At 66.1% G+C, this 56,828-nt stretch carries 56 protein-coding genes and 3 pseudogenes (1 of these 59 only partly in view); 28 read left to right on the top strand and 31 right to left on the bottom strand.

Annotated features, from left to right (window positions below):
• The first annotated feature begins 101 nt into the window (after nt 1-101).
• A complete protein-coding gene (locus ERC79_RS16860) occupies nt 102-542 on the top strand; it encodes a VOC family protein (protein ID WP_131579581.1) in 441 nt (146 codons plus the stop codon).
• A gap of 504 nt (nt 543-1,046) precedes the next feature.
• Here the strand turns inward: ERC79_RS16860 and ERC79_RS16855 are convergent.
• The 3 genes from ERC79_RS16855 to ERC79_RS16845 all read right to left on the bottom strand — a co-directional run bounded on the left by ERC79_RS16855 (nt 1,047) and on the right by ERC79_RS16845 (nt 4,546).
• A complete protein-coding gene (locus ERC79_RS16855; protein WP_131579580.1) occupies nt 1,047-2,144 on the bottom strand; it encodes an MBL fold metallo-hydrolase in 1,098 nt (365 codons plus the stop codon).
• A gap of 55 nt (nt 2,145-2,199) precedes the next feature.
• Nucleotides 2,200-2,931, bottom strand: a complete 732-nt coding sequence (locus tag ERC79_RS16850; protein ID WP_131579579.1) for an enoyl-CoA hydratase — start codon at nt 2,929-2,931, stop codon at nt 2,200-2,202.
• Between the two features lie 253 nt (nt 2,932-3,184).
• Entirely contained in the window at nt 3,185-4,546 is a 1,362-nt protein-coding gene (locus ERC79_RS16845) for a DUF1254 domain-containing protein (RefSeq protein ID WP_131579578.1), read from the bottom strand.
• 67 nt (nt 4,547-4,613) lie between these two features.
• Between ERC79_RS16845 and ERC79_RS16840 the strand changes: the two genes are divergently transcribed.
• Nucleotides 4,614-5,063, top strand: a complete 450-nt coding sequence (locus ERC79_RS16840) for a cupin domain-containing protein (RefSeq protein WP_131579577.1) — start codon at nt 4,614-4,616, stop codon at nt 5,061-5,063.
• A 251-nt stretch (nt 5,064-5,314) separates the two neighbouring features.
• Here the strand turns inward: ERC79_RS16840 and ERC79_RS16835 are convergent, their stop codons facing one another.
• Nucleotides 5,315-6,646, bottom strand: a complete 1,332-nt coding sequence (locus ERC79_RS16835; RefSeq protein ID WP_131579576.1) for an HNH endonuclease signature motif containing protein — start codon at nt 6,644-6,646, stop codon at nt 5,315-5,317.
• Between the two features lie 153 nt (nt 6,647-6,799).
• Between ERC79_RS16835 and ERC79_RS16830 the strand changes: the two genes are divergently transcribed.
• Entirely contained in the window at nt 6,800-8,041 is a 1,242-nt protein-coding gene (locus tag ERC79_RS16830; RefSeq protein WP_242676610.1) for a transposase family protein, read from the top strand.
• Between the two features lie 238 nt (nt 8,042-8,279).
• On the opposite strand, the gene ERC79_RS16825 is transcribed toward ERC79_RS16830, so the two are convergent.
• The 4 genes from ERC79_RS16825 to dnaE form a co-directional block, all read right to left on the bottom strand.
• Nucleotides 8,280-9,779, bottom strand: a complete 1,500-nt coding sequence (locus tag ERC79_RS16825; protein WP_131579575.1) for a DHA2 family efflux MFS transporter permease subunit — start codon at nt 9,777-9,779, stop codon at nt 8,280-8,282.
• Complete coding sequence (locus tag ERC79_RS16820) at nt 9,776-10,396, bottom strand: helix-turn-helix transcriptional regulator (RefSeq protein WP_242676609.1); 621 nt, start codon at nt 10,394-10,396, stop codon at nt 9,776-9,778. Before ERC79_RS16820 ends, ERC79_RS16825 begins: the two co-directional genes overlap by 4 nt.
• An 89-nt stretch (nt 10,397-10,485) precedes the next feature.
• The gene (locus ERC79_RS16815; RefSeq protein ID WP_131579574.1) at nt 10,486-11,325 is read right to left on the bottom strand and encodes an aldo/keto reductase; all 840 of its coding nucleotides are present in this window, start codon (nt 11,323-11,325) and stop codon (nt 10,486-10,488) included.
• Between the two features lie 178 nt (nt 11,326-11,503).
• Entirely contained in the window at nt 11,504-15,082 is a 3,579-nt protein-coding gene (gene dnaE, locus ERC79_RS16810; protein WP_131579573.1) for a DNA polymerase III subunit alpha, read from the bottom strand.
• Nucleotides 15,083-15,239: 157 nt separating this feature from the next.
• On the opposite strand from dnaE, the gene ERC79_RS16805 reads away from it, so the two are divergent.
• Nucleotides 15,240-16,199, top strand: a complete 960-nt coding sequence (locus tag ERC79_RS16805; RefSeq protein ID WP_242676608.1) for a LysR family transcriptional regulator — start codon at nt 15,240-15,242, stop codon at nt 16,197-16,199.
• A 27-nt stretch (nt 16,200-16,226) separates the two neighbouring features.
• Here the strand turns inward: ERC79_RS16805 and ERC79_RS16800 are convergent, their stop codons facing one another.
• From ERC79_RS16800 to ERC79_RS16780, 5 genes are read right to left on the bottom strand one after another with little or no spacing between them, the layout of a single operon-like run.
• The gene (locus ERC79_RS16800) at nt 16,227-16,451 is read right to left on the bottom strand and encodes a cold shock domain-containing protein (protein WP_131581249.1); all 225 of its coding nucleotides are present in this window, start codon (nt 16,449-16,451) and stop codon (nt 16,227-16,229) included.
• A 59-nt stretch (nt 16,452-16,510) separates the two neighbouring features.
• Nucleotides 16,511-17,452, bottom strand: a complete 942-nt coding sequence (locus ERC79_RS16795; RefSeq protein ID WP_131579571.1) for an SDR family NAD(P)-dependent oxidoreductase — start codon at nt 17,450-17,452, stop codon at nt 16,511-16,513.
• The gene (locus ERC79_RS16790) at nt 17,449-18,261 is read right to left on the bottom strand and encodes an enoyl-CoA hydratase-related protein (RefSeq protein ID WP_131579570.1); all 813 of its coding nucleotides are present in this window, start codon (nt 18,259-18,261) and stop codon (nt 17,449-17,451) included. Before ERC79_RS16790 ends, ERC79_RS16795 begins: the two co-directional genes overlap by 4 nt.
• The gene (locus tag ERC79_RS16785; protein ID WP_131579569.1) at nt 18,258-19,274 is read right to left on the bottom strand and encodes a TIGR03617 family F420-dependent LLM class oxidoreductase; all 1,017 of its coding nucleotides are present in this window, start codon (nt 19,272-19,274) and stop codon (nt 18,258-18,260) included. Before ERC79_RS16785 ends, ERC79_RS16790 begins: the two co-directional genes overlap by 4 nt.
• A complete protein-coding gene (locus ERC79_RS16780) occupies nt 19,271-19,888 on the bottom strand; it encodes a TetR/AcrR family transcriptional regulator (protein ID WP_131579568.1) in 618 nt (205 codons plus the stop codon). Before ERC79_RS16780 ends, ERC79_RS16785 begins: the two co-directional genes overlap by 4 nt.
• A gap of 122 nt (nt 19,889-20,010) precedes the next feature.
• On the opposite strand from ERC79_RS16780, the gene ERC79_RS16775 reads away from it, so the two are divergent.
• On the top strand, nt 20,011-21,648 hold the full coding sequence (locus ERC79_RS16775) for an ABC-F family ATP-binding cassette domain-containing protein (protein ID WP_131579567.1): 1,638 nt from the start codon (nt 20,011-20,013) through the stop codon (nt 21,646-21,648).
• A gap of 22 nt (nt 21,649-21,670) precedes the next feature.
• Here the strand turns inward: ERC79_RS16775 and ERC79_RS16770 are convergent, their stop codons facing one another.
• From ERC79_RS16770 to ERC79_RS16760, 3 genes are all read right to left on the bottom strand, one after another.
• Entirely contained in the window at nt 21,671-22,861 is a 1,191-nt protein-coding gene (locus tag ERC79_RS16770) for a Dyp-type peroxidase (protein WP_131579566.1), read from the bottom strand.
• Nucleotides 22,854-23,456: a copper chaperone PCu(A)C gene (locus ERC79_RS16765; protein WP_131579565.1), complete on the bottom strand. Its 603-nt coding sequence runs from the start codon at nt 23,454-23,456 to the stop codon at nt 22,854-22,856. The genes ERC79_RS16770 and ERC79_RS16765 overlap by 8 nt, the downstream gene beginning before the upstream one ends.
• Before the next feature lie 167 nt (nt 23,457-23,623).
• Entirely contained in the window at nt 23,624-24,166 is a 543-nt protein-coding gene (locus ERC79_RS16760; RefSeq protein ID WP_131579564.1) for a hypothetical protein, read from the bottom strand.
• 100 nt (nt 24,167-24,266) lie between these two features.
• On the opposite strand from ERC79_RS16760, the gene ERC79_RS16755 reads away from it, so the two are divergent.
• The 9 genes and pseudogenes from ERC79_RS16755 (at nt 24,267) to ERC79_RS23585 (ending at nt 31,761) form a co-directional block, all read left to right on the top strand.
• Complete coding sequence (locus tag ERC79_RS16755; RefSeq protein ID WP_131579563.1) at nt 24,267-24,545, top strand: helix-turn-helix transcriptional regulator; 279 nt, start codon at nt 24,267-24,269, stop codon at nt 24,543-24,545.
• Between the two features lies 1 nt (nt 24,546).
• Nucleotides 24,547-25,122 carry a hypothetical protein gene (locus tag ERC79_RS16750; protein ID WP_131579562.1) on the top strand — a complete coding sequence of 192 codons (576 nt, stop codon included), beginning with the start codon at nt 24,547-24,549 and terminating at the stop codon, nt 25,120-25,122.
• Nucleotides 25,119-26,018 (top strand): ATP-binding cassette domain-containing protein, encoded by a 900-nt coding sequence (locus ERC79_RS16745; protein ID WP_131579561.1) that lies wholly within the window; start codon nt 25,119-25,121, stop codon nt 26,016-26,018. Before ERC79_RS16750 ends, ERC79_RS16745 begins: the two co-directional genes overlap by 4 nt.
• Nucleotides 26,015-27,211, top strand: a complete 1,197-nt coding sequence (locus ERC79_RS16740; protein WP_131579560.1) for an ABC transporter permease — start codon at nt 26,015-26,017, stop codon at nt 27,209-27,211. Before ERC79_RS16745 ends, ERC79_RS16740 begins: the two co-directional genes overlap by 4 nt.
• Nucleotides 27,212-27,284: 73 nt before the next feature.
• Nucleotides 27,285-28,790: a carboxyl transferase domain-containing protein gene (locus ERC79_RS16735; RefSeq protein WP_131579559.1), complete on the top strand. Its 1,506-nt coding sequence runs from the start codon at nt 27,285-27,287 to the stop codon at nt 28,788-28,790.
• A 394-nt stretch (nt 28,791-29,184) separates the two neighbouring features.
• Nucleotides 29,185-30,368: pseudogene (locus tag ERC79_RS16730) on the top strand (IS3 family transposase).
• 416 nt (nt 30,369-30,784) lie between these two features.
• Nucleotides 30,785-31,186 carry a DnaB-like helicase N-terminal domain-containing protein gene (locus ERC79_RS16725; RefSeq protein ID WP_131579558.1) on the top strand — a complete coding sequence of 134 codons (402 nt, stop codon included), beginning with the start codon at nt 30,785-30,787 and terminating at the stop codon, nt 31,184-31,186.
• Between the two features lie 65 nt (nt 31,187-31,251).
• Nucleotides 31,252-31,515: pseudogene (locus ERC79_RS23590) on the top strand (type II toxin-antitoxin system RelE/ParE family toxin); the annotation flags it as partial.
• Nucleotides 31,495-31,761 carry an XRE family transcriptional regulator gene (locus ERC79_RS23585; protein ID WP_242676903.1) on the top strand — a complete coding sequence of 89 codons (267 nt, stop codon included), beginning with the start codon at nt 31,495-31,497 and terminating at the stop codon, nt 31,759-31,761. The pseudogene ERC79_RS23590 and the gene ERC79_RS23585, both read left to right, overlap by 21 nt.
• 493 nt (nt 31,762-32,254) lie before the next feature.
• Here the strand turns inward: ERC79_RS23585 and ERC79_RS16715 are convergent, their stop codons facing one another.
• The 3 genes from ERC79_RS16715 to ERC79_RS23580 form a co-directional block, all read right to left on the bottom strand.
• Entirely contained in the window at nt 32,255-32,668 is a 414-nt protein-coding gene (locus ERC79_RS16715) for a hypothetical protein (protein ID WP_131579556.1), read from the bottom strand.
• A gap of 271 nt (nt 32,669-32,939) precedes the next feature.
• Nucleotides 32,940-33,272, bottom strand: coding sequence for a hypothetical protein (locus tag ERC79_RS16710; RefSeq protein WP_131579555.1), 333 nt, complete (start codon nt 33,270-33,272; stop codon nt 32,940-32,942).
• Between the two features lie 81 nt (nt 33,273-33,353).
• Nucleotides 33,354-33,536, bottom strand: coding sequence for a hypothetical protein (locus ERC79_RS23580; protein ID WP_242676607.1), 183 nt, complete (start codon nt 33,534-33,536; stop codon nt 33,354-33,356).
• 40 nt (nt 33,537-33,576) lie between these two features.
• On the opposite strand from ERC79_RS23580, the gene ERC79_RS16700 reads away from it, so the two are divergent.
• Both ERC79_RS16700 and ERC79_RS16695 read left to right on the top strand, forming a co-directional pair.
• Nucleotides 33,577-34,011: a MerR family transcriptional regulator gene (locus tag ERC79_RS16700; protein WP_207390348.1), complete on the top strand. Its 435-nt coding sequence runs from the start codon at nt 33,577-33,579 to the stop codon at nt 34,009-34,011.
• A gap of 86 nt (nt 34,012-34,097) precedes the next feature.
• Nucleotides 34,098-35,066 (top strand): aldo/keto reductase, encoded by a 969-nt coding sequence (locus ERC79_RS16695; protein WP_242676902.1) that lies wholly within the window; start codon nt 34,098-34,100, stop codon nt 35,064-35,066.
• A 24-nt stretch (nt 35,067-35,090) separates the two neighbouring features.
• On the opposite strand, the gene ERC79_RS16690 is transcribed toward ERC79_RS16695, so the two are convergent.
• The gene (locus tag ERC79_RS16690; RefSeq protein ID WP_131579552.1) at nt 35,091-35,768 is read right to left on the bottom strand and encodes a GPP34 family phosphoprotein; all 678 of its coding nucleotides are present in this window, start codon (nt 35,766-35,768) and stop codon (nt 35,091-35,093) included.
• Nucleotides 35,765-35,902 carry a hypothetical protein gene (locus ERC79_RS23170; protein ID WP_165497152.1) on the bottom strand — a complete coding sequence of 46 codons (138 nt, stop codon included), beginning with the start codon at nt 35,900-35,902 and terminating at the stop codon, nt 35,765-35,767. Before ERC79_RS23170 ends, ERC79_RS16690 begins: the two co-directional genes overlap by 4 nt.
• Nucleotides 35,903-35,922: 20 nt before the next feature.
• Between ERC79_RS23170 and ERC79_RS16685 the strand changes: the two genes are divergently transcribed.
• The 3 genes from ERC79_RS16685 to ERC79_RS16675 all read left to right on the top strand — a co-directional run bounded on the left by ERC79_RS16685 (nt 35,923) and on the right by ERC79_RS16675 (nt 39,858).
• Nucleotides 35,923-36,666, top strand: coding sequence for a DNA alkylation repair protein (locus ERC79_RS16685; RefSeq protein WP_242676606.1), 744 nt, complete (start codon nt 35,923-35,925; stop codon nt 36,664-36,666).
• A gap of 144 nt (nt 36,667-36,810) precedes the next feature.
• On the top strand, nt 36,811-38,736 hold the full coding sequence (locus ERC79_RS16680; RefSeq protein ID WP_131579551.1) for a propionyl-CoA synthetase: 1,926 nt from the start codon (nt 36,811-36,813) through the stop codon (nt 38,734-38,736).
• A 282-nt stretch (nt 38,737-39,018) separates the two neighbouring features.
• Entirely contained in the window at nt 39,019-39,858 is an 840-nt protein-coding gene (locus tag ERC79_RS16675; protein WP_131579550.1) for a hypothetical protein, read from the top strand.
• Nucleotides 39,859-39,868: 10 nt separating this feature from the next.
• Here ERC79_RS16675 and ERC79_RS16670 read toward each other — a convergent pair whose 3' ends face one another.
• The 4 genes from ERC79_RS16670 to ERC79_RS16655 all read right to left on the bottom strand — a co-directional run bounded on the left by ERC79_RS16670 (nt 39,869) and on the right by ERC79_RS16655 (nt 44,175).
• Nucleotides 39,869-41,077, bottom strand: a complete 1,209-nt coding sequence (locus ERC79_RS16670; RefSeq protein WP_131579549.1) for an NADH:flavin oxidoreductase — start codon at nt 41,075-41,077, stop codon at nt 39,869-39,871.
• A gap of 135 nt (nt 41,078-41,212) precedes the next feature.
• Nucleotides 41,213-42,544, bottom strand: coding sequence for a deoxyribodipyrimidine photo-lyase (locus tag ERC79_RS16665; RefSeq protein WP_131579548.1), 1,332 nt, complete (start codon nt 42,542-42,544; stop codon nt 41,213-41,215).
• Nucleotides 42,545-42,583: 39 nt separating this feature from the next.
• Complete coding sequence (locus ERC79_RS16660) at nt 42,584-43,450, bottom strand: cytochrome c biogenesis CcdA family protein (RefSeq protein ID WP_131579547.1); 867 nt, start codon at nt 43,448-43,450, stop codon at nt 42,584-42,586.
• Nucleotides 43,447-44,175, bottom strand: coding sequence for a thioredoxin domain-containing protein (locus ERC79_RS16655; protein ID WP_131579546.1), 729 nt, complete (start codon nt 44,173-44,175; stop codon nt 43,447-43,449). Before ERC79_RS16655 ends, ERC79_RS16660 begins: the two co-directional genes overlap by 4 nt.
• Before the next feature lie 145 nt (nt 44,176-44,320).
• On the opposite strand from ERC79_RS16655, the gene ERC79_RS16650 reads away from it, so the two are divergent.
• Entirely contained in the window at nt 44,321-44,773 is a 453-nt protein-coding gene (locus ERC79_RS16650) for a hypothetical protein (RefSeq protein WP_242676605.1), read from the top strand.
• On the opposite strand, the gene ERC79_RS16645 is transcribed toward ERC79_RS16650, so the two are convergent.
• Together ERC79_RS16645 and ERC79_RS16640 are read right to left on the bottom strand one after the other, a co-directional pair.
• On the bottom strand, nt 44,749-45,678 hold the full coding sequence (locus tag ERC79_RS16645) for a M56 family metallopeptidase (protein ID WP_131579544.1): 930 nt from the start codon (nt 45,676-45,678) through the stop codon (nt 44,749-44,751). The genes ERC79_RS16650 and ERC79_RS16645 overlap by 25 nt on opposite strands.
• Nucleotides 45,675-46,019: a BlaI/MecI/CopY family transcriptional regulator gene (locus tag ERC79_RS16640; RefSeq protein WP_242676901.1), complete on the bottom strand. Its 345-nt coding sequence runs from the start codon at nt 46,017-46,019 to the stop codon at nt 45,675-45,677. Before ERC79_RS16640 ends, ERC79_RS16645 begins: the two co-directional genes overlap by 4 nt.
• A gap of 294 nt (nt 46,020-46,313) precedes the next feature.
• On the opposite strand from ERC79_RS16640, the gene ERC79_RS16635 reads away from it, so the two are divergent.
• From ERC79_RS16635 to ERC79_RS16600, 8 genes are all read left to right on the top strand, one after another.
• Nucleotides 46,314-46,769 (top strand): MarR family transcriptional regulator, encoded by a 456-nt coding sequence (locus ERC79_RS16635; protein ID WP_131579542.1) that lies wholly within the window; start codon nt 46,314-46,316, stop codon nt 46,767-46,769.
• Complete coding sequence (locus ERC79_RS16630) at nt 46,769-47,239, top strand: class I SAM-dependent methyltransferase (RefSeq protein WP_131579541.1); 471 nt, start codon at nt 46,769-46,771, stop codon at nt 47,237-47,239. Before ERC79_RS16635 ends, ERC79_RS16630 begins: the two co-directional genes overlap by 1 nt.
• A complete protein-coding gene (locus tag ERC79_RS16625; protein ID WP_131579540.1) occupies nt 47,236-47,937 on the top strand; it encodes a response regulator transcription factor in 702 nt (233 codons plus the stop codon). Before ERC79_RS16630 ends, ERC79_RS16625 begins: the two co-directional genes overlap by 4 nt.
• The gene (locus ERC79_RS16620; protein ID WP_131579539.1) at nt 47,934-49,241 is read left to right on the top strand and encodes a HAMP domain-containing sensor histidine kinase; all 1,308 of its coding nucleotides are present in this window, start codon (nt 47,934-47,936) and stop codon (nt 49,239-49,241) included. Before ERC79_RS16625 ends, ERC79_RS16620 begins: the two co-directional genes overlap by 4 nt.
• Nucleotides 49,231-51,621: a lysylphosphatidylglycerol synthase transmembrane domain-containing protein gene (locus ERC79_RS16615; RefSeq protein WP_131579538.1), complete on the top strand. Its 2,391-nt coding sequence runs from the start codon at nt 49,231-49,233 to the stop codon at nt 51,619-51,621. Before ERC79_RS16620 ends, ERC79_RS16615 begins: the two co-directional genes overlap by 11 nt.
• A gap of 154 nt (nt 51,622-51,775) precedes the next feature.
• A complete protein-coding gene (locus ERC79_RS16610) occupies nt 51,776-52,861 on the top strand; it encodes an alpha/beta hydrolase family protein (protein ID WP_131579537.1) in 1,086 nt (361 codons plus the stop codon).
• A 440-nt stretch (nt 52,862-53,301) separates the two neighbouring features.
• On the top strand, nt 53,302-53,571 hold the full coding sequence (locus ERC79_RS16605) for a hypothetical protein (protein ID WP_131579536.1): 270 nt from the start codon (nt 53,302-53,304) through the stop codon (nt 53,569-53,571).
• 211 nt (nt 53,572-53,782) lie between these two features.
• On the top strand, nt 53,783-54,190 hold the full coding sequence (locus ERC79_RS16600) for a Rid family hydrolase (protein ID WP_131579535.1): 408 nt from the start codon (nt 53,783-53,785) through the stop codon (nt 54,188-54,190).
• Between the two features lie 154 nt (nt 54,191-54,344).
• Here ERC79_RS16600 and ERC79_RS23575 read toward each other — a convergent pair whose 3' ends face one another.
• From ERC79_RS23575 to ERC79_RS16585, 4 genes and pseudogenes are all read right to left on the bottom strand, one after another.
• Nucleotides 54,345-54,710 (bottom strand): FKBP-type peptidyl-prolyl cis-trans isomerase, encoded by a 366-nt coding sequence (locus tag ERC79_RS23575; protein WP_242676900.1) that lies wholly within the window; start codon nt 54,708-54,710, stop codon nt 54,345-54,347.
• 9 nt (nt 54,711-54,719) lie between these two features.
• Nucleotides 54,720-55,070 (bottom strand): annotated as a pseudogene (locus ERC79_RS23570) (FKBP-type peptidyl-prolyl cis-trans isomerase); the annotation flags it as partial.
• A gap of 39 nt (nt 55,071-55,109) precedes the next feature.
• Entirely contained in the window at nt 55,110-56,408 is a 1,299-nt protein-coding gene (locus ERC79_RS16590; protein WP_131579533.1) for a citrate synthase, read from the bottom strand.
• 57 nt (nt 56,409-56,465) lie between these two features.
• Nucleotides 56,466-56,828: the final stretch of a carbohydrate kinase gene (locus ERC79_RS16585; RefSeq protein WP_131579532.1), read on the bottom strand. The gene runs 558 nt beyond the window's last position; only the last 363 of its 921 coding nucleotides appear in the window; the start codon falls outside the window, past its right edge; the stop codon is at nt 56,466-56,468.

Genomic DNA, 56,828 nt, shown 5'->3' with positions numbered 1-56,828 from the left:
TCCACAGATGGTCCACGGTGTGGCCGATCCGAGCAGGCTGAGGACGTGGTGACCGACGAGCACCTCGAACGGCGCACGCAAACAACTACAGGATGGACCCCATGGCACACATACAACGTTTCGACCACATCGGCATCACCGTCGCGGACCTCGACTCGGTGACGGCGTTCTTCATCGGACTGGGTCTCGAGGTCGAGGGCACCGGATCCGTGGAGGGCGAGTTCGTCGAGACCGTCTGCGGCATCCCAGGCGCGCGCTGTGAGATCGCGATGCTGCGGCCGCCCGATGGAGGGTCCCGGCTGGAGCTCGCGACTTTCGTCACGCCCGGCCATGGGCCCGGATCGCCCACGGCGATGGCCAACGAACTCGGCCTACGCAACGTGTCCTTCGAGGTCCGCGACCTCCAGGCAGCTGTCGATGCGGTGGCTGCGGACGGGTACGGGCTCATCGGCGGCATCGGCGAGTACGAAAACAGCGTGCGGATGGCCTACGTGCGTGGGCCCGAAGGGATCATCGTTTCCTTGTTCGAGCAGATCGGCTGAGCCTGATCCGGCTCCGGAGTCAAAAGCCGTTGCCGCGCATCACTTCCCCCGTTTCACCCCTGGGTCAAGACCCCCTCGACCACCAGCAAAGGACTTTACCTGCAATCCCGGAAGGAATCGGTCAAAACGGAAAATTCCCGACAGTGCACCCGCGGCACCCGAGCGTATGTTTGCCGTTAAACTATTGCACTACAGTTTAATTCAACTTCTCGCCTACTCATGTCCGCGACATCTCAGCTACAGTCGTCTACGGGCCGGTCAGATGTGAGGGGGGAGTCCCTGACCGGTCCCGCTGGCGATGAAGCCGCCCGACACAGGCGCCGACGCCAGACGGGCGGGAGGCGTGCACCGCGGCACTGCGCGCCTCCCGCCACAGCAGCAGACCACACTGCACACAGGGGGTGCGAGATGACTGAATTTCCACGACGTTCGCGGCGCCGGGTACCGCCGCAAAGAACTAACTCGATTCGGCACTATGATATTGCGGCGCAAGCAGATTCGAAATCAGTACAGGTCTTCCCACCACGACTTCTGGACGAGTGGCCGCAGTGCATCGAGACGCTGACCGACCATCGGCACCGCCAGCGCGACCCCGGCCGCAGTGGCGGCCTCGATGGCCCGGGAGATCGGCTCGCCCCACGGATGGAACGCCAGGTTGAACGTCGCCCAGTGCACAGGGACCAGCAGCGAGCCGCCCACATCGACGTGGGTCCGCACAGCCTCCTCCGGATTCATGTGGATATCGGGCCAGCGTTCGTCGTAGGCGCCAACCGGCAGTAGTGTGACATCGAAAGGACCGTAACGGCGGCCGAGATCCGCGAACCGGGGGGTGTAGCCGGAGTCGCCGCCGAAGAACACTTTCCGGCGTGGACCGACGATCACCCATGACGCCCACAGCGTGGTGTCGCGGGCGAGTCCGCGTCCCGAAAAGTGCCGCGCCTCAGCACAGGTCAGCGTCAGCCCGGCGATGTCCGCCTGCTCGTCCCAGTCGAGTTCGATGATCCGATCCTCGGGGACCTTCCACCGGCGTAAGTGTGCGCCTACACCGATCGGGACCACGAACATCGCCGTTTGGGTGTCGGTGAGGGTGATGATGGTGGCCTGATCGAGGTGATCGTAGTGGTCATGGGAAATCACGACTGCGTCGATCGGCGGCAGATCCGCGAGCGCCACTGGAACCGGATGCATGCGCGACGGCCCCAACACCGTCGACGGCGAAACCCGCTCGCTCCATACAGGATCCGCCAGCACTCTATGTCCGTCGATCTCTATCAACACACTCGAATGCCCGAACCATGTCACAGCCAGCTCTCCGGCAGCGGCCGGCGCCAGCGGGGTCGCGAGTGGGATCTGGTACCTGGGGCGGCCTGTGTTTCCCCGGGTGACGAAGGCCTTCGCGAGGCCTGACTGAGATCCGGAGGGCAGTGAGGAACTGGGGTCGGTGTTGTGGAACCGACGATCCCGGTAGCGTGGCGATGCCGCAGCGTACGGTTTGATGGCCGAACGGGAGGCACCGAGTGCCGGCACCGTCCCCCATGCCGCGCGTGCCACCCAACCCGCACCTGCCGCTGCTGCGGCGACGAACACTCCCCTACCGATCATCTTCCGCCCCGTTCCTCTACCGAACCGACCAGGCTCTTCTGTCTTTCGCCGGCGCTTACCGACCCCGAAATTCCGGCGCGCGGTTCTCCATGCGAGCCATCCGTGCCTCCTGAGCATCCTCGCTGCCCCAGGCCGCGTACAGGGCCGTGAGTTGTTCCGGAGTCTGCGCCTCACGAGTGCCGTCGTCGTTGAACACGAGTTTGAGATGTTGCAACGACAGCGGGGCCAACTCCGCGATCGAACTCGCCCATTCCCGGGCCGTCGCGAGATTACCGATCTTGTTCGCAAGGCCATGCGCGAACGCTTGGTCGGCGTGGAGCATCTCCGCGCCGAGCAGCATGGTCCGCGCCGGGCCACCGCCTACCAGCGACACCAATCGCCGTACCGTCCACTTATCCACGGAGATGCCGAGTTTCGCAGCGGGAATGCCGAACCGGGCCTCCGGTGAGACCACTCGCAGATCTGCTGCGAGGGCGAGCTGAGTGCCAGCCCCGATCGCAGGGCCATTGACCGCGGCAATCACCGGAATCGGAATCGAGTCGATTGTGTGCAGCATCTCGAGCAGGGTGTCGGTGAAGCCCTCCGCGTAGACGTCGCCGGACAGGTCGGCGCCCGCGCAGAAGGCGGTCCCCTGCCCGGTGAGCACGACGACGCGGGCCTCCTCGGCAACCGCCTTCTCGAGGCCCTCTCGCACCGCCACGCACAAGGCACTGTTCAGGGCGTTGCGGCGTTCCGGACGCTGCAGCTCGAGTGTGACCACGTGACCGTCACGACTGGTCCCGATCATGAGACTCCACTCGCTTTCATCTGGTGCTGGACTCGGTCGCGAGCCCTGCCGGGCCGCAACTGAATCCGAACAGTACCTGTAACTACGCATCCACACGCACGCGTGCCGAGTTCGCCGGAACAGACCCGGCGCAGGCGCGGCGGGCAGATTCAGGCTATGACAGAACCCGGCAACATGGACAGCGCGCGATCGCAGTGGTGGTGATCAGGGGCCAGACAAGTCACGGCCGAGCGCTGAAGCCGTACCCGAACCGTCAGGCGCTCCGATCCGCCCTCATGATCGGAGGGATCTCGTAGCTGCCGTCGAGCACTGACTGATGCGGAATGTACATCCGCAGCAATGGACGGAACGAGCCCGTCGGTGTAGGGAGCCAGTTGGCGCGTGCCGTCGGATCCTGGGGTTCGGTCGCGCTCAATGTCAGCGTCAGCGAGCCGTCGGCGTCGTAGACGAGCCCCTCGGTGCGATCACCTATCGAGTAGCGCCCGATCGGGTTCGAGACCAGATAGTAGTTCGGCATGCTGTACATCGTGATCGACCAGAACGCGTCCACCGGAGGTGTCGGCGCGAATGTGATCGTGTAGGTACGGTCGCCTGTCAGCTGGTCACCACCGGAGTCCGTGTAAACCGGACTGTAGGCGGCCTCGTACCCATGGTTACCCCACAAACCACCCATCGCCGCAGCCGCTCGCAGTCCGATCGCCCTGGCACGATCCGAGATTCGCCACTCGGGCGAATCGATCGTCCCGATCTCGAAGAAGTCGTCGTTGTAGTCGAAGGCGTGGAAGGTCTGATGCCAGCCGTTCACAACCGCGTCGCCGGCACCCGACTTCAGCGCCTCCTCGACCTTCGCCCGCCCGCGAGCAGCGCCCTCCACCAGCACTTTCACCAGATCAGGGTCGGCATCCAGGTACGGTGACGGTCCCGCCTCGAGCAATCCCAGCGGCGCAAACGCCTGTTGCAGTTCCACATCACGAGGTGCCGGCGGGAACGCCTGCAGGTACAACCGCAGCTTCTCCCAGAAGAGAAGCTCTTCCGGCACAGCGGGATCCGGCTCTGGCAAACCCTCCGGATCGAGCGAGGCAAGCGATCTCAGAAATATCCGTTCCTGCAACCCACGCACTCTGGGAAGGTCGTCGGCACCATCGCATGCCCATCGGCCGACGACAGACACGATCCGTGTGGAGCAGTGAACCGCCGTCGCGTCCGCCGGCAACTCGCCCGGCCAGCCCGGCGGAACCAGCACGTAGGTGCCAGCCTTCGTACCGGTGGCACGCTTGCCGATGTACGCAAAGTTGTTGGTCCACGCGTCGACGAACTGCAGGACGAAGTACGCGTCGGCGGTATCGGGCACGTCCAGCATCAACGGCCCGACGCTCAGATCGAGTTGTGCCATGGAGTAGACCGTGTCGTTGTTGATCGAGACGAACGTGTCCGAGGGCCCAGCCAGATCGGTCGCGTGACTGAACGAATTGAAGGGTGCGGCGGCGTTGGCGCCCACTCCCGTCGTCACGAAGCGTTGCACCTGGGAAAGGTTGAAGACCGGAGCGAACCCGTAGACGAACGCCCTGACTGCCGAATCGACGCTGACTGCCGAATCTCTGCTCGGATATGCCATGAATCATTTCACCACCGCCGCCGCACCCGCGCTCGCGATACGCCCACTTTCGGTCCATCATGTTCTTGTGACCGAATACCCCGAGTGGGCGCGATCCCTCGACCTCGTTCCGCATCCCGAAGGCGGCTGGTACCGCGAAACGTGGCGAAGCGACATCGAGGTGCCCGGAGTGGCGCTGCCGAACATGTTCAGTGGGGCCCGGGCGGCCGGCACGGCGATCCTGTTCCTACTCGAACCCGGCCAGCAGTCGGCCTGGCACACCGTGCGCGGCAGTGAAATCTGGCTGTATCACCGTGGCAGCCCCATTCTCCTCGAACTCGGTGGCGACGAGGACGCACCCGGTCCTGTGACCTCGTATCTCGTCGGGCCCGATATCGAGGCCGGGCACAGTCCGCAGGTCGTCGTGCCGCCCCGCACTTGGCAGCGCGCCACACCCACAGGAACCGACGCGGGGCTCGTGAGTTGCATTGTGGTCCCCGGCTTCGACTTTGCGGACTTCCGCCTGGAAGGGCAGTAGGCCGAGGCCGGATTCGACTGCACACCCGCATCTCCCCGGCCGGTCCCTGCGATCCCTCTTCACCCGATCCACTCCAGATCCAACTCACCGCAGCGCGCGCCGACTCTCACCCTTGCCCCGCCCCACGTGCCCAGGCTGCGCCGCGTGGCGCGGCGGTGTGGTGGAGTCGAGGTGTTCGCTTGTGGCGCTTGCGGTTCACGATTGTGCTGTGACCCGCGTCGTTGTGGGACCGGGGCTCAGGCGATGGGAGGTCACGCGGCGGTGGGGCCGGCTCGGTTGTTGGCGGGTAGGGGTTGTTGTCGGGGGTCGATGCTGGTGGGTGGGATGAATTCGGGGTGGCGGGTGGGTCCGATACGGACGTGCCAGTGGGAGTGGTGGAGCAGGTTGTGGTGGAAGCGGCAGAGTAGGACGAGGTTGTCGAGGTTGGTGGGTCCGCCGTCGGCCCAATGCCGTATGTGGTGGCCGTCGCACCAGGAGGGTGGGGTGCTGCAGCCGGGGAAGGCGCATCCGGTGTCGCGGGCGATGAGGGCGCGGCGTTGGGCGGCGCTGACGGTGCGCATGGTGCGGCCGAGGTTGATCGGGGCGGCGTGCTCGTCCATCACGATGGGCGAGAGGATGCAGTCGCAGGTCAGGCGTCGGGTGGTGGTGACGGTGATCGGTCCGGCCCAGGGGAGCCGGCCGACTCCGGTGTCACCGAGCAGGTTCGCCAGCAAGCTCGTGTCGGTTTCGGTGTCGCGGGTTTTGCTCGCGCTACTGCCTGTGTTCGTGCTGCAGTGTCCGAACACACTGTGGTCGGCCAAGTCTCGGGCGTTGATGTGTAGGTGCAGGTGTGGTTTCGTGCCGCCGTCGGTCGGGGATACCGCGGAGTCGAGGTAGCGGCGTAGTAGTTCGGTGAGTGCGTCCGCCCGTCGCTGCGCGGGCGGCCGCGGATCGGGTGTCCCGTCTACTCCCGGGTGCGGGGCCGACAGTGGGGAGAGTGCGGATTGGAGCATGTCGCCGGTGACGGCGTCGAGGTCTCCACGGACGGCATAGCGGCCGTTGAGGGTTTTCGAGACGTGGAGTTCGTTGCGGTCGGTCTCTTCCGATGGCGGTGGGTCGTCGGATTCGAAGATCCGCTCGAGTTTGTGGATCTGTGTGTGCACGTAGGCGGTGTTCGTGGCGGGACCGCGGGCGGCCTCGAGGAGTACGTGCCGGGCTGGCCCGAGGGCTTCGTCGGGCATGCCGCGGGGTGGTTTCTGACAGAATTTCAGCACCAGTGCCGTGTGGGCGGCCGAGATCTCACAGGCGTCGAACATCTCCCGGATGTCCGGTTCCTCACGCAGGCCCCGGGCCAGGTTCAGGATCCGGCCCGCTTCACCGACCTCGAGCAGGGTCGTCGCCGCGAGCCACTGTCTGACGTCTCTGAACCCGAGGACGTCGGTGGTGCAGCGGGAATCGACCGCGCCGACCAGCCGGACGCGCCGGGTCTGCAGCCGTGCGATCTCCGCGCACACCGACAGTGTCTCGTCCAACAATTCTTGTTCGGTCAGACGCCAGTACGGCTCGCCGTCGACCGGCACGGTGTTCTCGCCCCCCAGCGTCATACCGACAGTTTAGTTCGAACACACTTTCGAGTCAATGACTCGCGTTGACTCATCAAAGATGCCCGCGTAGGTCCCATCGTTGACTCATCCGAGAATGCCCGCGTAGCGGCGTGTCGGTCCGGTCGATGCCGGTGGGGGCGGTAGGGCCGGGTGATGGGACTGTCTATGGCGGAACGTAAGTCTGTGACGAGGGCGATCGCGACCCGATATGCCCGGGCCGACAGGTCGGGGAAGTCCCGGATTCTCGACGAGTTGTGCGCGACGACGGGGTGGCATCGTGATCATGCCCGCAGGATGTTGCGGTCTGCTCTGATGCCGCGGGTGGTGCGTCCGCGGGCTCCACGTCCGGTCAAGTATGGTTCGGAAGTTGTTGCAGCACTGACATTCTGTTGGGCGGTGCTCGGCATGCCGGCAGGGAAGCGTCTTGTCCCGATCCTGCCGGAGCTGGTTCCGGTGTTGCGGCGGTTCGGGGAACTCGACATCGACGACGACACCGCGGCGTTGCTGGTGCGGATGTCGGCGGCGACCGTGGATCGGCGGCTGGCCCCGCAGCGCAAGTCGCTCGAACTCAAGGGTCGCTCGCACACGAAGCCGGGATCGCTGCTCAAGTCGCAGATACCGATCCGGACGTGGGCGCAGTGGGACGATGCGGTGCCGGGGTTCGTGGAGATCGATCTGGTCGGTCACGAGGGCGGGAACGCGGTCGGTGAGCATGCGTACACGTTGACGGTGACCGATATCGCCACCGGGTGGACGGAGAACCGGTCGGTGCCGAACAAGGCCCTCAAGTGGGTGGTCGCGGCGCTCGACGAGATCGCCGGGGTGTTGCCGTTCCCGCTGCTCGGTGTGGACTCCGACAACGGCAGCGAGTTCATCAACCATCATCTGCTGGCGTGGTGTGAACGGCGGGAGATCACGTTCACCCGCTCGCGGCCGGGGAACTCGAATGATGGTGCGCACGTCGAGCAGAAGAACTGGGCCATCGTGCGTACCGTTGTCGGCTATCTTCGCTACGACACTCCTGCGGAACTTTTGTTACTCAACAAGATTTGGGTTCTGCAATCGAATATGACGAACTTCTTCTCGCCGCAGCAGAAGCTGATCTCCAAGGTTCGGGACGGCGCGAAGGTGACCAAGAAGTACGACACCGCGACCACTCCACACCGGCGTGCGAGCGCTCACCCCGCGGTGACCGCCGACACGAAGGACGCTCTCGATGCGGCCTACGCGAGCGTCAATCCCGCGGCGGTCCAACGACAGATCCAGGCCCTTACCGCCGAGTTGATCACCCTCGCCACCAGTAAACGAACACCGACGAAGAAGCCCGGATCCGCCACCACTCCCTCGCGGACATCCACAAATGAGGCAACGAATCACGCTTCGCGGGCATCTTGACATGAGGCAACAGGTGACTCCTTGATGCCAGAACTCCTGGAATCCCGGAGTCCGGAATCTGGGCCTCCGGGGGAATCCGGCCGGAAGGCTCGATCGCGGCTTCGAAGCGCCCGCCGACGGTGCGAAGTAGAGATCAGCTACAGCGACGCATCCGCCTCTGACTCACCCACAGCCTCGACACCGGCTGCCGCATCTCCCCCACACGGACCCGCACCTGACGACCAGCCGGCATCGGCCGTCAGCTCCGAACTGGCGAGCTCTCGGACTCCACCGGGACCGCCTGGACCACAGGACCCTTGCGCGGGTTGACGAAGAACAGCACGGCAGCGAATCCGAGCATCAGCACGGCTGCAGGGAGCATCGCCGACTGTGACATCGCGGTCGCGAAAGGCTCCCGGACGATCTCGGGTAACTGACCTCCCATGAAGTGGCCTTCTCCGGCAACCGCACTGACACCGCCGCCGCCGACGCTCGACAGCTCGGCCGTGATCCGTGACGTCATCAACGCACCCATCGCGGCGCTACCGAGCACGGCACCCACCTGACGGGTGGTGTTGTAAACACCCGAACCGGCACCGACGTGCGCGACAGGCAGATTGCGGGTCGCGGTCGCGGCGAGCGGCGCCCAGATGAACGCGTTGGATGCACCGATGAGAGCCATCGGCACCAAGATCTGCCAGATCGGCGTGGCCGGAGTGAGCCGCGTCGCCAGCCAGGCGGTCGAGAGTGCGAATACCAGGAATCCCGGTCCCGCGATGAATCGCGGATGAGCCTTGTCGACCAGACGCCCGACGAACGGGGCGAGGATGCCGGTGACGACCGCCATAGGGGCCATCAGCAGCGCCGAACCCGTCGGCGACAGACCGGTCACACTCTGCGCGTAGTACATGAACGGCAGCATCACGCCGGTGATCGAGAAGCCCATCGTCGCGATGCCGAGATTGGCGACCGAGAAGTTCCGGTCCCGGAAGAGCCTCAGCGGGACCAGCGGCTCACTCCGGTTGACCTTCTGCCACCACACGAACGCGATCATGACCACGACGCCGAAGCCGATCAGGCCCCACGCGCGGGCGTCCCAGTCATAGGAGTTGCCCTCCTGCAGGCCGAAGACGAGGCAGAACAGACCGATTGCGCTGAGCGCGACTCCGATGAAATCGAACTTGTGGTTGTTGGTCGGCAGCGAGGGAACCAGACGCCACGCCAGCACGAAGCCGAGGATGCCGACCGGCACGTTGACGATGAAGATCCACTGCCAGCCGAGGCTGTCGACGAGGACGCCACCGAGGATCGGGCCGACGAGCGTCGCGACACCGGCCACCGAACCCCACAGGCCCATCGCGGCACCACGCTTGTCCGGCGGGAAGATTCGGGTGATAACCGCCATCGTCTGCGGGGTCATCAGCGCCGCGCCGAGACCCTGGAACACACGGGCGACGATGAGCATTTCGATACCACCGGACAGCCCGCACCACAGGGATGCGAGCGTGAACACGACCAACCCGATGAGGTACATGTTCTTGGGGCCGAAGCGATCACCGAGGCGTCCGGTGACGAGCAGCGGCACTGCGTACGCGAGCAGGTACGCGCTCGTGACCCAGATGACGGCATTGACGTCGGCGTTCAACTCGGCTGTGATGACCGGATTGGCGACGGCGACGATGGTGCTGTCCACGAGGATCATGAAGAAGCCCAGACAGAGGGCCCACAGGGCCGGCCAGGGCCTCACTTCGGTTTTCATTGCGTGCCCTTCTGATCTGCAAGCTTCATGGATTCGAGGTGCTCGGTTGTCACCCAGGGAATTTCGCCGCTTCGAACGCGCTCGGCGAAGCTGTGCAGCCAGTCGAGTTCGGCCTGAGCCATGGCCCGGGTGTACGAGAACGGAATGGTGAACAGTTCGGGAATCTCTCGCTCCCGCGCGGATTCGCAAAGCTCGTCAAGTTCGGCGAGTTCGGATAGGAGACTCATGATTCGACGCTCGAGCAAGGCGAGTGCGTCATCCGCCTCCAGGTTGTGCAACTCGGCCAGACCGAGGGTGAACTGCGGATAATCAGGAACGGGAACCTCAACGATCTCGGCCACCCGTTCCCGCAGTACCCCGCGGCCGGTCGACGTGATCTCATAGGCGGTCCGCTCGGGCCGTTTTCCCTGACGTTCGGTTCCTGCGACCGCCACCAGCCCGTCCCGCTCGAGCCGGTCGACGGTGTGATAAAGCGAGCCGGGCCGGACCTTGACGAGCCGATCGCGCCGCCGAGTGACGAGTAGTTGGTACATCTCGTACGGATGCATCGGGCGTTCGAACAGGAGGGCGAGCACGGATACGCCGAGCGGTGTGACGGATCGCGACTGCATCCTCATCACTCACTTCCACATCAAATGTTCCATGTGGAATATACGCGGCAGAAGCACCGGCAATGCCTATCAGCTGCTGTGACGAGCACCACGGCCTATCGGCCGAAGGTCGCCGGATCCGGACCGAGCCGACCGTCGGCTGCATCGAGGGAAGCGATCGCGAACATATCCTCGGCGCTGAGCTCGAAGCCGAAGACATCGAAGTTGCTCGCGATGCGCTCCGGCGTCACCGACTTCGGGATCACGACGTTGCCGAGCTGGATATGCCACCGCAGGACCACCTGCGCGGGGGTACGGCCGTGTGCCTGCGCGATCGTCGTGATGGTGGGATTCGTCAGCGTGGTGCCCTGCCCCAGCGGGCTCCAAGCCTCGGTCACGATTCCCAGATCGGCGTGCGCCGCGCGCAGGTGTGACTGTCCGAATCCGGGGTGCAGCTCGATCTGGTTGATCGCCGGCGCCTCACCGACCGCCTCAACCAGGCGTTCGAGATTCTCGACAGTGAAGTTCGAGACGCCGATGGACCGGACCCGGCCGTCGGCCTTCAACTGCTGAAATGCCTTGAACGTGTCGATGTAGCGATCCTGGGCAGGCACCGGCCAGTGGATCAGGTACAAGTCGACGTAGTCGAGTCCCAGTCGGGCGATGCTGTCGTCGAATGCACGCATTGCCGACTCGTACCCCTGGTCGTCGTTCCACAACTTGGTGGTGACGAACAGATCGGAGCGGGCGATGCCGGAGTCGGCGAGCGCGCGGCCGGTCCCCGATTCGTTGTCGTAGATCCGTGCGGTGTCGATGCTGCGATATCCGACTCGAAGCGCCTCACCGACGGCGGTGTACGCGTCGGCGTCGGGAACCTGCCACACTCCGAAACCCAGCTGCGGAATGGTATTGCCGTCATTGAGGGCAACGGTCGGTACAGAGGTGATGGAGGTCATTGTCCGGGCAACCACGTCGGCACCCGATCTGTTCCCTCCGTCTCACGAAGTGGACATTGCGCGTTTGCCACGGCGGCGCCCACGTTCGAGTCGAGGGCGTTTCGCCCTCCGATGCCGCGATCACGGCGCCCGACGACCGGGTCGATGCGGAATGCCGCGCCGCACTGGTTCCGGCTCGTCAGGAATTGACCGGGACAGATGCGGGTGTAGCTGAATGCGCTGCCAGGCAGGCGACTCCGAGCAGTGCTTTGAGATCGCCCATCAGAGCCGGAGTCTTACGGACCCGATAGCGCGGGTCCAACGCCCACCGTGTCGCCCTCGTAGACCCGGACACGATGATGTGGACGTCCGAATCCCCAGGATGGCGTTGCAGGATCTCACGAAGGGCTTCGACGTTGTCCCGAGTACATGCCTGTACCGAGATCGTGAGGGTGACCGGATTACTGTGCGCTCCCCCATTCTTCAAGTCAGGGACGGCGACATCGGCGGCGATGAGGGACGTTCTCTCCCCGCGCATGCTGACATTTGCGGTGACGAGGAGGATTGCGTCCTCGATGAGGACAGGGTGCGCGTCGGTGTAAGTGGAAGAGAAGAAGAGCACTTCGGTGCCGGCATCGAGGTCGGAGAGCTCGACGATGGCCCAGGGCTCACCCTTCTTGTTCAGGCGGCGGTCAACCGATGCGACGATTCCTCCGATGACAATCTGCTGGCCGTGTCGCACTTGCCCGTCGAGGACAGCGGCGACGGACGTATCGGCGAGCGACGCAAGTTCGGCTGCGACGTCGTCGAGGGGGTGCCCGGACACGTAGAGGCCCAGCATCTCGCGTTCGAGGGCGAGGCGATGCTTGGTCTCCCATTCCTCGTCGGGAATCTTGACGTTGAACACAGACGCGACAGATTCGTCCGCGTCATCGCCGCCGAACAGGTCGAACTGGCCGATCGCCTCGGCCTTCTTGGTGCCCATGACCGCGTCGATCGCATCGGCGTGTACCAGCATCAGGCCCTTGCGCGGGTGACCGAGCGAGTCGAATCCGCCTGCCTTGATGAGTGATTCGGTGACCTTCTTGGAACAGGCGAGAGCGTCGATCTTGCCGAGATAGTCGGAGAAGTCGGTGAACTTCGATTTCTCGGTGCGTGCCCTGATGATCGACGCGACGACGTTGGCGCCGACGTTGCGGACCGCGCCGAGGCCGAACCGGATGTCCTCACCGACGGAGGCGAAGTTGACCTCGGATTCGTTGACGTCCGGCGGGAGCACGGTGATGCCCATCTTGCGGCAGTCCGCCAAGTACACGGCAGCCTTGTCCTTGTCGTCACCGACCGAGGTGAGCAGGCCGGCCATGTACTCGGCCGGATAGTTCGCCTTGAGATACGCGGTCCAGAACATGACGAGGCTGTATCCGGCGGCGTGCGACTTGTTGTAGGCGTAGCCGGCGAACGGCAGCACGGCCTCCCACAGTGCCGTCATCGCTTCGTCGCTGTACCCGTTGCTGCGCATGCCATTGCGGAAGTTCTCGAACTCCGCAGCAAGCACCTCGGGCTTCTTCTTCCCCATGGCTCGGCGAAGCAGATCTGCCTGTCCGAGTGAGTAGCCGGCCACCTTCTGAGCGATCTGCATGATCTGCTCCTGGTAGACAATCAGTGCGTACGTCTCGCCCAATATGTCGCTGAGCGGTTCGTCGAGTTCGGGGTGGATCGGCGTCACCGCCTCACGGCCGTTCTTGCGGTCCGCATACGCCCAGTGCGCTCCGACCCCCATCGGCCCTGGACGGTAGAGAGCGTTCGATGCGATGAGATCGTTGAACTCGGTGGGTGCCATGCGCAGCAGTAACTCGCGCATGCCCGCCGAGTCCAGTTGGAAGACACCAAGATTGTCGCCTCGGGCGAGCATCGCGTAGGTAGCCTCATCGTCCAGTGTGAGCGTGTCGAGGTCGATGTCGATGCCACGATTGGCCTTGATGTTCTCGATCGCGTCACCGATCACCGTGAGGTTACGCAAACCCAGAAAATCCATCTTCAACAGGCCGATAGCCTCACACGACGGATAATCCCAACCGGTGATGATCGCACCGTCCTGCGCACGCTTCCACACCGGAATCGCATCCGTGAGCGGCTCCGACGACATGATCACCGCACACGCATGCACACCCGCATTACGAATCAGACCCTCGAGACCCTTCGCGGTCTGATAAATCTTCGCGACATCCGGATTCGAATCGATCAGCGCCCGAACCTCCACAGCCTCCTTGTACCGCTCATGCTCCGGATCGGTGATCCCCGCCACCGAAATATCCTTCGCCATGATCGGCGGCGGCAGCGCCTTGGTGATCTGATCAGCAATCGCGAACCCCGGCTGCCCGAACTGCACCCGCGCCGAATCCTTGATCGCAGCCTTCGTCTTGATCGTGCCGAACGTGATGACCTGCGCGACCTTGTCACTACCCCACTTCTCAGTGGCATACCGCACCATCTCACCACGACGACGATCATCGAAATCGATATCGATATCAGGCATCGACACACGCTCAGGATTGAGGAACCGCTCGAACAACAAACCATGCGGAATCGGATCGATATTGGTGATACCCATCGCATACGCCACCAACGAACCCGCCGCGGAACCCCGACCCGGACCGACCCGGATACCCACCTCACGCGCATAATTGATCAGATCACCGACAACAAGGAAATACGCCGGAAACCCCATCTCATTGATCACACCGATCTCATAATCGGCACGCTCGAGATACTCCTGCGGCGGCCCACCCGGGAACCGACGATCCAGCCCACGCAACACCTCGTGCCGCAGAAACGTCTGCTGCGTATGCCCCTCCGGCACCGGAAAAACCGGCATCCGATCGTGATGCGCCCACACCTCGTCATACGACTGCACCCGCTCACCGATCACCAGCGAGTTGTCACACGCCCCCGGCACCTCCGCATCCCAGATCGCCCGCATCTCCTCCGCGGACTTGAGATAATAACCGTCACCGTCGAACTTGAACCGCGTCGGATCCGACAGCGTCTTACCCGTCTGAATACACAACAACGCCTCGTGATTCTCCGCCGCATCCTTCGTCACGTAATGACAGTCATTCGTCGCCAACGGCGCAATACCCAACCGCCGACCGATATCGAGCAACCCCTCCCGCACCCGACGCTCGATCGACAGCCCATGATCCATCAACTCGAGAAAGAAATTGTCCTTCCCCCAGATCTCCTGCCACTTCGCCGCCGCCTCGAGCGCCTCCCGATCATGACCCAGACGCAACCGCGTCTGAATCTCCCCCGACGGACAACCCGTCGTCGCGATGATCCCCTCCGCATGCTGGGCAATCAGATCCTCATCCATCCGCGGCCACTTACCGAGCTGACCCTCGATCGACGCCAACGACGACAACTTGAACAGATTCCGCAACCCCGTCGCATTCTCCGCGACCATCGTCATATGCGTGTACGCACCCGAACCGGACACATCATCAGACTTCTGACTCCGATCACCCCACAACACCCACTTGGTGTTGAACCGCGACTCCGGCGCAACATACGCCTCGATACCGATGATCGGCTTGATGCCATGCTTCTTCGCAACGTTGTAGAACTCACTCGCCCCATACATGTTGCCGTGGTCGGTCATCCCCACCGCCGTCATCCCCAGACGCTCCGCCTCCCGAAACAACGGACCAACCTTTGCCGCACCATCAAGCATCGAATACTCGGTGTGATTGTGCAGGTGAACGAACGAAGACTGACTCATGACCGCCTCACGTAGACCGTGCCCTCAGCCCGGAGAACGCCACTGGTTGTCGAATCCGTTGCGTCCCGGGCAACCCGACAGGTATGTGACCAGTTAGGGTCCCTGTACGTCGAACAAAAGACACGCGCCGATCGACAACCGATAGATGTGGCAGCAGGTGGTTGAGTTGGATCTTGATCTGTCCGCGGTCCGAGCGATGGTCGCTGTCAATGACGAGGGCCAGTTCGGGCTGGCGGCATCAGAGCTGGGCATCAGCCAGCAGGCGGTGTCGAAGCGGATCGCCAAGCTCGAGAGCCAGCTGGGCACCCGATTGTTCGAGCGCCGCATCGGCAGTGTCGCGCTGACCGCACACGGCGCCCGCTTCCTGCCTCACGCACGCGCGATCCTCGCATCGGGCGACGCAGCCATCGCTGCCGTACTCGACTCACAGGTACTGCGAGTGGCGGTGCACGGCGCGCAGATCGCCGACGGAAACCTGATGAGGTTCTACCTCGAGACACGGCCAGACGCCGAGGTAGAACTCGTCATGACGAGCCCCTCGAAGACCTCACGGAACGCGGTGATCGACGGCCGCGTGGACGCGGCATTCGCCCGCGCACATTGGCGCGCCCGACCACTGCCGCCGCATGTCACCGAGACTCCCGCTTACTTCGACGCTCTCCATCTGCTCGTCGGCAAAGACCACCCCCTCGCGAATTCCGACCACGTCGAACTCCATGACCTCGAGGGTTTCACCGCATGGATGCCCGGCGCCGGATTCGGCTCCGAGGTGGCCGACTTCTATCGACAGCTCAGCGACTACTGCGGCATCACGATCGATACCGATCGCTACCCTGGTGGGATCGGCTTCGCAATCATCATCGACCGAATCTCGGCCTCGCCGACACTGGTCACCTTCGGTGGTGAAGGAACCTCTACGCCTTGGCATCCCGCCGTTCGGCGACTCCCGATTGTCAATCCCACCCCGGTCTATCCGATGTCGTTGCTGTGGCAGAAAGCGGTCTCCGCTCACCCGCAGCTCGTACCCCTGCTCGACTTCGTCACCGCCAACTTCAACGGCAGCGCACATGGCACCATGTGGATTCCGCAGCCGGATCGGCTGCACTTCACTCGATGACCGGCCCGGGGCACGACGGAGCAGAAGTCACATGCTCCTGATGCGCGTGGCGCGGTAGTCGTAACCATCCTGTTTGTACCCGGGCTGTTCCCATTCGAACTCGACCGATTCTCCTACCTCCAGCGATCTGAAGCCTGAACCCTCGGTTTCGATGTTGCTGTAATGCCCGAAGCACCCCCCAGGTGTGTCTGCTGATTCGATGACGCCCCAGCCTTCGATGACGTCCCACGCGGCAACCCGTCCAGTGATCATGTTCTCCTTCCCGTCCAGCTCGAGTGCGGTCGTCCGCCAGTCGATCCTTGGTTCGCCGTTCATGAGACTCGGGTGTCCGTGGTGAGTCGAGTCGAAAGCTCCCACAGTTCCTGCGCTGTCCCACTGTCGACCGCATTGTCCGCCGCCCGGTCGACAGCGCTGTCAGCCAGATACGCCCCGCCCACGGCGTCCAACTCGGACGCAGTCGCTCCCCACACCGTGGTCGCTGCCGCCGCCGGGATCGACTTGAGATTCGTGAGCAGACCGGGCTTTCCAGCACTCATCCGATTCATCTCGGCGAAGTCGTCACGAGACATGTGCCGCGACAGTCCGGTGGCGCACACTCCTGGGTGGACCGCGAACGCGTGAATCCCGCTGTCAGCGTAGCGCCGTTGGAGTTCGACGGTCATGAGGACGTTTGCAGCTTTGGACTGCGCGTACGCGACGAACTTGTCGTACCGCCGCTCGACGAAGTTCGGGTCCACCAGGTCCACGGCATGTGCCCGGTGCGCATCGGACGACACAGTCACGACCCGGGCCGGTGTCCCGGACCGTTCGGCTCCAACGCGAAGTCGGGGCAGCAGCAGCGTGGTCAGCAGGAAGTGGCCGAGATGATTGGTGCCGAACTGCAGCTCGAATCCGTCAGAAGTACGGTCGAACGGCGTATACATCACCCCGGCGTTGTTGATCAGCAGGTCCAGCCCGCCCGCTAGCGCGCCGATCCGCCCGGCCGCGGCCCGGACGCTGTCCAGATCGGCGAGATCCACTGCGACCACGTGCAGTTCGGCGGCCGGGACCTGCGCCCGAATCTGCTCCCCGACCGCCACTGCGGCCGCACTGTCCCTGGCTGCCAGGACAACCGACGCACCCGCCGCCGCCAGCGCACGGGCGGTTTCCGCGCCGAGGCCACTCGTCACACCGGTCACCAGCGCCGTCCGGCCCCGCAGGTCGACACCGGCAATCACCTCGTCAGTCGTGGTGTCCGCTCCGAAACCGTTCATAACCAAGGAAGTTCCCTCCAGTCGGCCGACACGCGCGCGGACCACTCCGGATCACGACGGTCGAGAAAGGCGCGCACCCCCTCGACGGCATCGGCGCCGCCCATCACGCGGTGGTGCAACTCGGTCTCGTACCGGGCCACCCGTTCCGGGGTGAACCCGTGCCGGGCAGTGTCCCACAGCAGGCGCTTCGACAATGCGGCCGACATCGGTGCCACATTGGTCGCGATATCGCGCGCGATCGCCAGTGCCGCGGGCAGTACCTCGTCCGCGGGCAGGGATCGGCTCGCAATCCCCAGCCGCACCGCCTCGGGGCCGTCGAACGTGCGGCCGGTCAGCAGTATCTCGGCGGCTGCCGCCATCCCGGCCACACGCGGAACGGTCCAGTGCGACATCGCATCCGGAATCACCCCCCGCCGCACCTGCGGGATCGCGTACTTGGCGCCGTCCGCGACGAAGCGGATGTCGGCCTGCATCGCGAGAGTGAGTCCGATTCCGATCGCATGGCCGTTCACCGCAGCGATCACCGGCTTGCGGAGGCCGAACGCGGGCGGGTTCACGGGCGACGCGGTGAAGGCGTCATCGGTGGGCGCGGCGAAAGTGTCTGCCCCTGAGTCGAGGTCAGCGCCCGCGCAGAAGGCCGGCGGAGTACCCGTGAGCACCAGCACCCGGACCTCGTCGTCAGCGTCGAACCGGCGGTAGAGGTTCCCGAGCTCGCGCCCCATGTTTCGGGAGAAGGCATTGCGCTGCTGCGGCCGGTTCAGCGTGAGAACTGCTACGCCGTCGACGATCTCGACCAGCACCTCACTCACGGCGACGACGCCCGCACCGCCGCGACGAGGTCGGCGATGTGCCGATCGTCTACCGGATACCCCGGAAAGTAGCAGCACACCCGATCGGCGTGATTGCCGAACCTGGCGACGATCTCGGCCGCGCATTCCTCCGGGGTGCCGTGCACCGCGAGGGTCGCGAGCATCGAGTCGTCGATCAGGTCGACCATCTCGGCAAAGGCTCCCCGCTTGGAAAGCACGTTCAGCTCGGGTTGCAGGTCCGCCCAGCCCTCCACCTCGAGCACCGGACGGTACGCCGGCGTGGAACCGTAGAACGCGAGCAGCCCCCGCACCCCGCGCGATGCCGCATCGAGCTCGTCGGGGGTGCGGCCGGTGCCGACGATGATCTGGGGGTAGATCGCCAGGTCCGCACTGTTGCGGCGGCCGCGGGCGAGCCCCTCCGCGATCGCCGGGAGGGTGCGCTCCCGAAAGTGCCGGACGCTGTTGAACGGCATCACGAGCAGCCCGTCGGCCACCTCCGCGGCAGTACGGGTCATGACCGGGCCGAGGGCGCCGAGGCAGACGGGTGGAGGGCCGTAGGGATTCGGGCCCGGATCGAAGGTGGGTGGCATCAACGTGTGCGAGGTGAACTCGCCCTCGAATCGCAGCCGCGAATTACCCTCCCACGCATCGAAGATCGCCTTGATCGCGAGCACCGTCTCGCGCATCCGGGCGGCCGGCCTGGACCACTCCGAGCCGTACCGCTTCTCGATGTGTGGACGGATCTGGGAGCCGAGCCCGAGCCGGAAGCGCCCGCGGCTGAGAGTCTGCAGATCGTAGGCGGTGTGCGCGAGGTGCATCGGGCTGCGTGGCAACGCGATCGCGACGTTCGTCATCAGGTCGGCGTCGACAGCCGCCGTGGCCACAGCCAACGGCAGGAAGACGTCGTGCGGTCCCTCGAACGTGAACAGCCCGTCGGCTCCGAGGTCGACGATTTCCCGTGCCCGCCGCTCGGCGTTCTCGGGCCGTCCGTCCAATTGGACATCGATCTTCACGATTGACCGGCCTTCTGCTCCGGTACGACCGCGGACCCGTGGCACGCGAGCACATGCAGGGCGCGGGCCAGCGACTCCACGAACGACGCGGCGTCCACGTCGCCCTGAGTGAGGCCACGGATGGAGGTGGTGCCGGTGAGAATGTCGAAGAGCACCGTCGCATCGACCGGACCGGGTATTTCACCGGTCGACGCGGCGCGATCGAGGCGCGAGGTGAACGCGACGCGGACCGGGTCCTGCAACGCGAGCAACCGGGCGCGATCCGCGTCCGCGCGGGTGTCGGCGAGCAGTCCTGGCACGCCCGCGCGCGCGGCGGGACTGGCGGCACGGACCAGGAAGGCCCGGACCCACGTCTCCAGATCCGCTCGCAGATCGCCGGTCGCCTCAGGCAACGCATGCGCACCCGGACCGTGGACGGCATCTTCGATGAGCGCCTCCCGCGTGGGCCAGCGCCGGTAGATGGCGGGTGCGCTCACCTCGGCCCGCCGCGCGATCGCAGCAATGGTCGTCTGCTGGTAGCCGACGTCGACGAGGAGGCGGCGCGTCGCGACCAGCACCGCATGATCCTTGCCGGGGTCCCGCGGGCGGCCCACCCGATGTGCGTTCTGGTTCATTACGTTTCACGTTAGAACGTAACCGACTGTCCTCGCGGCGAAATCCCGCAATTGGCAGGGCAACCCGCGACGAGGCGAGACCGCCCGATGTCGACCGCGCCCCGGCGAGGGATACTCTCCACGTGACTGCAACACTGCGCATCTCCGGACTCTCGGCTTCCCGGGGCGAGCGCATGCTCTTCTCCGACCTCGATCTCACCGTCGCGCCCGGCGACGTGATCGGACTCGTCGGCGCCAACGGCGCAGGCAAGTCGACACTGCTGACAACGCTCGCCGGAGTCGGCGACGCCGATGTCGACGGCAGGATCACCCTCAGCCCGCCCGACGCCACCGTCGGCTACCTCGCACAGGAACCGGACCGGATTCCCGGCGAGACGGTCTTCGAGTTCCTCGGACGACGGACGGGCGTCACGGCCGCCGAGACCGCGATGAACGCGGCCGCCGAGTCCCTCGCCGACGGCGGTGAGGACCTGTACTCCCCCGCCCTCGATCGGTGGCTGGCTCTGGGCGGCGCCGATTTCGTCGAACGCGCCGAGAAGGTCCTCGACGACCTCGGCCTGAACGTCGCCGGCGACGCACACATGACGGATCTGTCCGGCGGGCAGGCGGCCCGCGCCGGACTGGCATCCCTGTTGCTGTCCCGTTACGACGTGCTGCTCCTCGACGAGCCCACCAACGATCTGGACCTGCCCGGCCTCGAGCAACTCGAACAGTTCGTGGCCGAGACCCGGGCCGCGCTGGTGGTGGTGAGCCACGATCGAGAGTTCTTGGCGCGCACCGTGACCGGCATCGTCGAACTCGACCTCGTGCAGCAGCAGATCGCCGTCTACGACGGCGGCTACGAGGCGTACCTGGTGGAGCGGGAGGTCGCGCGCCGGCACGCCAGGGAAGCCTACGACGAATATGCCGGAAACCTGTCCTCGCTCGAGGATCGCGCGCAAATGCAGCGCAACTGGCTCGAACACGGCGTCCGCAACGCCCGCCGCAAGGCCAAGGGCGGCGACCCCGACAAGATGGGGCGCAAGGCCCGCGCCGAGTCCACCGAGAAGCAAGCCGCGAAGGCGCGACAGACCCAGCGCCGCATCGAACGGCTCGAGGAGGTGGAGGAACCCCGCAAGGAGTGGGAACTGCGGATGGAGATCGCCGCGGCCCCACGCAGCGGCGCCGTGGTCGCCACCATGAGCGGCGCGACAGTTCGGCGTGACGGTTTCACGTTCGGCCCGGTCACCGCGCAGGTCGACTGGGGCGACCGGATCCTCATCACCGGCCCCAACGGCTCCGGCAAGTCGACACTACTGAAGGTGCTGCTCGGCAAGTTGGTGCCGGACGAGGGCACCGCGACCCTGGGGTCCGGTGTCGCGGTCGGCGAGATCGACCAGGCGCGTGGGCTTTTCGAGGGCGACGAGGCACTGTCCGACGCGTTCGCCGCGCAGGTCCCGGACTGGCCTGATGCCGAGGTCCGTACCCTGCTCGCGAAGTTCGGCCTCAAGGGTCACCACGTGCTGCGATCCGCGGCCTCGCTCTCACCCGGCGAACGTACCCGCGCTGCCCTGGCGTTGCTGCAGGCACGGGGGGTGAACCTGCTGGTCCTCGACGAGCCCACCAACCACCTGGACCTGCCGGCCATCGAGCAACTGGAGCAGGCAATGGAATCCTTCACCGGCACACTGCTGTTGGTAACGCACGACCGGCGAATGCTCGAGTCGATGCGCAGCACGCGGCGGTGGCGGATGGACGGCGGCCGACTCAGCGAGAGCTGAGTGGCCGGCCGCCGGCCGGTAGTCAGCCCAACAGTCCCTGCCCCAGGTATTCACCGTCCCGGCAGCCGGGCAGAATCGCGAAGACCGCGGATCCGATCGGCGTCGACCACTGGTTGAACATGTCGAGCTCCGAAAGCCGTTGCTGTACCGGCAGGTACTGCACATCGACATCGGCCTGGTAGGCCACGAAGATCAGGCCCGAGTCGGAAACGCCGACACCGTCCGGCGCCTCGTCGTAGTTGTAGGCACGCCGGTGGAACCGCTCCCTCGGTCCGACAGGCCTGGCCCGGGCGATGTGCGAGAACTCCGAGATGATCTTCAGCCCGCCGGGTCCGGTGGCGTCGAAATCCGGTGCGTCGTGCTCGGACTCACCGGTGAGCGGCGAGCCGTCGGACATCCGTCGGCCCATCACCTCGTCGCGGCCGGGGCGGTCCAGTTCGTCCCACCCGTCGAGGTCGAGGTGGATGCGCCGGATCACCATCGATGTCCCGCCGGCCATCCATGGCTGCTCGGCTCCATCGTTCCAGACCACCTGGGCGAAGTCCTCGCTACCACCCTGCGGGTTGACGGTGCCGTCCACCTGCCCCATCAGGTTCCGCATCGTGGTGCCCTCGGGTTCACTGCCGCGGGCACGGCGGAACCCACGCTGCACCCAGCGCACGGTGGCGGTATTGCGGGCAGCCTTGAGTAGCACCCGCAGCGCGTGTGCGACCGTGACCGGATCGTCGGAACCCACCTGGAGCAGGACGTCGCCGTCGTTCCAACGTTCCTCGAGTCGGTCGATCTCGAACGGGGGCAACGGCTTGCACCACGACGGCCGCCGATCCTCGAGCCCAGCCACCCGGAACGCCTCCGGCCCGAAACCGACGGTGATGGTGAGCCGGGCCGGTGTCGTCGCCAGGTCGGGCTCGGTGTCGGCGAGCGCTCCGCGTCCCTCGGTGAGCCGGACGGCGTCGTCGGTCCACACCCGCATCATCCGGACCAGGGCCGCACGGTCGGCGCCGGGCCGCAGGTCGAGCCCGACGAACGTCGTGTGAGCCTGCGGGGTCGTCTCGATGCCGGCCTGATGTTCCCCGTGGAACGGAACCACCTGCGGTGCGGCCTCGGCCCGGGCGGGACGCGCGGTGACCGCGCCCGCACCCCACCCGAGGCCGACGCCGCCGACAGCGACGGCACCGGCCCCGAGCAACCGACGGCGGCTGATGTCAGCCATTGTGCGCGTCGGCGTTGCCCATGTGCGGTGCACCAGCCGGTGCCGCACCGTGGTTCGGCGCACCGGTCGGCGCCGCACCGTGGTCTCCGCCGCTGTACTCCTCGCGGACACCGGTGAAGTCCCGTACCTGCGCGGTGAACTGGGCGGTGGCGCCGTCCGCAAACTCGAACGTGAACGGGACGTCAGTACCGGCCTGGACCGGCGCTGGCAGGTCGAACAGCATGATGTGGTCGGCGCCAGGCTTGAGCTCGTACGTGCTGTTCGCCGCCACCGTCACGCCCCCGTCCTTCTCCCGCATCTTCATCGCGCCGGTGCCGTCGGGCGCCATCTCGTGCAGCTCCACGCGCGGCGACACCGTCGTGGTGACCTTGGTGAGCGTGATGTCCGAGTCGGAGTCGTTGACGATGGTGCCGAACATCGCCGTCATCCCGCTGTCAGCGGCCTTGACCCACGAGTCCTGCAGCGTGATGGCGGCTGTGTCGGTCTTCTTCGAGTCGCTCGAGTCCCCGGAATCACTGCTGCACCCGGCGAGGGTGAGGCCGGCTGCAACGGTGACGCCGATCGCGAGGACGCGGGCGCGGGTGAATGCCTTCATGTACGTGTGCCTTTCGTGTGCGGGCGCGCGGCGGCCGTCGGCGCGCGGGCGCTGCCCGTCAGGAGTATCGAGCCCCTTCGGACCCGTGAGATAGCCTCCGATGCCGCAGAATTCCGGCAGGGGGCGCGCATCGCCGACGCGGTGGTCGTGACGCGGTGAAATGTGGCTCAGTAGAAGGCAGGTGGTCCGCGGCGCGCGATCGGACCCACGTTCGACATCGACAGTGCCGGCCTGATGTCGGTGACGACATGCGGCAAAGGCGGCTCGAGTCGCACCGGCAGGACCGCCGGAATTCTCGGCAGGATCCGTCGCAGCGCGGCGTACGCGCGGGGGCCGATGCGTTCGGCCGCGGCGATCAGCGCCGCACAGACGACGACGGCCACTGAGTGCGTAACCAGCATCGGCACAGTGGTGTGGGGGCCGGTGTGCATCCCCGCATGCGTATCGCCGAGCGACAGCGCGAAGTGAGAGAGGACCTGACCGGTCGCGAGCATCGGCACCAGCCAGCCGCGTCGGGTGCCGAGCGCGGGCACTGCCGTCACGCACGCGGCGAGCACGACAGCGACACCCGCGAGGAGCAGAAGCACGGGTCCGTGCGGCGTGCCGCCGCCGGCGATTCCGTGGGCAGCAATGGCCAACCCGATCACGGACCCGGCAACAGCAAGGCCACGCACCTGGCGTGCGAGCTCCTCACCTGGGCTGATCCGCATGCCCCGAGGGTACTACAGGCAGTCGTACGGACCAGGCAAGGGCGACACCGTCACTTGCCTAGATTTGACATACCGTTGTGTTTTTACAACGATCTATTGCATGAGTCCGGTGCGCCGTGGGGCGAGTCTCCCCATCTTCAATCGCATCGCCGTCCTGCGCGCGGAACGCAAGCTGAGCCGAGCGCAGCTGGCCGAGCTGATCGAGGTGAACCCGCAGACCGTCGGCGCGCTCGAGCGTGGCGACCACTACCCCAGCCTCGATCTGGCACTGCGGATATGCGCGGTGTTCGAACTGCCCGTGGAGGCAGTCTTCTCGCGCACGCAGTTCGGCCCGATGTCGGTCGAGCTCTATCCGATCAACTCTGCAAAGGAGGGCTGACATGTCCGCGACCACCCTGATCGACCGCTATGAAGACTTCCGCACGCGCCGCTTTCTTCGCCACGAAGCGCAGACGTCGAAGTGGCTGACCGGCTGGCGAACCCGGTCCCGCCGTCGAGCCCTCGTCGTGGTCCTGATCGCCCTCTTCGCGGGGCTGTTCGCAACCGCGGCAGGCTCGTATTTCTCGGAGACCATCACCCTCGCCTGGGTCGGCCTGGTCCTCTTGTTCCTGCCGGTTTGGACGATCCTCCAGATCGTGTCCAGCCGACAGTCCGATGCACCCAGGCTGGCCCTCGACGAGCGCGAGATCGCCGAACGGAACAGCGCTCGGTCGATCGGGCTGACCGCCGTCCAGTGGCTCCTGCTGGTGCCGATTCTCGCGCTGACATGGGGCACGACCTTCGACGGGATCGACCATCGCGCTCTCGCCTACTCCGGTGGCACCGCCGCTCTCACCGCCCTACTACTCGGCGGCTGTCTGCCCGCGATGATCCTGGCGTGGAGCCTTCCAGACCCCGACCCCGATGATTTCCATCCCGAAAACACCCACCCTGACGACCACCAGGAGCTCGCATGACAGGCCAGACCCTCACGTTCGACGGGATCGCGAAACGCTACGGCGATGTCGTGGCACTCGAGAACCTCAGCTTCGAGGTTCGACCAGGCGAAATCTTCGGATTCGTCGGCAGCAATGGCGCCGGCAAGACCACCACGATGCGAATCGCACTCGGTGTTCTCGCCGCCGACAGCGGCGAGGTTCGACTCGGCGGCAAACCGGTGGACCTCGAGGTCCGGCGCTCGATCGGCTACATGCCTGAGGAGCGCGGCCTGTACCCCAAGATGAAGGTCGGCCGTCAGCTCGCGTACTTCGCCGAACTGCACGGGTTGTCCCGCGCCGAGGCCACTGATTCGGTGCGCCGGTGGACCGAACGCCTCGGCATCTCCGAACGCATCGGTGACACAGTCGATTCCCTCAGCCTCGGTAATCAGCAGCGGGTGCAGCTCGCGGCGGCGCTCGTGCACGATCCCGCAGTCCTGATCCTCGACGAGCCGTTCTCGGGCCTCGACCCGGTGGCCGTGGACGTGATGAGCGACGTCCTGGTGGAGAAGGCAGGAACCGGTGTCCCCGTGATTTTCTCGAGCCATCAGCTCGACCTCGTGCAGCGTCTGTGCCATCGAGTCGGCATCGTCGCCCAGGGCCGGATGAGCGCGATCGGAACCGTCGACGAGCTTCGCGGATCCGGCGACGTGCACCTCGAGGTCCATGCCCCCGCCGCTCCGCCCGGGTGGGCCGACCACCTGTTCGCCGTCACGACACTGAGTCACAGCTCCGGCCGCACGCTGCTGTCCCTGGGCGCGGGCGCCGACGATCAGGCTGTCCTCGACGCCGCGCTGAAGACCGGACCGGTGCACGAGTTCGCAGTCCGCAAGCCGTCCCTGACCGATCTGTTCCGAGAGGTGGTGTCCGCATGAGCCGGCAGCTACGTCCGAGCCGCGCGATCGCACTGGTTGCCCGCCGCGAGTTCCTCACCCAGGTGACGAAGCGGAGCTTCGTCATCAGCAACGTGATCATCCTGATCGCCATCGTCGGCGGCATCCTGATCGCCTCATTCCTCTCCGGAAGCGACGACGAGGACCGCGCGAAGGTCGGGCTGGTCGGCGACCAGTCGCTGAGCGCCGTGCTGGTCGCGACGGGTGAGGCTGCCGGAAACCCGTTGGAGGTCACCGGAATCGCGGACCCACAGACCGCCCGCAGCGAGGTGGAGAACGGCGACCTCGACGTCGCACTGATCCCGGGAGACGGAGGCTCGGTCACCGCGATCACCGAATCGGAAATCGCGGCGTCGCTGCGCGTCGTGCTGGACAGCGCCGTCGCATCGCAGGCCCAGAGTGCGGCGCTGGCCGCGCAGGGCGTGGACGCCGCCCAGCTCGCCGAGACAACCAGGTCCGCCGTGGTCACGGTCGAGGCGATCGACCCGCCGGATCCCGAACGCGGACAGCGCATCGCACTGTCAACCGCCGTCGTCGTGCTGCTCTACATGCAGATCCTCGTGTTCGGCATGTATGTCGCGATGGGGGTTGTCGAGGAGAAGTCATCGCGCGTCGTGGAACTGCTGCTGTCGACACTGCGTCCGCTGCAGCTGCTGTGGGGCAAGGTGATCGGTATCGGCGCGGTCGGGCTCGCCCAGCTCACGATGTACGGCGTCGCCGGCGTCGGCACGGGCATCGCAACCGGGACGCTGACATTGGGTGGAACGGCGTGGGGCACCCTCGTCGGCACCCTCGGCTGGTTCGTCCTGGGCTTCGCGTTCTTCGCCGTGCTCTACGCCGCGACCGGTTCCATGGTCTCCCGGCAGGAGGACGTCAACTCCACCGCGATGCCGCTGACCATTCTCGTAATGGCGATGTTCTTCTCGGCGTTCAGTGCCGTGCAGAACCCGGACGGCACCCTGTCGAACGTGCTGAGCTGGATTCCGCCGTTCTCCGCGATCCTCATGCCGCTTCGTATTGCCGCGGGCGTGGCGAGCGGCGCGCAGATCGCGGGGACCATCGCGCTGATGCTGGTGGTCACCGCCGCGATGTCGGCGCTGGCAGCCCGGATCTACCAGCGATCGATCCTGCGCATGGGCAAGACGGTCTCGTGGCGTGAGGCACTCGTGCGGTAGCTAGGCTGGTCTGTGGCGGCCGTCGTCCATCCGGAACGGCGGCCGCCCGCTAGCACGAAGTGGAGGAAAACTATTGTCCCCGAAGAGGATCTCTGCCCCGGAACTGATCGGGCAAGTATTCGATGCCGACAGTTTCGTTTCGTGGGACACCACCCCGGTAGACGTCGATCCGGACCCGAAGTATCGCGCTGAACTCGACGCCGCCGAGGCCAAGTCGGGCGTCGACGAGTCGGTACTCACCGGTGCAGCCACACTGCAGGGTCGACAGGTCGCGGTGATCGCATGCGAGTTCGCATTCCTCGCCGGCTCCATCGGCGTCGCGGCTTCTGAACGGATCGTGACCGCGATCGAACGCGCGACCGCAGAGGGACTGCCGCTACTGGCCTCCCCCACCTCGGGTGGAACCCGGATGCAGGAGGGCACCCTCGCCTTCGTCCAGATGGTGAAGATCGCCGCCGCGATCGCGGTGCACAAGGCTGCGCATCTGCCGTACCTGGTATATCTGCGCAACCCCACCACCGGCGGGGTGTTCGCGTCGTGGGGTTCTCTCGGTCATGTCACCATCGCCGAGCCGGGTGCCCTGGTCGGGTTCCTCGGACCCCGCGTCTACCAGGCGCTGTACGGCGAGAACTTCCCCGAGGGCGTACAGACGTCGGAGAACCTGTACCGCAACGGCGTCATCGACGGCGTGGCGCCAGTCGAGCAGCTGCGCGAACTCGTAGACCGGGCGCTGCACGTCGTCAGCGATCCGGCCGACGAGACTGTCCTGCATGAGAATTCGATCGCAGTGGGGAATCTGCCGGACGTGCCTGCCTGGCAGTCGGTGATGCTCTCCCGGCGCGCGGACCGGCCAGGCATCCGCGAACTGGTGCGACATGCGGCCACGTCGCGGGTACCGCTCAGCGGAACCGGGCAGGGCGAGGCCGACGCCACGGTGCTGCTGTCACTGGCCCGGTTCGGCGGGCAGCCCTGTGTGCTGTTCGGGCAGGACCGCGCCGGCCAGTCGGCGCGCACCACGATGGGCCCTGCCGCGCTCCGTGAGGCGCGCCGCGGCATGAGGATGGCCGCGGAACTGCGGCTGCCGCTGGTACTGGTGATCGACACGCTCGGAGCCTCGCTGTCCAAGGAAGCCGAGGAGCGGGGACTGGCGCCCGAGATCGCCCGCTGCATCTCCGATCTCGTCACGCTCCGCACGCCCACCGTGTCGGTGCTGCTCGGCCAGGGAACCGGCGGCGGCGCACTCGCCCTGCTGCCCGCCGACCGTGTCCTTGCTGCGCAGAACGGCTGGCTCGCACCGCTTCCGCCGGAGGGTGCGAGCGCGATCGTCCACCGCGATACCACCCACGCGCCAGAAATGGCCGCCGCACAAGGAATCCGATCGCGGGACCTTCTGCGCGACGGCGTCATCGACGCCATCATCCCGGAAATCCCGGATGCAGCACTCGAACCCGTCGAATTCTCGCAGCGCGTCGGTGCCGCAATCGCGCGCGAGCTCGCGGCGCTGCGCCACGAGTCCTGCGACGACCGCATCACGGCCCGTATGGCGCGTTACCGGACACTGGGAATGCCGCAGGGCTGAACGCTCGGTCCCGCCACACCGAAGTGAACTCGCATCGGCCGTCGCCCAGCGGTGACGTAGGAGGAATCTGCGCAGCCGCTGGGCGCCCCGTCGGCTGAGCACCGGCGAGAATCTACCTGGACCCCAATGCCGACCCGCCCACGGATCGACGCCGTTGCGAATCGGAGGACAATCGAGATGAGGACCTACTCGGGACCACCAACGGGGGACGAGGAAGGGGACCGCGCCATGAATCGACCTCGAGGAGTCGGAGCAACTGCGGTGGACGGCCTCACATAAGGTGCTCCAACACCGTGGGGCCGTTCTTCTGTTTTCACCAGACGACTCGACACTGCGTCCGAGCCTCTTCCGACAGACTGGGGTGTACCAATGATCTTGGACAGTAAATCTCGGCATGAGAGAGGATCTGTACAAGACCGAGAAGCGTCGCCAGTTCAGCCCGCAGTTCAAGGCTGAAGCAGTGCAAATGGTTGTCGGCCTGGGCCGTTCACTCGCCGCTGTCGCCCGGGACCTGGAGATCAATCCGGGCACGCTCGGCAACTGGGTCAAGGCGTGGCGGGAGGACAATCCCGACCCGGCGACAGCGACGAACCCGGTGGAGGCGGCATGCGTGGCAGGGATGGAGGCAGAAATCCGCAGGCTGCGGATGGAAAACGAGTTCCTGAAAAAAGCCGCAGCCTTCTTCGCCAGGACACACCCGTAGCCGAGCGCTGCGCGTTGATCAAAGCGGAGAAGGCCAACTACTCGATCGGCTGGATGTGCATGCTGCTGGATGTGCCGCGGTCGACGTTCTATGCCTGGCGTGGCCGGGTCGAGACGCCGACCGCCTCGCGCAGGCGAGGGTTGTGCGAGCAGGTCAGGCGGGTGTTCGACAAGTCGCGGCAGACGTACGGGTGCCGGCGTGTGGCCGCCCAGTTGAATCGGGACGGTATCGAGGTCGGCGTCGGGACCGTCGCCGACATCATGCGCGAGCTGGGATTGTGCGCGGTGCAACCGCGTGCGTACAAACGGACCACGATCGCCGGCGAGGCGGCGACGATCCCGGACCTGATCGACCGGGACTTCACCGCCCAGGGGCCGGGTGAGCGTCTGGTCGGTGACATCACCTATCTGCGTACCGGTGAGGGATGGTTGTATCTGGCGACGGTGATCGACCTCGCGACGCGGATGGTCGTCGGTTGGTAGACGGCCTCGCACATGCGCACGTCGTTGATCGTCGACGCGTTGCAGATGGCGGTCAGCGGCGGGCACGTCAGAACGGGCGCGGTGTTCCATTTCGATCGCGGAAGTCATTACACTGCAAAGGAATTCACTGAGTTTGCCGGGTCGCGGGGCGTGCGGACCAGTGTCGGGCGGACCGGGGTGTGTTGGGACAACGCGGCCGCCGAGTCGTTCTTCGCGACCTTGAAGAACGAGATGTACTACCGGCAGACGTTCGACACCAGGGGGCGGGCACGGTTCGCGGTCGCCGAATACATCGAGGTGTTCTACAACCGCAAGCGCCTGCACTCGACGCTGGGCTACCGCACCCCCACGGAAGCCCTCGCCGAGTATCGAAACGCAGCATCAGCTGCCTGAAACCGCCGAGTCGCTGTCCAAGAACCTTGACACACTCCAGTGCACGGCGTAAGCAGGGACCCGCACAGCTTCGTCGAGCAGATCCCCGACGACTTCGGAGTCCCCGGCGCATTCACCGAAGGGCAGGCCACAGCCTGCCTCTACGACATCGTTCGACACCTCGCCCGCATACTGCGGCCCGCCGTGAAATCCGAACTACGCACCGGATACCGAAGTTCCGGCGGCAGCCTCACCTGGCGAACAAGACTCGCTCGGGCAGACTGAGCCACCAGACGCACCAGGGGAGACACATGAAGACGGACGACCGCGAACCCGACGACGAACCAGGCTCCGAATGGACCGATCCGGACCTCGATCCCGAGGCTCACATGTTATGCGCGGCAATGTAGTCCCGTGACGTCGACGAACTCCGAGTCGTGACCAGCCTGGTTCGAGAGGACGACTTCGCCGATGCCTTCCACCGGCCGATCTACGCTGCCATCCGCGACGCCGTCGCCGGCGGGCGGCCACATGACCCGGTCAGCATCAGTGCCGAACTCGCTCGAGCAGGCGCTGATCGCGTGCCCCAGGCCGTCCACCGCACCCACCGCAACGTCCTCACCCTCGGCAGCTCTGCCGGGGCCGTCCGGCACTACGCCGCCACCGTGGTCGCCGCCGCTTACCGGCGCAGCTTTCACGAACTCGCCGGGACCATGCGGCACGCCGCCGAAGCCGCAGCCGAAGACGAACCCTTCCCGATCCTGGTCGAACTCGGCACCCGCCAGCGCGCCCAACTACGCCGACTTACCGCCCTCCGAAATGGCGAGAGCCCCGCATAAAATAGTCAACTACCAGCTATTATCACACTTGCATTATATCACTCAGGAGTGATATTTTGTTCCTTGTGGCGAACTGGGATGTGGACCTCGAGCTGATCGAAGACTGGCTGACCGAGCTGGATCAGGAGTCGTACGAGCAGGTCGTCGCCGCAATCGAGTTGCTCCAGGAGCGCGGTCCGCAGTTGGGCCGCCCCCTGGTCGACACCATCAAGGCGTCGCGCCACAAGAGCATGAAGGAACTGCGACCAGGGTCCAGCGGCCGCTCGGAACTGCGGGTGTTGTTCGCGTTCGATCCCGAGCGGAAGGCGATCTTCCTCGTCGCAGGCGACACACACAAGGCCCGGATGCTCGAACAGGTCCGCGCATACCGACTGCAGGAACTGCGCGAGGCACGCGAGCTGACCCAGCAGCAGGTGGCCGACCGCCTGGGCGTGAAGCAGAACCGTGTCTCGAACATCGAGCGTGGGGACCTGGCGAACGTCCAGCTCGACACCCTGCGCCGCTACGTCGACGCCGTCGGAGGCACGCTCCGAATCGAAGTCGAACTCGGCGACGACCGAATCCAGATCGCCTAGACGACAAGCAGAGGGACGCTTACGCATGGGAAGTCGAGCAAGAACGTCGCCGCGAACGACTGGCCAATCCCTCGCCCGAGCTGATCGCCGCGCACCAGGAGCTCCGAGCCGCCGGGAGGGCGACCGGTGGGCAGATCATGTGTGCGCGGGGCTGACTTCAGTGATCCCCCACCGTTCGGTCGCTGGCCCAGCTGCTACGTCGAGACGAGAACAAACGCGCCGGCGAGCGGCCTGACAACGCGTGAGGCGGCGTAGCCACTTTCCCTGCAATCAACCGTCGCCCTTCGCTGGTGGCACGGCGCCGTCAGCCCAACACGCATAGGCGCCCGGGCAGGTAGTGACCGCTTCTGCACATCAGACCGAAGCTGAAAACGCCCCGGACGTAGCTACGTCCGGGTGTGATCTTCCGAGTCGGCGGTGCGGCCGGGCCGGTGAGTCCCCGCTCAACGCCTCGAGCAGCTCCAGCCGGTCCGAGGGGCGGCAGGCGAGTCGGTCAGGGGACCGTCCAGGCGCCGGCGCCGGGCGTGGCGGCGAGTATCCGGTATCCGAGCGAATCGGACATCGTGGCCACGGCGACCACCGTCCCGGAACCGGTCACGACCGAAGTGCCGTAACGGTTGTCGAGGTATACGACACCCACCGCACCGGTGGAGATGTTTCGCCAGTGGACGTGGACACCGGCGTACGGCCCCAATCGGGTCACTCCCGGAGTGTCAGGGTCGGTCGTGGCGGTCAGATAGAAGTAGCCCGAGCTCGGAAGTGCGGTCACGCCGACACTGATCCCGGCGACGGGAATGGGGAGGACAGTGTCGGTCGGTGCGGCGGCGGCCGGCTGTGCTGCGAGAAGAAGCGCTGCACCAGTTCCGGCGACGATGGATGCTCGGCGCAGAGGGTGACGTTGTCTCATCGACGGACCTCCCAGCCCTGGTGGCCCGCTCCTGGTCACGAACACCGGCGCTGGCCGAAGGATGCTGCCAGCTTACGTCCACGACTGGTGGCGCCGACCGTGAATCATCTGTTCGAGGCCACCCGGGATCGACCAGCGTAGCTGCAATAGCTCCGCCACTTTCGTCCATCAGAACCGCGCCACTTATCGCTGATAGTCACACGTCCGGGGGTGCTGCGCTCCGATCGGAAAGATCCGCAGCGAGGCAGGCGTTCGTCACCGCCACTGCTGCTCACCCCATTGGTGTTGCCGCGGCCGTGGCGCCCGCTGTGACCGGGGAATCCGGTTCGTGAGGATCGGCGACGGCATCGAGGACGGGCAAGCTGAACACAGACAGTGCGAGCGAGCTACGCCACAGCTTGTGCTTGAGTGCCCACAGCCACTGTCCGAACAGCCACAGCGCGACACCGATTCCCACGAACGCCCACATCCGTGGACTCGCATGATCACTGGCGATCCGAAGTAGTCCGATGATGACCAGAAGTGCGCCACCGATACGGGCGATCACCGATCCGAATAACCACGCCCCGATGATGACGACGATCAGTCCTGCAACCCCGCTCATCAATGCCCCTCCCTCAAAATCACTGTCTTCCGGATCGTCTCACCCATCACCGACACCGACAGACGTGCGACCGCCGGCCAATCAGAACAGTTCACGGGCGTCGCGACCGATCTCGTTGTCGCGCTCGCAGCGCGCTCGGCGCACCCACTCGGTTACCACACGACTGTCATCCCGGACACCTGCGCCGGGACCTCGACGGAAGCCCACGAGCACACCCTCACCGGTCTCGCCGGGGATGGCACCACTGTGATTCGGGATCGGCATGCTTGCGTTGGAGTGCACTCCAACGCCTAGCGTCGTCACCATGACCGTTTCACGTGGAATCGCATCCGTCGCGGAGGTCACTGGGCTCACGCAGGACACCCTTCGCTGGTACGAGCGCGAAGGTCTCATTCCGCGCGTCGGCCGTAGCTCCGACGGGCGGCGGCGATACGACGAGGCATCCGTTCGAATCATCCAACTCATCGTCCGCCTCAGACGTACCGGCATGCCTGTGGCCGAGATCCGCCGGTTCCTCGCAATGTACGAGGAGGGGGCGGCAAGTCACGGCCGACGTATGGCACTCCTCGCGGAACACCGCGTGCGAGTGTCGCTTCAGCTCGCCGAGCTACGCGCGGACCTCGCTGCCGTCGACGACAAGATCGACCATTACCGCAGGCTCATCGCGAACGGCCGCGACTGCGACGACACCCCCATCACCGATAGCGCCATCCTCGAAAGGCAAGGCCGCCCCGCATGACAGAACACTCCCTTCCGAATGACCGTTGCGTGCCTATCGTGAAACTCGGCGACGGTCTGACTGTGAGCCGAATCGGCTTCGGCGCAATGGCCCTCAGCCACGTCTACGGCCGGTCCGATCCCTCCGACGCACTTCGAACCGTAAACCACGCCATCGATGTCGGAGTCACGTTCATCGACACAGCCGATGTGTACGGCGAACCCCGTCCGGGTTCCGACGGGCCCGCGGGAACCAACGAGGAACTGATTGCAGAGGTGCTCCGTCACCGGCGTGACGAGGTGCAGCTCGCGACAAAGTTCGGAATCACCGGCAGGATCGGAGCCGACACGGGCGGCACATCAATCCGTGGCGATCGCGACTATGTGAGATCGGCTTGCGAAGCGTCGTTGCGACGGCTGGGAACCGACGTCATCGACCTGTACTACATGCACCGTCGTGAACTCGATCGGCCGATCGAGGAAACAGTCGGCGCCATGGCCGAACTCGTCCGCGAGGGCAAGATCCGGCACGTCGGCCTCTCAGAAGTTACTGGCACAGAACTGCGTCTGGCCGCCGCTGTCCACCCGGTGGCGGCCGTTCAAAGTGAGTGGAGCATCTGGTCGCGCGACGTGGAGCGGCACGTGGTCCCCGCAGCGATCGAGGTCGGGGCCGGGTTCGTTCCATACTCGCCGCTGGGACGTGGATTCCTGACCGGCACTCTGACCAGGGCGTCCGTTGCGAATTCCATTCGCTCGGGACAGCCCCGATTCGATCAGAACTTCGAGGCGAACCACGCAGTAGTCGAGCTTGTCCGGTCAATCGCCGGTGAGATCAACGCAACGCCCGCACAGACGGCCCTGGCCTGGCTCTACTCCCGCGGAACGCGGCTCGGCCTACCGGTCGTACCGATCCCGGGAACCCGACATGCAGCACGGGTCGACGAGAACGCTGACTCGCTGACGGTGGCACTCACGAACGAACAACTGACCAGGCTCGACAGCGCCGTCTGGCTCGTCATGGGCGACCGAAATCTCACCTTCAATCGGCCCCAGTGGATATCGGCCGGCCGGGAGTAACCCAGCCGAATCGAGTGACAACATCTACGAACCACCACCCACGACGACCGGCACCATCACCGCAACCACGACTGCGACATTGATCGCTTCGATCGCCTTGCGGACCGCGGCACCTGCCCACTCGTCGGCCGCGATCTCCTTGGCGCGCTTACGGATCACCTTACGGTCGGCACCCGGAAAGACCTTCGCCGCGGCGTCGACGGCGGACAGCAGCGAGATCAGCGCGGCGGTGCGCGGACGCGGATCGAGTCCCTCCACGAGGACGCCCTCGAGTTCGCGGCGGATCTCGCGTTCGTGGCTCTCGTCCACCGGCGGCCAGGCTTTGACCGGGAAGATGCCGAGTACCTTGCGTCGACTCTCCTGGACCCATCCACGATCGATGACCCGCTCGAAGACCGCTGTCCGCAGTTCTGTGTCGAACTTCTCGATCGCCGCCTCGGGCTTCAGCGACCCGGATTCCCGGATACGGTCAAGCGTGCGAGCGAGAATCGGATCGTCGGGCCGGTCGTCGCGACGGATCGCGAGCCGGCCCTTCTTGACCTCATCCTCCGGTCCGGCGGGGGTGGCATATCCCTCGAACGCGAGCTCGAGGAGCACTGCGCCGGCAATCACCCGGGGCAGCTTGGTTCCGTCCACGAGCAGGTCCCCGGACTCGTCATCGAGCAGTAGCAACAGCAGGTCTTCGGCGATGAGCGTCGTCATGCCACCACGGTACGGAAATGCGAGGCCTGTGACGGCTGCGCGCCGACTCCGTTGCGCCAGCAGGCATCATGGGTGAGGACGTACGTGAAGCCGATGACGAGGACGACCTGGTGAACCTGCCTCAGCGGACACATCTCCACTGCCGGAGCTCGACGTGACCGCGCGAACCGCGGTGGAGGTGGCCGCGGCGCTGGACGCCCTTGCCGATGCCGCGGATGCGCAGCATCTTCGGCAGTTCTTCAAGACCGGGCCCGGCGAGTACGGCGAGGGCGACGTGTTCATCGGAGTGCGGGTGCCCGCCACGCGGAAGGTCGCGAAACAGTCCGCCGGATTGCCGTTGTCTGAGGTAGACATCCTGTTGGACAGCGACATTCACGAACACCGCCTCGCCGGACTGCTCATCCTGGTCGACCGGTTCGCGAGAGCGAGCGCCGCCCGCACCCGCGACGAGAACGCCCGCGAGAGTATCGCGAGCTGCTACCTCGACGCCGTGCTCCGGGGCCGGGTGAACAACTGGGATCTGGTCGATCTGTCCGCACTCCATGTCCTCGGCGGCTGGCTGTACGACCGTCCCCGCGACCTCGTGTTCGAACTCGGTGCCGACGACGACCTGTGGCGACGACGGGTCGCGCTACTGACGACGTTCGGCTTCATCCGCCGCGGTGACGCCTCGGCGACGCTCGAACTGGCCGCCCACGTGCTCGACGACCGGCGCGATCTGACCCAGAAGGCTGTCGGATGGATGCTTCGAGAAGTCGGGAAACGGGTGGACCCCGGACTGCTGCTCGGATTCCTCGACGCCCACGCCCCCGAAATGGGCGCGACGGCCCTGAGCTACGCGACCGAACACCTCGAGACCGCCGACCGCGGGCACTACCGGCGAATGCGCCGGGGCTGACGCTCACCGTTCGCCGATCGTTCCGCACCGCCCGACGCACGCCGAACCCACGAAGGGCCGGCCGACACGCCGAACCACCGCCGGTCGAATAGGGTGTTGTGCGCATCACAGATGCGTGGTCAGTTACCGAGAGGACACGAATCGATGAGCTCTTCCGAGCATGCGACCGGCACGGACGCCGAGGCCTACTCCACCGCGTTCCGAGAGAGCGTGGACCAGCCGGAGAAGTTCTGGCTTGCTGCCGCCGACGCCGTCGAGTGGGACACCGCACCCACCCGTGCGCTCGACGACTCGAACGTGCCCTTCTACCGCTGGTTCCCCGACGCCGCCCTCAACACGTGCTTCAACGCACTCGACCGGCACGTCCGGGACGGTCGCGGTGACCAGGCTGCGCTGATCTACGACTCCGCAATGGTGCCCGCGAAGCGGACGTACACGTACTCCGAGCTGCTTGCCGCAGTGGCTCGCTTCGCGGGCGTACTCGCTGAGCTGGGCGTCGTCGCCGGCGATCGTGTCGTGATCTACATGCCGATGATCCCTGAGGCGGCGATCGCGATGCTCGCGTGCGCGCGGATCGGCGCCGTCCACTCGGTGGTCTTCGGCGGCTTCGCGGCCAAGGAACTCGCGACCCGCATCGACGACGCCCAGCCCGTCTTACTGGTCACCGCGTCAGGGGGCCTCGAGCCCGGACGCACGATCGAGTACCTGCCGATGGTCGATCAGGCACTCGAGCTGTCGGCGCACCCGCCGCACACCGTGATCGTCAAGAACCGCGAGAACATCCCAGGTTCCGCGGCCGACTACCGGGACCGCGGCGCCGCCTGGTTCGACTGGGACGAACTGGCTGCCGACGCAACCGATGCCGCGCCGGTCTCCGTCGCCGCCACCGATCCGCTCTACATCCTCTACACCTCGGGTACCACCGGAAAGCCCAAGGGGGTCGTCCGCGACAACGGCGGTCACGCCGTCTCGCTCACGTGGTCGATGCGCAACATCTACGACATCGGCCCCGGCCAGGTCATGTGGACCGCGTCTGACGTCGGCTGGGTCGTCGGCCACTCGTACATCGTCTACGCGCCGCTGCTCGCGGGCGCCACCACGGTGATGTACGAGGGCAAACCCGTCGGCACCCCGGACGCCGGCGCGTTCTGGCGGGTCATCCAGGACCATCAGGTCTCCGCGCTGTTCACCGCGCCCACCGCGATCCGTGCGATCCGCAAGGCCGACCCGGACGCGGATGAGCTTGCCAAGTACGACATCTCGTCGATGGTGACGCTGTTCGCCGCCGGCGAGCGCCTCGACCCCGATACCTACGTGTGGGCCACCGAGAAGTTGGGCGTCCCGGTGATCGACCACTGGTGGCAGACCGAAACCGGGTGGGCGATCTGTGCAAACATGCGCGGGCTCGAACCGATGCCGATCAAGGCCGGCTCCCCCACCGTCCCCGTACCGGGCTACCGGGTGGGCATAGTCGACGGCGAGGGCGCGCCCGTCGGCGCCGGCACCGAGGGCAACATCGTGATCGCCTTGCCACTGCCACCGGGCACGCTGGCCGGGCTGTGGCGCGACGAGGATCGATACGTCAAGTCGTATCTGTCGACGTTCGACGGTTACTACCTCACCGGCGACTCCGGCTACATCGACGAGGACGGCTATGTGTTCGTCCTGGGCCGCAGCGACGACGTCATCAATGTTGCCGGGCACCGGCTTTCGACCGGCAGCATGGAGGCCGTCGTCGCCGGACACCCGGCCGTCGCGGAATGCGCGGTCATCGGCATCCACGACGAGCTCAAAGGCCAGCGCCCCAGCGGGTACGTAGTCCTCAAGGCCGGCATCGAGATCGACGACGAGGTACTACGCAAGGAATTGGTCGCGATGGTCCGCGAACAGATCGGTGCGGTAGCCACGTTCCGTGACGTGACCGTCGTGCAGGCCCTGCCGAAGACACGCTCGGGCAAGATCCTGCGCAAGACGATGCGGCAGATCGCTGACAACGACGAGTACGCCGTGCCGTCGACCATCGAAGACCCCTCGGTGCTCGACGACTTCGAGCGACTGTTGCGCGGATAACCTGCCACGGCCCGAAGAAGGCTCCGAGGCTCCGAGGCTCCGCACCCGCCAGGGAGCGGAGCCTTCCTCGTTTCGACCGGTTCTGCCGATTCCGACGAGTTGCGGGCATCTCCGAACCATCCACGATCATCCGTGCCCGATCACTGCCCGATATCTACCGAAACTGCAGCTCAGGGCATATGTCGCACTTGACGATAACGGTCACGTTCCGATAACTTTCCTTCCCATGGGCCGTCGGCCCCGAACGTCAACGACAGTCTCCCGATTCGGCGAGGAGGAGTTTTGCCTGCTGTAGTCACACCCTCCGTTCACGACCTGCTTCGCGAGTTCGTTGCGAACTGCCCGCGACGTCGTTACCTCCACGAGATCGAGGGAATCGAGCTGTCGAACCAGGCCGCGTTCATGCGCGAGGTCGTGGTCACAGTCCAGGCCTGCCTCGAGCCGCACATCGCCGAACTACGCCGCCGCGAGCGCGGTCGCCACGCCCTGGACCCGAACTGGACCGACGGTCCCGGGATGCACCTGATCGCGAGCATTGCTCAGTTCGAGGAGATTCTGGCGACACTGCTCGACGCGACTCGGCTCGTCGAGACTGCACGCATGTCGACCGCGTGGACGCTCCTCGGCTCGGCCGTGGAGCGGCTCGAGGTCCTCACCGCGCTCGAGTCACCGGACGGACCACAGGTGGCCTCACAGCTGGTCGACACCGCCGCACGCGCACGCGCCGAACTATCCGCCGTCGCCGCCACCGGCGGAGTCGACCTCCAGCTCCCGGCGACATTGCCGTCATCGATACCTACTGCAGCGGAACAGAACTCACCGATCTGGCCGATGCCCAACGAGGAAGTGGCGACACTGCTCGACGCAGTCGGGCGGGGCGCCGATACCAGCCGCGACGGCGGGCCCTTGAGTATTCGATGCCTGCTCGGCTCACCCGACGAAACCGACTACGACCAGCTTGCCGCGGTCGGTGGATATCTGCACCATCTCGTCCTCCGGATTGTGCAGGCCGCAACCGATGCGCTGTGCGCGGTCGCGGCCCGCTCAACGCGGAACACTGCGTGGGACGAGTGGGCCGCGGACGTCCGGGCGGGTGTCGAATTCGCGTGGGACTGCGTGTAGCGCCAGTCAGCTACGAGTCCGAACTGCTACGCCGAACTGGGACGGGATCGACCAGCACGCAACGCGCGCCGGAGAAGATCGTCGGCATGCACTTGTTGCAGTGGATGCACAGTGACCGGGTCTTCGACTCGGCGGCGATGCGGTTCACCAGATCAGGCTCGCGGAGCAATGCCCTTGCCATGGCAACGAACTCGAAGCCTTCCGCCATCGCGGTGTCCATGCCGGCCCTGTCGGTGACACCGCCGAGCAGCACGAGTGGCAGTTTGACCGCAGCGCGGATCTGGCGAGCATGCTCGAGCATGAACAGGTCCCGGTACGGGTATTCCTTGATGAACGCCTTGCCCACCAGCTGCACGCCGAGCCTGATCGGCTGGGGCATTGCGGCGGCGAAGTCGCGGATCGGGGCATCCCCCTTGAACAGGTACATGGGGTTCAGCAGCGAGCTGCCCATCGTGAGCTCCAACGCGTCGAGACTGCCGTCGGCCTCGAGCCACTGGGCCACCTGGATCGCCTCGTCCACCCAGAAACCGCCCGGCACGCCGTCGTCCATGTTCAACTTCGCGAGAATCGCGATCCGATCGCCGACGGCGTCGCGGACCGCGCGGGCGGTCTCCCGCACGATCCGGGCGCGGTTCTCGAGCGACCCGCCGTAGTTGTCCTTGCGCCTGTTCAGTTTGGGGCTCAGGAACGAGCTCGCGAAGTAGTTGTGCCCGAAGTGGATCTCGACGGCGTCGAACCCACCCTCGATCGCATGCCGTGCCGCGTTCGCGTGACCCTCGGTGATCCGGGCGATGTCGGCGGTCGTCGCCCGGTGGATCTTCTGCAGGCTCAACGGGCTGAACGACGCCGACGGCGCCAGCGCAGGCACCCCGTTGGACTTACCGTTCGCGACGGGACCGGCGTGCCCGATCTGCGCCGACGCCGCGGCCCCCTCGGCGTGGATCGCGTCGGTGAGTCTGCGTAGACCCGGGACCACCTCCGGTCGCATCCACAGCTGGCCGCGCTCGGTGCGACCTTCCGGGGCTACCGCGCAGTACGCGACCGTCGACATGCCGACTCCACCCGCCGCGGGCCGGCGGTGGAACTCGATGAGTTCGTCGGTAACGAGTGCCTTCGGCGTGCGCCCCTCGAACGTGGCCGACTTGATGATGCGGTTGCGCAACGTGATCGGACCGAGCTGGGCCGGTGCGAGCACATCGGGATGGGTGGTTTCGGACACCGTGAATCCTTCCGTCGAGGGGCCGCTCGACGCTATACCGGAGCCACTGGCTCCGGAAGTGGGGGTGTCCACTCAGTGAGAAGACTGCGGCGCTCCGGGAACCACCCGGTAGCGATCACCCGGTCGCCGGTCTCCTCATCTGCCCAGCTCGCCGTAGCGCGCGAGGGCTTCGCGACGCTCGTCTGCATGGTCGACGATCGGCTCCGGATAGCCTTCGGGCCGGCCCGCGCTCAGCGAGTGCACGGCCTTGCCGGCGACACCTCGCAGCTCCGGCACCCACCGCCGGACATAATCGCCGGTGGGGTCGAACTTCTCCCCCTGCGACGTCGGGTTGAACACCCGGAAGTACGGCGCCGCGTCGGTACCGGAACCGGCCGTCCACTGCCAGCCGTGCTGATTCGACGCCAGATCGCCGTCCACCAGATGCGTCATGAAGTACCGGGCCCCGCGCCACCACGGCAGGTGCAGATCCTTGACGAGGAACGACGCGACGATCATCCGCACCCGATTGTGCATCCAACCCTCCGCCGCGAGCTGACGCATGCCCGCATCGACCACCGGATAGCCTGTGCGTCCCGCGCACCACGCGTCGAACAGAGCGTCGGCGTCCGGGCCGACGTCATAGCGGATCGCGTCGAACTTGTGATCGTAGTTGCCGTGGGCACTGTCCGGCCGTTGGAAGAGTATGTCCGCGTAGAAGTCCCGCCACGCGAGCTGACGCCGATACTGCTCGGCTCCGCGGCTGCGCTTGCGCGCGAGGTCCGCGAGCATCGTGCGGGGGTGGATGTTGCCGTACTTGAGATACGTCGACATCCGACTCGTGGTATCCAGGTCGGGGCGGTCGCGTTCGTCGTCGTAGCGGGCCAGGTCGGTCTCACAGAACTCGCGCCAGCGAGCCAGTGCGGCAGTCTCTCCGGCCGCAAGACCCGGAGCACCTGGTGCGGGGATCGCGACTCGTCCCGGAATGTCGACATCGTCGGGATCGAGCCATCCGACGGAGCCCGGTCCGGTCTGCGCGGGGCCCCGCCAGCCGTGGTCGAGCCAACGCTTGAACCACGGAGTGAACACCTTGTAGGGAGTGCCGTCGTCCTTGGTGACCCGGCCCGGTGCGATCGCGTACGGCGAGCCGGTGGCGACGAGGTCCACCCGCTCGGCCACTGCCGCGTCACGAGCTCGGCCGAACGGTCCGTAGTCGGCACTGACGTGCACCGCCTCGGCGGCAATACTTCTCGCGACCGAGGGCACCACATCGGCGGGATCTCCCCGAACCACCAGCAGGCGTCCGTCCAGTTGCTCGTCGAGCGCAGACAGGCTGCGGTAGAGAAAGTCCCGTCGCGCACCACCCGCGGGCCCGAGCAGTCGATCGTCGAGGACGAACAGGCCCAGCGCCCGATGCCCGGCGGCGCCGAGCGTCGGCAGATCCGCCAGGCGCAGGTCACGCCGGAACCACACGAGCGATTCGGTCACTGTCGTCTCTCGTATCGATAGCGCACACCACTACGGTAATCAGTCGCGCTCCTGCCCGGCGTCCACCGTCGCCGGATCGCCCGCCTCGGCGCGGCGTCGACGGACGATCCGAATCGCAACGATGGCGAAGAGGAACAGGACAACGGCAAGCAGAATCCCCACATCGGGCACATATCGCGCCCAGTCGCTCAGCCTGACCTGCAGCGAGAATTGCTCGTCGACGCCCATCACGCCTCCGAGATTCGCGGTGCCATCGGTGATGAGGAACAGCACACCGATCGCGATGAACAGCAGGCCCGAGACCAACGACGTCGTATGGGTGCGGAACTTGCCCACCGTCACCGGCCGGCCGCGCAACCATGTGCGGCTGCCGAGCTCGAAACGATCCCACAGCAGCGCTAGCACGAAGAGCGGGATCGTCATTCCCAGCGCATAGACCGCCATCAGCAGCCCGCCGTATCCCGCGCCGCCACCAGCGACCGCGATGGTCAAGACACTGCCGAGCAGCGGACCCGAACAGAAGCCCGCGAACCCGTACACCGCGCCGAGCGCAAACACCGACAGCGCACCCGAGACGCGAACGGATCCGGCGGCGCGCTGTGCGGGCGCGAAGGCAAACCCGCGGCCGAGAACGGTGGCGCCGCCGAGCACGATCAGGATGACGCCGCTCACCGTCGTCACCGCCTCACGATGCTGTGTCAGCATCGATCCCATCGCGCCCAGTCCCGCCCCGAGTGGAATCAGGACCACCGCGAGTCCGGCGTAGAACACAGCGGTCCGGGCAGCGAGGCGTCCGGCACCGTCGAATGCGTACGCGAAGAAGGACGGCAGCAGCAGCGCCGAGCACGGACTCACCAGCGAGAGCAGTCCCCCCAGAAGTGCACCGAGCAGCCCGATGTCGGTCACTGCACCCGCCCACCGGTCTTCTCGATCAATTGCTCGAACACCGCGAGCGGCTGGGCGCCGAGAATCGGGTATCCGTCGATCACGAACGACGGGGTACTGGACACCCCGATCATGTTGGCCTCGAGCACGTCCCCGGCAATGTCCGCATCGACTGCAGCGTCCGCCGCATCACGCTCGAACCGAGCCAGGTCCGGCACCCCGGCCTTCTCGGCGAACCCGCGCAATGCAGCGGCATCCAGGTTCGGGTGGCCGCGGTCTGGCGACGCAGCGTAGAGCGCCGAGTTGAATTCCCAGAACTTGCCCTGCGCCGCGGCGGCCCGTCCGGCCCGCGCAGCGACCATCGACTCTTCTCCGAAGATCGGCAGGTCCCGCCACTCGATCCTCAGCACACCGGCATCGACGTACTTGTCGACGAGCTCCGGCTCGGTGTCCCGACTGAACTTCGCACAGAACGGGCACCGATAGTCCGAGTACTCGACCAGCACGACCGGCGCATCGACGGACCCGCGGGCCAAGGGATCACCGTCGACTCGGCGCGCCACGTCCCCCACCGGACCGATACCCGGTTCGGTCTCGGCCGAGGTCGCGCTCGCGCCGGCCACCTCGTCGTCACCCTGCACACGGTCGAAGATCAGGAGCCCCGCCAAGAGCAGGGCGGCCGCCCCGAGCACGCCGAGCAACCACATGTCTCGCCGCGCTCCGAACAGTTTTCCGCTGGATGCCATGCGTCCTCCATATTCCACCCGGGAACCTCGCGTGCCCCCAACTACTATCGGTGATAGTACATACAACTACTATCTCCTTTAGTAGTTCAAGGCCGTCCGACGACGAGAGGTCCCCGGCTCGATGTCCGAAAAGAGCTCTGCTGTAGTGCGTTTGCCCCGGGCAATCGGCGCCGGCGCAGTGACACTGCTCGCAGTAGGGGTGCCGACAGACATAATCGACACGCCGTGGTTCGGCCGCGAGATCCCGGTGCGCTGGTGGGAATACCCCGTTCTCGCCGCGACCGTCACACTTACCGCGGTGTGGTTCGGGATCAGGCCGCGCGCCCCGGAGACTCGCGCAACCGGCCCCCTGGCCGGGGTGATGCTGACGGTGTTCGCGGTCGGATGCCCGGTCTGCAACAAGATCGTCCTGCTCGCCATCGGCACCAGCGGGGCGCTGGGATTCTGGGCTCCGCTCCAGCCGGTTCTCGCGATACTGTCGCTCGCGCTGCTGACCGGCGCCGTCGTGCTGCGCTGGCGTCGACGGCCGTGCGGATCGGAGTGCGCGCTGCCCAGCCCCGCGGAGGCGTCCGCTCAGCCGCCGAGCGCCGCACAGTAGGCAACGAGAGCGGTCGCCACTGCCGAAACGGCCACGAAGACAGGTAGCACCGACAGCGTCAGCGCGAACGGATAGTGCAGCATCCGCGCGGCGCGGCGCGGCGCCCGCTGCCCGGACAGCCACGTGACCCGGTCCTCGACGAACTGTCCAGTCGACCGGCCACCGGACCAGTTCTCCAGGGCCGCGCAGACCGCCGCCGGACCGCACGACTGCGCCGCGTGCCGGTCGGCGGACAACTCCACCAGAATCCGGACCCAATTCGCGCCCACTCGCGACAACGGAACGAACGGCAATGCAGCTCGGAAGCCGTCCGCCCACGCCACCAGCAGGTGATGGCGCCCACGCAGGTGGGCCCGCTCATGCGCCAGGACCGCCTCGCGCTCGACCGGATCGAGCGCCACCACGCCGTCCCCGAGCGCGATCGCCGGCGTACGGCCGCCGATGCTGTACGCGGCAAACCCCTCCCCCGGAAGCTGGAACACATCGCCGGCCTCGGCCGAGTCGCGTCGCCCCACTATCCGCAACACCGCGGCATGCGAGTCGGTGGTGCGGCGGTGCCGGACCAGGGTGCTCCCGACCACCGCTGCGATCCGGGCCACGAAGACGAGGCCACCTACCCACACAGCCACCTCGACCAAGGGAAACCACGGCCACACACCGCCGTCCCGAATCGCCCGGACACACGAAACTGCGGCGGGCGGAACGATGTTCCACTGGTGTCCGGGCCGCAGCCAGAGGGCGAACGGCACCGCGGAGAGAGCCAGGACGAACATCACCTGGGATCCGATCCAGGCGGCGAGTGCGACGCGGGGGTGTCGCCGAGGCACCGCGAGGAGGTTCAGCCATTGCGGGGCAAGGAAACCGAGGACGAACGCAGCGATCAGGAGTCCGGACGCAACGATCATCGGGCGTCTCCGCGGCGCCGGGACTGCGTCCGCCGGGCGGCTCGGCGCAGGATCCTCGACTCGTCCTCGGTCGCGGAGTTGGCGAAATGGAGCATGACCTGCTCGGCGTCGCCACTGGCGTCGAGCACCTGACGGAGGAGCGAAGCCGCTGTCTCCTCACGACTTTGCGCGGCCTGGTACCGGTACGCGCGACTGACGCGGTTGCGCGACACCATGCCCTTCGTATGCAGATTGTCGAGCACGGTCATCACAGTGGTGTACGCGAGCGGTCGAGCCGGGTCGAGCCGGCCCATCACATCTCGCACCCGCAACGGCTCGTCCGCGCTCCACAGCACAGCCATCACCGCGGACTCGAGTTCACCCAGACCGATCACGCGGACACCGTCGTAACGAGCCGCGGCAGCACCTCCCGGAGTACCCGCGTGCTGACGTCGGCGCGCAGGCGTGCGTGAATCTCGTCCGCTCGGGTGCCGGTCGCTCGTCGCATCCCGTCAGTACAGGTCGTTCCGAATCGAGAGTCAAGTTTCGAAGTCGGATCGACTTGCCGATGTGCGCACGGCGAGCTGGCGGCCATCCCAACCGATGAACAATTCAAAACTAGTGAATACTGTTCATAATGAACTAGCATCATTTCCATGACGGAGGCCCTGGACAGACATGCTGCGCTGGATCGCGCATTCGTACTCGCGGAACAACTGTCCGCATCCATGGCGGACGGCGCCCGAGAGTTCGGGCTCACCACGGCGCGCACTCGAGCCCTGTTCTGCGTGGCCGAGCGTCCGCCGATGACGCAGCGCGAGCTGGCGGCCGCGCTGCGGTGCAGCACCCGTCAGGTCACGGCACTCGTCGACGCCCTCGAAGAGTCGGGGCATCTCATGCGCGAACCGCACCCTACCGATCGGCGAGCACACATCGTGACGCTCACCGGCAGTGGGCGCGGGGTGGCCGAACGGATCCGGCAGCTACGCCACCTCACCGCCCGCACCCTGCTCGACGGCATCCCCCGCGAGAACCTCGACGTGTTCGTCACGGTCGCTGACATCCTCATCGACCGGACCGCCGCCGGCTCCCCGGATCGGGCCATGCGGTGATGCGCCGACAACTGGTTCACGCCGTGGACGCGGCACCGGTATCCGCGCAGATTGCCGCCGGCGTCGCCGAGCAGTTGCCGGTCGACGACCACAGCGTCGACATCGTCGTCTGCTTCCTCGTGTTGTGCTCGGTTCGCGACGTGCCGCGAGCGCTCTCGGAGATCCGGCGGGTTCTGCGGCCCGGCGGGCGATTGGTGCTCGCCGAACACGTGCGGGGAACGGGGCTGCGGGCGCTCGCCCAGTCCGCGATCAGCCCACTCAACCGGCACTTCGCTGGCGGTTGCCGGTCGGATCGCCGCACGGTGGAAGCGCTCGACATCGCCGGATTCGAGATCATGGCGCTCGAGGAGATCGCCGGACCCGGCCGGTTCTCACCCACCGCTCCCGTCGTCGCCTGCACCGCCACACCTCGCCTGACCGGCCAGCTTCCGGCCACCGGTCACGAGGCGCCAGGCACAATGCTCAGGTGACCGCATCCGCAACCGTCCTGGTCGTCGACGACGACGAGGACGTGCTCGTCTCCCTCGAACGCGGCCTTCGCCTGTCCGGATTCACCGTGCTCACTGCCACGGACGGCTCGGCCGCGCTGCGGGTGATCGCCGACGCCGAGCCCGATGCCCTCGTGCTCGACATGAACATGCCCGTCCTCGACGGACCCGGGGTGGTAACAGCCCTGCGCACGATGGGCAACGACATTCCGATCTGTGTGCTCAGCGCCCGCAGTTCCGTCGGCGACCGGATCGCGGGCCTCGAGTCCGGTGCCGACGACTATCTGGTGAAACCGTTCGTGCTCGCCGAACTCGTGGCGCGGATCCGGGCGATGCTCCGCCGCCGCACAACCGGCCCGCCCAGCCCGCCCGCGGACGCCCCGCTCGTCGTCGGCCCGCTGTCGATGGACCTCGCAGGCCGGCGTGTCCGGCTTCACGACCGCGAGATCCCACTCACCAAAAGGGAATTCGAACTACTCGAGGTGCTCGCTCGCAATGCGGGCGTGGTGCTCAGCCGCGAGCGCCTGCTGGATCTGGTGTGGGGCTACGACTTCGTCGCGGACACCAACGTGGTCGATGTCTTCGTCGGCTACCTGCGCCGCAAGTTCGAGGCCGACGGCGCCCCTCGCCTGCTGCACACCGTGCGCGGCGTGGGCTTCGTGCTGCGGGAGACGCCGTGAGCCGGCCCCATTCGCTGCGGGCGCGCGTCGCCGCGGCCACCGCGCTGGGCGCGACCATCATCGTCGCGGCCGTGGGCGTCTACCTGGCGCTGGCGATCGCGCGGAACAACCTGCAGCAGTTGGACCGCCGGCTGGAGACCGCGTCGCAGGTGTTCGCCGTCAACGCCCGCGCTGCGGCACCCTTCCTGGGCGTCCTCGGTGACCGCGGTGCGTTCGCGATCACCATCCGGGCCGGCGACAATGTGGTCGCGAGTACCCCGAGCCGGCTACCCACGCTGGAGCCCGGCTCGAATACCGTGGACATCAGTGGCACCCCATTTCGCGCATTCACCGCGGCGATCGGACCGAACTCCGATTTACTTGTCTCCGTAGCAGTTCCGCTCGCCGAGGCGAAGGATCCCACAACCGATCAACAGCAACAGGTGGCGATCGTCGGCCTGCTCGCCGTCGCAGCGGCCGGGGCACTGGGCTGGGTGTTCGGTGGCCGCGCGGTACGTCCGCTCGTCGAGCTCACCCATCGGGTCGGCCGGCGAGACCGCGACCTCGCCCCGGCCGCGTCCGGGGTACGCGAAGCCGACGAGCTGGCGGCCGCCGTGGGGGCGATGCTGCAGGACGTCTCCGACGCGCAAGCACGCACCACCGCGGCGCTCGACACCGCTCGCGACTTCGCGGCTGCGTCCGCCCACGAACTGCGGACCCCTCTCACCGCGATGCGCACCGACCTCGAGGTACTCACCGCCCACGAGCTGCCCGCCGAGCAGCGCGCCGAGATTCTCGCCGACCTCATCCGCACGCAGGGCCGCGTGGAGGCCACGCTCACCGCGCTCGAACGGCTCGCATCCGGTGAGCTGTCCAGCGAACGCGACCATGTCGACACCGATCTGGCCGAATTGTGCGACCTCATCGCCGAGGACGCACAGCGCCAGCATCCGGGCGTGCGAGTCACCGTCGATGCCGCGCCAAGCCTCGTCATCCGTGGCCTGCCGGCAGGCCTGCGACTGGCGCTCGACAACGCCGTCACCAACGCCGTCCGCCACGGCGGCGCCCGGCACGTCGCGATCGGCGCCCACCGCGCACCCGACGGAACCGTCACGGTCACTGTCGACGACGACGGCTCCGGCATTCCCGAGGACGAACGATCCGAGGTGTTCGAGAGATTCCGCCGCGGCAGTGACGCAGCGGAAGGAGGATCGGGCCTCGGCCTGGCCCTCGTCGCCCAGCAGGCCCAGCTACACGGCGGCACGGCACGATTCGAGGACAGCCCGCTCGGCGGCGCGCGTCTGGTGGTGACCCTTGCGAGTTGACGGACGAGAGATCCCGGTCACCGGCAGCCTGCTGCAGCCGTTGGCTCGGCGCACCAGCGACATCCTGCGGGTCGTATTCGCCGGCGTCTTCCTGGGCGCGGTGATCGCCGGATCGGTGATCACCCGTAGCGAGTGGGACGCCCTCGAAACGTCCGTGTCCGACATCGTCGGAATCCTGTCGCCGAGCGTGTCCGACACCGTGTACCTGCTGTACGGCATCGCGATCCTGGCGCTGCCGTTCGCAATCCTGATCCAGCTCATCATCGGCCGCCGCTGGAAGCTACTGGCCGGCTATGCCGCCGCCGGGCTGATCGCGGGTGTGGCGCTCTCGTTCACCGGGTCCGGGCTGGCCGCGCCGCGGTGGCACCTCGACGTCTCGGATCGCGTCGACACGTTTCTGTCCCAATTCCTCGACGACCCACGCTGGATCGCGATGCTGGCCGCGGTCCTCACCGTGTCCGGGCCGTGGCTGCCGAAACGGTGGAGGCGCCTGTGGTGGGCACTGCTGCTCGCATTCGCCCCGATCCACCTGGTCGTCAGCTCGATCGTGCCGGCGCGGACCATGCTCGGGCTCGCCGCAGGCTACCTGACCGGAGCGGTGATCGTGCTGGTGGTGGGGACGCCGGCGCTGGAGGTACCGCTGGAATCAGCCGTGGAGACCCTGCAACGAATCGGTCACCGGATCACCGCGTTCCGAGTGATCACCCCGGCCGGCATCGGCCCACTCGTGCTGGTTGCCACCCGGGACGACGAACCAGATCTGGTCGTCGAGTTGTACGGGCAGAACCAGCGTAGCCGCGGAGTGATCCGGCAGGTCTCGCGCTGGCTGAGACTCCGCAGCAGCGAGAGTGCCCTGGCACATGTCTCACTCGGGCGCGCCGTCGAGCATCGGGCGCTGATGGGGATCGCAATCTCCGATCTGGGGCTGGCGGCGTCGAAACCGACCGTGGTGGCCACCTTGGACCGCGGGTGGGAGCTGTATGCCCATCCGATGTCCCGCGGCGCACCGCTCGCCACCCTCGCTACCGACAATTCGGGCCCGCGCGAGGCCCTGCTGGCGATGGTCTGGTCATCCCTCGGCGACCTGCACGACCACCAGATCACCCACGGGGACCTCCGGGCCGCCGACATCCGGATCGACGACGGCCACGCCTTGTTCGACGGCTTCTCCTACGCCGAACTCGGCCTGGCCGAGTCCCAGGTCCAATCCGACAACGCGCAGCTGCTGCTGACGACCGCGTCGCTGTTCGGCGTGGAGCCGGCAGTCGCGGCGGCACTTTCGGCGCGCGGCCGCGACCGGATCCTCGCCGCGTCCCGCCGCGTGAGCAAGTCTGCAATGCCGTCGCGGCTGCGCAAGTCGGTACCGAACTCGTCCGAGCTGCTCTCGGCGATCCGCGACGAGGTGAGCCGCCAGACCGATATCGACAAGATCGCCCCCGAGCAGGTCACCCGTTTCACCCGCAACCAGATCATCCAACTGGTGCTTCTGATCGGCCTGGTCTACGTCGCGTACCCGTTCATCACCCAGGTTCCGACCTTCCTCACAGAGCTGAAGACGGCGAACTGGTGGTGGGCGCTCGCCGGGCTGGCGGTGTCGGCCCTGACCTACGTCGGAGCGGCCGCATCGCTGTGGGCATGCGCTTCCGAGCTGGTCCGCTACCGGCACCTGCTGATCATGCAGGTGGCGAACACGTTCGCCGCGACCACGACCCCCGCCGGGGTCGGCGGTCTCGCGCTGAGTGTGCGATTCCTGCAGAAGGGCGGCCTCGGCGCGGTACGCGCAACGGCAGCCGTCGCGCTGCAGCAGACGGTGCAGGTTGTCACCCACATCGCGCTATTGATCTTGTTCAGCGTCGCCGCCGGCCGCGAAGCTGACCTGTCGCACTTCGTGCCGAAGACCACCATTCTGTATCTGATCGCAGGCGTCGCACTGGGGGCGCTCGGCACGTTCATGTTCATCCCGAAGGCTCGCCGCTGGCTGCGCAACGAGGTCCGCCCTCAGCTCACCGAGGTGATCGGCGCGCTCGGACAGCTGGCCCGCAACCCCGGCCGGTTCCTACTGATCGTGCTCGGTAGCGCGGCCACCACCCTCGGCGCGGCACTGGCGCTGTGGGCGAGCGTGGGGGCATTCGGCGGCGGTACCACGTTCATCACGGTAACGATCGTCACGATGATCGGTGGCACCCTCGCGTCGGCTGCTCCGACACCGGGCGGTGTCGGTGCGGTGGAGGCGGCACTCATCGGCGGCCTGACCGCGTTCGGACTCCCGGTCGCCATAGCGGTACCGTCCGTATTGCTGTACCGCGTCCTGACCTGCTGGCTGCCGGTCTTCTGTGGCTGGCCGACCTTACGTTGGCTCCAGAAGAACGACATGGTCTGAGGTTCGAAGCGATGCGGTCAGAAGAACGAATCGAGAATTTTCGGGCAACCGGTAGCAAAACCGGACGTGCGTCCGATACCGAAAGTGATATACACACCAGCAACACCGAGGAATCTAGACCCGCTCCTCGGCCGACCACCGAAGGCGAGTAAGCATGCGTGTAACCAGTAAGTCCCGCCGACTCAAAGCGTTGATCGGCGCCACGGCGGCGGCGGTCGCCGCAGTTCCGGTCTTCTTCGGGGCCGGCGTAGCCGCCGCGGGAACACCGGCGCAGAACGACGCCGCGAAGGTCACCGCCTCCGCGAAGGCGAACGGCGGAACCAAGCTCGTGTCCGCCAAAGCCGGTGCTGGCAACAAGATGTCGCTCGTCGTTCGTTCCGAGTCGATGGGCAGGGACATCCCGCTCGAGGTGATCCGACCGGCGGACACCTCCAAGCCCGCCCCCACCCTGTACCTGCTCAACGGTGCCGGCGGCGGCGAGGATTCCGCGTCGTGGCAGCGACAGGCCAACATCGGCGAATTCTTCGCCGGCAAGCAGGTCAACGTCGTCACCCCGATGCAGGGCGCGTTCACCTACTACACCGACTGGCAGAAGCCGGACGAGGCACTGCACGGCGTCAACAAGTGGGAGACCTTCCTGACGAAGGAACTGCCGCCGGTCATCAACTCCGCGCTCGGCACCACCGGGGTCAACACCCTCGCGGGCATCTCGACGTCGGGCACCTCGGTGTTCAACCTCGCGCTCGCGAAGCCCGACCTCTACAAGGCCGTCGGCGCGTACAGCGGTTGCGCCGACACCGCGACTCCGGTCGGTCAGACCTACATCCAGATCGTCATCGCGGCCCGCGGGTCGGCCGATGCCGAGAACATGTGGGGCCCCGTCGGCAGCCCGGACTGGATCGCACACGATCCGATCATCAACATCGGAAAGCTCAAGAACGGCCCCCGTCTGTACGTTTCCAACGCCTCCGGTCTGCCCGGCCCGCACGACACCCTCAACGCCCAGGGCATCAACGGCAACATTCCGACGCTGGCCAACCAGGTGATCGTCGGTGGACTCATCGAGGCAGCGACCAACGAGTGCACCCACCGACTGTTCAACGCGGTCAACGCGAACGGCATGGGTGGACAGGCGCAGTTCAACTTCAAGCCGGCCGGCACCCACTCGTGGGGCTACTGGCGCGACGATCTGCGTGACTCCTGGCCGATGCTCGCGGACTCGATGAACACCCCGCGGTAATTTCACCACGCTGAGGAAGAGCTTCTGAACTGCTCCCCGGAAGCTGGACTGAGAAATTCAGTTCCGGCTGTCGGGGAGCAGTTCTATGTTTGTGCGAAGTTCCCTGTCTGCGGATCAGCGGGCAGCGGCGATGCGCTCGACAACACCGCCTACCCTGTTTCCGCGGAACGTACTCGGACAGGCCCGAAACGCGACTTCATGGCGCCGGGCGGAAAAGTCGATCACCTGATACCGCACCCCGCGACCGTGCGGGCCGGACCTGCATGGCAATTTCGGCTGTCGCGTAGGCAATTGACAGGTGCGTCAATTTCAAGGTCGGTGCCGGCTTTCGGCGGAATTCCATTGCTGCCAGCGTCGCCTTTCCCCATTGAGGTTGGAATCCCGGAGATTGGACCCTACTCTGATGGAAACTGCATCGAGCCTGGTACCGGGAGCTAGTCATGATGGTCGTGGTAGGCGTGGCGCTAGCCGCGTTGGCATATGTCGTCGCGGCCGCTGCAATGAACTGGATTCGAAGACCGAACCGCGAGCCTTGGATCAGAGGAACTGGTTGGGTGCTGCTGCTGGTGGCGCTCGGTGCTCTTGTGTGGTTCGTTGCGGTTCCCCCCAGGGACAGCGCCTTCCTGATCGGGTTCTTGATAGTCGCCTTTCTGCTATCTCTCCTGCACCAGGGGCTGCTCAAGTTACGCAATCGGCGCGTGCCCACCTGACGATCACTCGCCGGTCGATGTGACCTTCGAGATGGGTGGCGGCGATTCTTCAGATGTAAGTGGCGAGGAGCGGGCCTATGCGCGCACCGATCTCGAACATCCACCCCGCAGTACCAGCGGAGGCACCCCAGTAGCACGTAGACGTCACCGGGTGCCGCTGTGAGAGGCTGGAACGGTTCAAACCCACCGCCAAGAAACGAGAAAGAGAATCGTGCCGAAGGCAGTCACCCTCATCCATTCCAACTCGCTCTCCTCGGCTGCGGAGTACGCCTACGCCGCGACCGCTCCAGCGGACGCACGCCTGATTTTCCTGGCAGGCTCGTGTCCCCTGAACATCGACGGCTCCACCGCTGGTGTAGGCGATTTCGCCGTGCAGGCCGCGAAGTGCATCGAGAACATGAACACCGCACTCGGCGAAGCCGGCGCGAGCATCACGGACGTCATCAGCACCCGCGTGCTGGTCGCCTCGACCAACCAGGCCGACCTTGTGACCGCGTGGGAGGTCGTGCGCGACGCATTCGGTGACCACGATGTGCCCAGCACGCTGATCGGGGTCACCGTCCTCGGCTACGACGACCAGCTCGTCGAGGTCGAAGCCATCGCGGCCGTCCAGGACTGAGCGCCAAGGGAATTCCCCGAGCAGGTCTCGCACCGCTCACCGCAGGTCCGGTTCACCGCGTGAACAACGGCGGATCCGCCGGTCCTGACCCGCGGACGACTCAGGCCCCGCACCGAAGTTCGGTGCGGGGCCTGAGTGCTGTAGCGCTACAAGCTTACTGGGTGCCCAGCAGGTCGATGATGAAGACCAGGGTCTTGCGAGACAGCCGATGGCCGGCACCGGCCGGACCGTATGCGAGCTCCGGCGGAACCGTGAGCTTACGGCGCCCACCGACCTTCATGCCCGGGATGCCTTCCTGCCAACCGGGAATGAGTCGGCCCAGCGGGAACGTCACGGACTCACCGCGCACGAACGACGAGTCGAACACCTCGTTCGTGTCGTACTCGACACCGTGGTAATGGACGTCGACGACTGCGCCCGGCTGCGCCTCGGCACCGTCACCGACCGTGACGTCCTCGACCACAAGCTCGGTGGGGGCCTGGCCCTCGGCGGGCTCGATGACCGGCGGCTTCGGCGGCACGACGACATCGAGCAGGTCGATGACGAACACCAGGGTCTTGCCCGACAGCTCATGACCGCTACCTGCCGGACCGTACGCAAGCTCCGGCGGGATGGTCAGCTGACGACGGCCGCCCACCTTCATCCCCGGGATGCCCTCCTGCCAGCCGGCGATGAGGCCCTGCAGCGGGAAGGTGATGGATTCGCCACGGCCCCACGAGGAATCGAACTCCTCGCCGGAGTCGAACTCGACGCCGAGGTAGTGCACCTCGACCTTGGCACCGGGGGTTGCCTCGGCGCCGTCACCGACAGTGATGTCCTTGATGACGAGTTCGGTGGGCGCGGGGCCCTCCTGGAAATCGATCTCGGGCTTGGTGCTCATGCTGGGGTAATCCGATCAGTCGAATTCGGGAAGGGCCGGTCAGCGACCCGACAGGTCCACGTAGCCACGCTGGGTGTAGCCGGTGTAGATCTGACGCGGGCGGCCGATCTTGGTGGCCGGATCCTCGTGCATCTCACGCCAGTGCGCGATCCAGCCGGGCAAACGGCCGAGTGCGAACAGCACCGTGAACATGCGCGTCGGGAAGCCCATCGCGCGGTAGATCAGACCCGTGTAGAAGTCGACGTTCGGGTACAGCTTGCGCTCGACGAAGTAATCGTCGGTGAGTGCCGTCTCCTCGAGGGTCATCGCAATCTCGAGCAGCTTGTCATCTCCGCCGAGCTTGCTGAGGATCGAGTGCGCCGTCTCCTTGACGATCGCCGCGCGCGGGTCGTAGTTGCGGTAGACGCGGTGCCCGAAGCCCATGAGCTTCACGCCGTCTTCCTTGTTCTTGACCTTGCGGACGAACTCCTTGGCGTCGCCGCCGTTCGCCTTGATCTCGTCGAGCATCTCGAGGACGGCCTGGTTGGCGCCGCCGTGCAGCGGGCCCCACAGCGCGTTGATGCCGGCGGAGACGGAGGTGAACAGGTTGGCGTCCGACGAGCCGACCATGCGGACCGTCGACGTCGAGCAGTTCTGCTCGTGGTCGGCGTGCAGGATCAGCAGCATGTCGAGTGCCTTGGAGATCTCGGGATCGACCTCGTACGGCTCGGCCGGGAAGCCGAACGTCATGCGCAGGAAGTTCTCGACCAGGCTCAGCGAGTTGTCCGGGTAGAGGAACGGCTGGCCGACCGACTTCTTGTACGCGTACGCCGCGATCGTGGGCAGCTTCGCGAGAAGACGGATCGTCGACAGCTCGACCTGCTCCGGGTCGTCCGGGTCCAGGGCGTCCTGGTAGTACGCGGACAGCGCGTTCACGGCGCTCGAGAGCACCGGCATCGGGTGCGCGTTACGCGGGAAGCCGTCGAAGAACCGCTTGAGGTCCTCGTGCAGAAGCGTGTGTCGACGGATCTTGTCCGTGAACGTCTCGAGCTGGGTGTCGGTGGGCAGCTCCCCGTAGATCAGCAGGTAGCTGACCTCGATGAACGTCGAGCGCTGCGCGAGCTCCTCGATGGGGTATCCGCGGTAGCGCAGAATGCCCTGTTCACCGTCGATGTAGGTAATAGCGGAACTGGTGGACGCGGTGTTCACGAAGCCCGGGTCGAGCGTCGTGTAACCCGTGTTGGCAAGGAGCTTGCCCAGCTCGATGCCGTCATTGCCTTCAGTCGCCTTGGCGATGGACATTGTGTGCTCGCCACCGGGGTAGCTGAGTGTGGGTTTGTTGTCATTCTCAGCGGGCACGGAAGGATCCCTCTCAAACTCAGACCAGTGAGTAACTTCGTAACATTCAAGTAGAAACTAGCTGCCCGTGAGCTCCGATGCCCACGGAGGGTCCGCCCCGGGTCGGGAAACGGTGATCGCGGCCACGCGGGCCGCGAACTCCAGGGCGTCCCGCCATTGTCCTTCGTCGAGGCAATCCACCGACTCCGAATCCAGGAGTCCTTCGCGATCGAGCCAGTGCAGCAGGGCGCCGTGCACCGTGTCACCTGCGCCGATGGTGTCGGCCACCGGAACTCGACATCCCGGCACCTGCACGTGGATCCGACGGGTACGCACGCTCAGACCCCGGGGCCCGTCAGTGGTCACCACCGCGGTGACTCCGGCCTCGAGCCACTGGGCGGGAGTGGAGGCATCCGGACCCTGTCCCAACCATTGGACGTC

Source organism: Rhodococcus sp. ABRD24, from assembly GCF_004328705.1.
GTDB lineage: Bacteria > Actinomycetota > Actinomycetes > Mycobacteriales > Mycobacteriaceae > Prescottella.
This window is presented reverse-complemented; position numbering and strand designations above follow the sequence as displayed.

Bases quoted from the DNA above. Each gene is read 5' to 3' on its own strand.
- ERC79_RS16860 (WP_131579581.1), top strand. From the start codon at position 102: ATGGCACACATACAACGTTTCGACCACATCGGCATCACCGTCGCGGAC.
- ERC79_RS16855 (WP_131579580.1), bottom strand. From the start codon at position 2,144: ATGATCGGTAGGGGAGTGTTCGTCGCCGCAGCAGCGGCAGGTGCGGGT.
- ERC79_RS16850 (WP_131579579.1), bottom strand. From the start codon at position 2,931: ATGATCGGGACCAGTCGTGACGGTCACGTGGTCACACTCGAGCTGCAG.
- ERC79_RS16845 (WP_131579578.1), bottom strand. From the start codon at position 4,546: ATGGCATATCCGAGCAGAGATTCGGCAGTCAGCGTCGATTCGGCAGTC.
- ERC79_RS16835 (WP_131579576.1), bottom strand. From the start codon at position 6,646: ATGACGCTGGGGGGCGAGAACACCGTGCCGGTCGACGGCGAGCCGTAC.
- ERC79_RS16830 (WP_242676610.1), top strand. From the start codon at position 6,800: ATGGGACTGTCTATGGCGGAACGTAAGTCTGTGACGAGGGCGATCGCG.
- ERC79_RS16825 (WP_131579575.1), bottom strand. From the start codon at position 9,779: ATGAAAACCGAAGTGAGGCCCTGGCCGGCCCTGTGGGCCCTCTGTCTG.
- ERC79_RS16820 (WP_242676609.1), bottom strand. From the start codon at position 10,396: ATGAGGATGCAGTCGCGATCCGTCACACCGCTCGGCGTATCCGTGCTC.
- ERC79_RS16815 (WP_131579574.1), bottom strand. From the start codon at position 11,325: ATGACCTCCATCACCTCTGTACCGACCGTTGCCCTCAATGACGGCAAT.
- dnaE (WP_131579573.1), bottom strand. From the start codon at position 15,082: ATGAGTCAGTCTTCGTTCGTTCACCTGCACAATCACACCGAGTATTCG.
- ERC79_RS16800 (WP_131581249.1), bottom strand. From the start codon at position 16,451: ATGATCACTGGACGGGTTGCCGCGTGGGACGTCATCGAAGGCTGGGGC.
- ERC79_RS16795 (WP_131579571.1), bottom strand. From the start codon at position 17,452: ATGAACGGTTTCGGAGCGGACACCACGACTGACGAGGTGATTGCCGGT.
- ERC79_RS16780 (WP_131579568.1), bottom strand. From the start codon at position 19,888: ATGAACCAGAACGCACATCGGGTGGGCCGCCCGCGGGACCCCGGCAAG.
- ERC79_RS16770 (WP_131579566.1), bottom strand. From the start codon at position 22,861: ATGGCTGACATCAGCCGCCGTCGGTTGCTCGGGGCCGGTGCCGTCGCT.
- ERC79_RS16765 (WP_131579565.1), bottom strand. From the start codon at position 23,456: ATGAAGGCATTCACCCGCGCCCGCGTCCTCGCGATCGGCGTCACCGTT.
- ERC79_RS16760 (WP_131579564.1), bottom strand. From the start codon at position 24,166: ATGCGGATCAGCCCAGGTGAGGAGCTCGCACGCCAGGTGCGTGGCCTT.
- ERC79_RS16755 (WP_131579563.1), top strand. From the start codon at position 24,267: ATGAGTCCGGTGCGCCGTGGGGCGAGTCTCCCCATCTTCAATCGCATC.
- ERC79_RS16750 (WP_131579562.1), top strand. From the start codon at position 24,547: ATGTCCGCGACCACCCTGATCGACCGCTATGAAGACTTCCGCACGCGC.
- ERC79_RS16745 (WP_131579561.1), top strand. From the start codon at position 25,119: ATGACAGGCCAGACCCTCACGTTCGACGGGATCGCGAAACGCTACGGC.
- ERC79_RS16740 (WP_131579560.1), top strand. From the start codon at position 26,015: ATGAGCCGGCAGCTACGTCCGAGCCGCGCGATCGCACTGGTTGCCCGC.
- ERC79_RS16715 (WP_131579556.1), bottom strand. From the start codon at position 32,668: ATGAGACAACGTCACCCTCTGCGCCGAGCATCCATCGTCGCCGGAACT.
- ERC79_RS16710 (WP_131579555.1), bottom strand. From the start codon at position 33,272: ATGAGCGGGGTTGCAGGACTGATCGTCGTCATCATCGGGGCGTGGTTA.
- ERC79_RS23580 (WP_242676607.1), bottom strand. From the start codon at position 33,536: ATGCCGATCCCGAATCACAGTGGTGCCATCCCCGGCGAGACCGGTGAG.
- ERC79_RS16700 (WP_207390348.1), top strand. From the start codon at position 33,577: ATGACCGTTTCACGTGGAATCGCATCCGTCGCGGAGGTCACTGGGCTC.
- ERC79_RS16695 (WP_242676902.1), top strand. From the start codon at position 34,098: ATGGCCCTCAGCCACGTCTACGGCCGGTCCGATCCCTCCGACGCACTT.
- ERC79_RS16690 (WP_131579552.1), bottom strand. From the start codon at position 35,768: ATGACGACGCTCATCGCCGAAGACCTGCTGTTGCTACTGCTCGATGAC.
- ERC79_RS23170 (WP_165497152.1), bottom strand. From the start codon at position 35,902: ATGTGTCCGCTGAGGCAGGTTCACCAGGTCGTCCTCGTCATCGGCTTC.
- ERC79_RS16680 (WP_131579551.1), top strand. From the start codon at position 36,811: ATGAGCTCTTCCGAGCATGCGACCGGCACGGACGCCGAGGCCTACTCC.
- ERC79_RS16655 (WP_131579546.1), bottom strand. From the start codon at position 44,175: ATGGCATCCAGCGGAAAACTGTTCGGAGCGCGGCGAGACATGTGGTTG.
- ERC79_RS16645 (WP_131579544.1), bottom strand. From the start codon at position 45,678: ATGATCGTTGCGTCCGGACTCCTGATCGCTGCGTTCGTCCTCGGTTTC.
- ERC79_RS16640 (WP_242676901.1), bottom strand. From the start codon at position 46,019: ATGGCTGTGCTGTGGAGCGCGGACGAGCCGTTGCGGGTGCGAGATGTG.
- ERC79_RS16635 (WP_131579542.1), top strand. From the start codon at position 46,314: ATGACGGAGGCCCTGGACAGACATGCTGCGCTGGATCGCGCATTCGTA.
- ERC79_RS16630 (WP_131579541.1), top strand. From the start codon at position 46,769: ATGCGCCGACAACTGGTTCACGCCGTGGACGCGGCACCGGTATCCGCG.
- ERC79_RS16610 (WP_131579537.1), top strand. From the start codon at position 51,776: ATGCGTGTAACCAGTAAGTCCCGCCGACTCAAAGCGTTGATCGGCGCC.
- ERC79_RS16605 (WP_131579536.1), top strand. From the start codon at position 53,302: ATGATGGTCGTGGTAGGCGTGGCGCTAGCCGCGTTGGCATATGTCGTC.